47 protein-coding genes (2 of these 47 only partly in view) are annotated in these 57,671 nt (G+C 67.4%); 29 read left to right on the forward strand and 18 right to left on the reverse strand.

All coding sequences use genetic code 11. From position 1 onward, the window contains the following. From HAV22_RS17505 to HAV22_RS17525, 5 genes are all read left to right on the forward strand, one after another. Positions 1–1,479 carry the 3' portion of an adenosine deaminase family protein gene (locus HAV22_RS17505; protein WP_166860739.1) on the forward strand. 12 nt of this gene lie to the left of the window's left edge, so the window shows 1,479 of its 1,491 coding nt (coding positions 13–1,491); its start codon lies beyond the left edge, outside the window; it ends in the stop codon at positions 1,477–1,479. A 585-nt stretch (positions 1,480–2,064) separates the two neighbouring features. Then, a complete protein-coding gene (locus HAV22_RS17510) occupies positions 2,065–5,478 on the forward strand; it encodes a TonB-dependent receptor (RefSeq protein ID WP_166860741.1) in 3,414 nt (1,137 codons plus the stop codon). A 154-nt stretch (positions 5,479–5,632) separates the two neighbouring features. After that, positions 5,633–7,318, forward strand: a complete 1,686-nt coding sequence (locus HAV22_RS17515; RefSeq protein ID WP_166860743.1) for a bifunctional metallophosphatase/5'-nucleotidase — start codon at positions 5,633–5,635, stop codon at positions 7,316–7,318. A 13-nt stretch (positions 7,319–7,331) separates the two neighbouring features. Beyond that, positions 7,332–8,402, forward strand: a complete 1,071-nt coding sequence (locus tag HAV22_RS17520) for a S1/P1 nuclease (protein ID WP_166860745.1) — start codon at positions 7,332–7,334, stop codon at positions 8,400–8,402. Positions 8,403–8,521: 119 nt separating this feature from the next. Further along, a complete protein-coding gene (locus tag HAV22_RS17525) occupies positions 8,522–9,355 on the forward strand; it encodes a MipA/OmpV family protein (protein ID WP_166860747.1) in 834 nt (277 codons plus the stop codon). Between the two features lie 171 nt (positions 9,356–9,526). On the opposite strand, the gene HAV22_RS17530 is transcribed toward HAV22_RS17525, so the two are convergent. The 5 genes from HAV22_RS17530 to HAV22_RS17550 form a co-directional block, all read right to left on the reverse strand. Then, positions 9,527–10,492 (reverse strand): ABC transporter permease, encoded by a 966-nt coding sequence (locus HAV22_RS17530; protein WP_166860749.1) that lies wholly within the window; start codon positions 10,490–10,492, stop codon positions 9,527–9,529. Continuing rightward, entirely contained in the window at positions 10,493–11,584 is a 1,092-nt protein-coding gene (locus HAV22_RS17535; protein WP_166860751.1) for an ABC transporter permease, read from the reverse strand. Between the two features lie 2 nt (positions 11,585–11,586). After that, on the reverse strand, positions 11,587–13,116 hold the full coding sequence (locus tag HAV22_RS17540) for an ABC transporter ATP-binding protein (RefSeq protein ID WP_166860752.1): 1,530 nt from the start codon (positions 13,114–13,116) through the stop codon (positions 11,587–11,589). A gap of 107 nt (positions 13,117–13,223) precedes the next feature. After that, on the reverse strand, positions 13,224–14,225 hold the full coding sequence (locus tag HAV22_RS17545; protein ID WP_166860754.1) for a BMP family lipoprotein: 1,002 nt from the start codon (positions 14,223–14,225) through the stop codon (positions 13,224–13,226). A gap of 283 nt (positions 14,226–14,508) precedes the next feature. After that, entirely contained in the window at positions 14,509–15,447 is a 939-nt protein-coding gene (locus HAV22_RS17550; RefSeq protein ID WP_229421287.1) for an alpha/beta hydrolase, read from the reverse strand. A gap of 208 nt (positions 15,448–15,655) precedes the next feature. Between HAV22_RS17550 and HAV22_RS31215 the strand changes: the two genes are divergently transcribed. From HAV22_RS31215 to HAV22_RS17565, 3 genes are all read left to right on the forward strand, one after another. After that, positions 15,656–16,528, forward strand: a complete 873-nt coding sequence (locus HAV22_RS31215; protein ID WP_166860470.1) for a hypothetical protein — start codon at positions 15,656–15,658, stop codon at positions 16,526–16,528. A 61-nt stretch (positions 16,529–16,589) separates the two neighbouring features. Continuing rightward, a complete protein-coding gene (locus HAV22_RS17560) occupies positions 16,590–20,045 on the forward strand; it encodes an arabinofuranosidase catalytic domain-containing protein (RefSeq protein WP_166860758.1) in 3,456 nt (1,151 codons plus the stop codon). A 93-nt stretch (positions 20,046–20,138) separates the two neighbouring features. Then, the gene (locus HAV22_RS17565) at positions 20,139–20,441 is read left to right on the forward strand and encodes a YciI-like protein (RefSeq protein ID WP_166860760.1); all 303 of its coding nucleotides are present in this window, start codon (positions 20,139–20,141) and stop codon (positions 20,439–20,441) included. 6 nt (positions 20,442–20,447) lie between these two features. On the opposite strand, the gene HAV22_RS17570 is transcribed toward HAV22_RS17565, so the two are convergent. Continuing rightward, the gene (locus tag HAV22_RS17570) at positions 20,448–21,953 is read right to left on the reverse strand and encodes a DUF3443 family protein (RefSeq protein WP_229421288.1); all 1,506 of its coding nucleotides are present in this window, start codon (positions 21,951–21,953) and stop codon (positions 20,448–20,450) included. Continuing rightward, positions 21,950–22,498, reverse strand: coding sequence for a DUF2844 domain-containing protein (locus HAV22_RS17575; protein WP_166860762.1), 549 nt, complete (start codon positions 22,496–22,498; stop codon positions 21,950–21,952). The genes HAV22_RS17570 and HAV22_RS17575 overlap by 4 nt, the downstream gene beginning before the upstream one ends. A 203-nt stretch (positions 22,499–22,701) precedes the next feature. On the opposite strand from HAV22_RS17575, the gene HAV22_RS17580 reads away from it, so the two are divergent. From HAV22_RS17580 to pcp, 3 genes are read left to right on the forward strand one after another with little or no spacing between them, the layout of a single operon-like run. Next, positions 22,702–23,394, forward strand: coding sequence for a DUF969 domain-containing protein (locus tag HAV22_RS17580; protein WP_166860764.1), 693 nt, complete (start codon positions 22,702–22,704; stop codon positions 23,392–23,394). After that, a complete protein-coding gene (locus HAV22_RS17585; RefSeq protein ID WP_166860766.1) occupies positions 23,391–24,344 on the forward strand; it encodes a DUF979 domain-containing protein in 954 nt (317 codons plus the stop codon). The genes HAV22_RS17580 and HAV22_RS17585 overlap by 4 nt, the downstream gene beginning before the upstream one ends. Before the next feature lie 7 nt (positions 24,345–24,351). Further along, positions 24,352–25,020 carry a pyroglutamyl-peptidase I gene (gene pcp / locus HAV22_RS17590; protein ID WP_166860768.1) on the forward strand — a complete coding sequence of 223 codons (669 nt, stop codon included), beginning with the start codon at positions 24,352–24,354 and terminating at the stop codon, positions 25,018–25,020. 89 nt (positions 25,021–25,109) lie between these two features. On the opposite strand, the gene HAV22_RS17595 is transcribed toward pcp, so the two are convergent. From HAV22_RS17595 to HAV22_RS17605, 3 genes are read right to left on the reverse strand one after another with little or no spacing between them, the layout of a single operon-like run. Then, on the reverse strand, positions 25,110–26,015 hold the full coding sequence (locus HAV22_RS17595; protein ID WP_166860770.1) for a LysR family transcriptional regulator: 906 nt from the start codon (positions 26,013–26,015) through the stop codon (positions 25,110–25,112). An 8-nt stretch (positions 26,016–26,023) separates the two neighbouring features. Continuing rightward, complete coding sequence (locus tag HAV22_RS17600) at positions 26,024–26,944, reverse strand: pseudouridine-5'-phosphate glycosidase (RefSeq protein WP_166860772.1); 921 nt, start codon at positions 26,942–26,944, stop codon at positions 26,024–26,026. A 2-nt stretch (positions 26,945–26,946) separates the two neighbouring features. Continuing rightward, on the reverse strand, positions 26,947–28,062 hold the full coding sequence (locus tag HAV22_RS17605) for a carbohydrate kinase (RefSeq protein ID WP_166860774.1): 1,116 nt from the start codon (positions 28,060–28,062) through the stop codon (positions 26,947–26,949). A 217-nt stretch (positions 28,063–28,279) separates the two neighbouring features. On the opposite strand from HAV22_RS17605, the gene xapA reads away from it, so the two are divergent. The 7 genes from xapA (at position 28,280) to HAV22_RS17640 (ending at position 36,454) form a co-directional block, all read left to right on the forward strand. After that, the gene (gene xapA / locus HAV22_RS17610) at positions 28,280–29,110 is read left to right on the forward strand and encodes a xanthosine phosphorylase (RefSeq protein WP_166860905.1); all 831 of its coding nucleotides are present in this window, start codon (positions 28,280–28,282) and stop codon (positions 29,108–29,110) included. Between the two features lie 33 nt (positions 29,111–29,143). Further along, positions 29,144–30,337: a phosphopentomutase gene (locus HAV22_RS17615; protein ID WP_166860776.1), complete on the forward strand. Its 1,194-nt coding sequence runs from the start codon at positions 29,144–29,146 to the stop codon at positions 30,335–30,337. Further along, the gene (gene deoC, locus HAV22_RS17620) at positions 30,334–31,290 is read left to right on the forward strand and encodes a deoxyribose-phosphate aldolase (RefSeq protein ID WP_166860778.1); all 957 of its coding nucleotides are present in this window, start codon (positions 30,334–30,336) and stop codon (positions 31,288–31,290) included. Before HAV22_RS17615 ends, deoC begins: the two co-directional genes overlap by 4 nt. A 21-nt stretch (positions 31,291–31,311) precedes the next feature. After that, positions 31,312–33,690, forward strand: a complete 2,379-nt coding sequence (locus HAV22_RS17625) for an aldehyde dehydrogenase family protein (protein ID WP_371869674.1) — start codon at positions 31,312–31,314, stop codon at positions 33,688–33,690. A 170-nt stretch (positions 33,691–33,860) separates the two neighbouring features. Beyond that, positions 33,861–35,183, forward strand: coding sequence for a thymidine phosphorylase (gene deoA, locus HAV22_RS17630; protein WP_166860781.1), 1,323 nt, complete (start codon positions 33,861–33,863; stop codon positions 35,181–35,183). 9 nt (positions 35,184–35,192) lie between these two features. Further along, the gene (locus HAV22_RS17635; protein ID WP_166860783.1) at positions 35,193–35,597 is read left to right on the forward strand and encodes a cytidine deaminase; all 405 of its coding nucleotides are present in this window, start codon (positions 35,193–35,195) and stop codon (positions 35,595–35,597) included. 125 nt (positions 35,598–35,722) lie between these two features. Beyond that, positions 35,723–36,454: a DUF2076 domain-containing protein gene (locus HAV22_RS17640; RefSeq protein ID WP_166860785.1), complete on the forward strand. Its 732-nt coding sequence runs from the start codon at positions 35,723–35,725 to the stop codon at positions 36,452–36,454. Between the two features lie 202 nt (positions 36,455–36,656). Here HAV22_RS17640 and HAV22_RS17645 read toward each other — a convergent pair whose 3' ends face one another. The 4 genes from HAV22_RS17645 to HAV22_RS30870 are packed head-to-tail and all read right to left on the reverse strand — an operon-like array spanning position 36,657 to position 39,078. After that, the gene (locus HAV22_RS17645; RefSeq protein ID WP_166860787.1) at positions 36,657–37,091 is read right to left on the reverse strand and encodes a VOC family protein; all 435 of its coding nucleotides are present in this window, start codon (positions 37,089–37,091) and stop codon (positions 36,657–36,659) included. Between the two features lie 19 nt (positions 37,092–37,110). Continuing rightward, a complete protein-coding gene (locus HAV22_RS17650) occupies positions 37,111–37,899 on the reverse strand; it encodes a LytR/AlgR family response regulator transcription factor (RefSeq protein WP_166860789.1) in 789 nt (262 codons plus the stop codon). Continuing rightward, on the reverse strand, positions 37,896–38,786 hold the full coding sequence (locus HAV22_RS17655; protein ID WP_166860791.1) for a sensor histidine kinase: 891 nt from the start codon (positions 38,784–38,786) through the stop codon (positions 37,896–37,898). The genes HAV22_RS17650 and HAV22_RS17655 overlap by 4 nt, the downstream gene beginning before the upstream one ends. Before the next feature lie 13 nt (positions 38,787–38,799). After that, entirely contained in the window at positions 38,800–39,078 is a 279-nt protein-coding gene (locus tag HAV22_RS30870) for a hypothetical protein (protein WP_208296243.1), read from the reverse strand. 203 nt (positions 39,079–39,281) lie between these two features. Here HAV22_RS30870 and HAV22_RS17665 point away from each other — a divergent pair, with 203 nt between their 5' ends. Further along, on the forward strand, positions 39,282–39,974 hold the full coding sequence (locus HAV22_RS17665) for a helix-turn-helix transcriptional regulator (protein ID WP_166860793.1): 693 nt from the start codon (positions 39,282–39,284) through the stop codon (positions 39,972–39,974). A gap of 71 nt (positions 39,975–40,045) precedes the next feature. Then, positions 40,046–40,663, forward strand: a complete 618-nt coding sequence (locus HAV22_RS17670; protein ID WP_166860795.1) for a glutathione S-transferase family protein — start codon at positions 40,046–40,048, stop codon at positions 40,661–40,663. Between the two features lie 7 nt (positions 40,664–40,670). On the opposite strand, the gene HAV22_RS17675 is transcribed toward HAV22_RS17670, so the two are convergent. From HAV22_RS17675 to HAV22_RS17685, 3 genes are read right to left on the reverse strand one after another with little or no spacing between them, the layout of a single operon-like run. Continuing rightward, on the reverse strand, positions 40,671–41,222 hold the full coding sequence (locus HAV22_RS17675) for a GNAT family N-acetyltransferase (protein ID WP_166860797.1): 552 nt from the start codon (positions 41,220–41,222) through the stop codon (positions 40,671–40,673). Further along, complete coding sequence (locus HAV22_RS17680; protein WP_166860799.1) at positions 41,210–41,860, reverse strand: TetR/AcrR family transcriptional regulator; 651 nt, start codon at positions 41,858–41,860, stop codon at positions 41,210–41,212. Before HAV22_RS17680 ends, HAV22_RS17675 begins: the two co-directional genes overlap by 13 nt. Then, the gene (locus tag HAV22_RS17685) at positions 41,857–43,284 is read right to left on the reverse strand and encodes an aminotransferase-like domain-containing protein (RefSeq protein ID WP_166860801.1); all 1,428 of its coding nucleotides are present in this window, start codon (positions 43,282–43,284) and stop codon (positions 41,857–41,859) included. Before HAV22_RS17685 ends, HAV22_RS17680 begins: the two co-directional genes overlap by 4 nt. Positions 43,285–43,554: 270 nt before the next feature. On the opposite strand from HAV22_RS17685, the gene aptA reads away from it, so the two are divergent. The 8 genes from aptA (at position 43,555) to HAV22_RS17725 (ending at position 54,466) form a co-directional block, all read left to right on the forward strand. Then, positions 43,555–44,871 (forward strand): omega-aminotransferase AptA, encoded by a 1,317-nt coding sequence (aptA, locus tag HAV22_RS17690; protein ID WP_166860803.1) that lies wholly within the window; start codon positions 43,555–43,557, stop codon positions 44,869–44,871. 8 nt (positions 44,872–44,879) lie between these two features. After that, entirely contained in the window at positions 44,880–46,373 is a 1,494-nt protein-coding gene (locus HAV22_RS17695; RefSeq protein ID WP_166860805.1) for a CoA-acylating methylmalonate-semialdehyde dehydrogenase, read from the forward strand. Positions 46,374–46,461: 88 nt separating this feature from the next. Next, positions 46,462–47,826 (forward strand): NAD(P)-dependent oxidoreductase, encoded by a 1,365-nt coding sequence (locus HAV22_RS17700; protein WP_166860807.1) that lies wholly within the window; start codon positions 46,462–46,464, stop codon positions 47,824–47,826. Beyond that, positions 47,826–49,109: an NAD-dependent dihydropyrimidine dehydrogenase subunit PreA gene (gene preA, locus HAV22_RS17705; protein WP_166860808.1), complete on the forward strand. Its 1,284-nt coding sequence runs from the start codon at positions 47,826–47,828 to the stop codon at positions 49,107–49,109. The genes HAV22_RS17700 and preA overlap by 1 nt, the downstream gene beginning before the upstream one ends. A 142-nt stretch (positions 49,110–49,251) precedes the next feature. Further along, positions 49,252–50,739, forward strand: coding sequence for an NCS1 family nucleobase:cation symporter-1 (locus tag HAV22_RS17710; protein ID WP_166860810.1), 1,488 nt, complete (start codon positions 49,252–49,254; stop codon positions 50,737–50,739). Between the two features lie 25 nt (positions 50,740–50,764). Continuing rightward, entirely contained in the window at positions 50,765–52,153 is a 1,389-nt protein-coding gene (gene hydA, locus HAV22_RS17715; protein ID WP_166860812.1) for a dihydropyrimidinase, read from the forward strand. Between the two features lie 12 nt (positions 52,154–52,165). Then, positions 52,166–53,443: a Zn-dependent hydrolase gene (locus HAV22_RS17720; protein ID WP_166860814.1), complete on the forward strand. Its 1,278-nt coding sequence runs from the start codon at positions 52,166–52,168 to the stop codon at positions 53,441–53,443. A gap of 462 nt (positions 53,444–53,905) precedes the next feature. After that, positions 53,906–54,466 (forward strand): MHYT domain-containing protein, encoded by a 561-nt coding sequence (locus HAV22_RS17725; RefSeq protein ID WP_229421289.1) that lies wholly within the window; start codon positions 53,906–53,908, stop codon positions 54,464–54,466. Here HAV22_RS17725 and HAV22_RS17730 read toward each other — a convergent pair. After that, a complete protein-coding gene (locus tag HAV22_RS17730) occupies positions 54,429–55,634 on the reverse strand; it encodes an ammonium transporter (RefSeq protein ID WP_166860816.1) in 1,206 nt (401 codons plus the stop codon). The genes HAV22_RS17725 and HAV22_RS17730 overlap by 38 nt on opposite strands. Before the next feature lie 232 nt (positions 55,635–55,866). Here HAV22_RS17730 and HAV22_RS17735 point away from each other — a divergent pair, with 232 nt between their 5' ends. After that, positions 55,867–57,671, forward strand: the 5' portion of a protein-coding gene (locus HAV22_RS17735; protein WP_166860818.1) for a DUF885 domain-containing protein. It continues 7 nt past the right edge of the window; 1,805 of the gene's 1,812 nt are visible here — the first part of the coding sequence; the start codon lies at positions 55,867–55,869; its stop codon lies off the right edge, out of view.

Consider the following 57,671-nt stretch of genomic DNA (forward strand, 5'->3'; position numbering starts at 1 on the left):
CTGAGCAGCAGCCTGCTGATCACCCTGGCGGCCCTCGCGGCCGCCGCTTCCGCGCGCACCCCTGCGTCCGGCCCCAACGAGGCGGCTGCCGCCCGCCACTACGCCGCCCTGATCGCGGGCGATAAGCCGAAGACGGCGGAACTGGTGCTCTTTTTCTCGCAGATGCCCAAGGGCGGCGACCTGCACCACCATTATTCCGGCGCGATCTATGCGGAGACCTATGTCGACTGGCTCGACAAGCAAGGCGCCTGCGTCAACAAGATCACGTATCGCATCGAGACGGAGAAGAACGTCGTCGACAGCGAGCGCGCCAAGCAGGCGAAGGACCGCACGTGCCTGTCGTCGGCCGACGTGTACGCGGACGATGCGGTGTGGCGCGAGCTGCTGCAGCGCTGGTCCAGCAAGGACTTCAACAACCACGGCGCGATCCAGCCGCCGCCGGACCGCCAGTTCTTCCAGACCTTCGGCTACTTCGGCCCCGTCTCCGACCACAGCTTCCATGAGGGCCTGCTCGAGCTGAAGAACCGCGCGCTGGCCGAGAACGTGAGCTATATCGAGACGATGTTCAAGAGCCCGGACACGGTGTCCGACCCCGAGTTCGACAAGCGCGCATGGGACAGCGCGCGCGACGACGCGAAGTTCGCGCAACTGCTGGAGGCGGCCCGCCAGAAGCTCGATGCGACGCCGACGTTCAAGGCGTCCGTCGACACGTTCGTGAAAACCGTCGACGACGCGTCGCAGGGCATCGACGACGAGAACTTCACGATGCGTTACCAGACCTATGTCGTGCGCCTGTTCTCGCCGTCGCGCGTGTTCTCGTCGATGCTCGCGGCGTTCGAGGCGGCGGCGCGGGGCGGCAAGATCGTCGGCGTGAACATCGTGGGCCAGGAAAGCCAGATGGTCTCGATGCGCGACTACACGCTGCACATGCAGATGTTCCGCTTCCTGAAGAAGGCGTACCCGAAGGTCAACGTCGCGATGCACGCGGGCGAGCTGGCGCTGGGCGACGTGCCGCCGGAAGACCTCAAGTACCACATCGACCAGGCGCTGAACGTGGCGGGCGCGCAGCGCATCGGCCACGGCATCGACCTCGCGCACGAGACGAATGCCGTCGGCATCATGAAGACGATGAAGGCGAAGGACATCCCCGTCGAGATCAACCTGACGTCCAATGCGTTCATCGAGGGCGTGCAGGGCGAGAACCATCCGATCACGCTGTACCGCAAATACGGCGTGCCTTACGTGATCTCGACGGACGACGCCGGCGTCACGCGCCACAACCTGGCGAACGAGTACGTGCTGTTCGCCAGCCGCTACAAGCCGACCTATGCGGAAATCAAGAAGGCGTCGTACAACGGCATCCGCTACAGCTTCCTGCCGGAAGCCGACAAGGCGCGCCTGACGCACCAGCTGGACGTCCGCTATGCGCGCTTCGAGGCGAACATCGCGGCGCTCGACCGCACCACCGTGAAGCACTGACTGCAGCCGCGTCAAGCCTCCAGCCGGCGGCGGCCCCGCCGCCGGCGTCCCCTTCCCGCCGACTTGCGCCCGCCCGGGCGCGCCGAAACCATCCGTGCATATGCGGATGCTGTGGCCAACTCGCTACAGAATCCTGGAATTCACGCTCTGTTTGCTTAAAAAACAAGCGAAAGAATTTCATTATGGAATGCCGCATTTATAATCCGGCCGTGTCCGTTCCTGAGGGAACAGGCAACCCATACACGACTCGATGCATGATTTTTAAGCGACTTATACGCGCAAGATATAAATTCCAAAAAGAAAACGTATTTGTCTGGAAAAGAGCCTTCATGCATATTGGCCTTTTATTAAGCCAACGTCGGATAAAAAGAGCGGATTTTGGGTGTAATAGCCTGGAAACAATAAGCCGCTAGACTCGCCTGCGCTGCTTTTTGCCGGTGCATTCTTATCAACGACCGCACCACGAAACAGCAGACCGACCGAATGAGAACAGGCCGCCACAAGCGCGCCCGTTGAGTGTTTGCAGTACTAAGAGAGGGGAACATCCGTTCCCGACCATAACATCAAGTCTATTTGGGGAATCCAATGATCTATCAAAAACGGATCCAGCTGACCAAGCTGGCGCTGGCTCTGTCGATCGCGCTCGCCGGCGTGCCGGCACTGGCGCAGAACACGACGTCGGCAGTCGGCGGTCGCGTCACGAGCGCTGACGGCCGGCCGGCCGCCGGGGCGCAAGTGCAAATCGTCCACACCGAATCCGGTTCCGTCAGCAACGTCGTCACCGACGCGGAAGGCCGCTACGTCGCGCGCGGCCTGCGTACGGGCGGTCCGTACACGATCATTATCACCAAGGACGGCGTCACCGAGAAACGCGAAGGCATCTACCTGCAACTGGCGGAAACCGCCACCGTCGACGCCACCGTCGGCGCGCCGATGCAGACTGTGACCATCGCCGGCAACCGCGCCCGTTCCGAGATTTTCAACCGCACCAATATGGGCGCGGGCACCGCGATCAGCAATGCGCAGCTGCAGATCCAGGCGTCGGTCAACCGCAACCTGCAGGACTACGCCCGTGCCGACCCGCGCGTGTCGCAAACCGACAAGGAACGCGGCGAACTCTCCGTCGCGGGCCAGAACTCGCGCTACAACTCCATTACCATCGACGGCGTGAACGTGAACGACACGTTCGGCCTGGAAGCCAACGGCAGCCCGACGACGCGCCAGCCGATCTCGATCGAGGCGATCCAGTCGACGCAGGTGAACGTCGCCAACTACGACGTCACGCAGAAGGGCTACACGGGCGGTAACATCAACGCCGTCACCAAGTCCGGCACGAACCAGTGGAAGGGCGGCGTGTACTACGTGTACCGCGACGACCGCCTGGCCGGCCAGCGCTACAACACGGCCAACGGCACGTATTCGGATCCGGTGCCGTTCAAGGAAACGACCAAGGGCGTGTGGGCAAGCGGCCCGCTCGTCGAGGACAAGCTGTTCCTGTACGCGTTGTCGGAAGAGACGAATTCCTCGCGCAGCGCGCCGGACTACGGCCCGGTCGGTTCGAGCAACGGCACGACCGTCGCCATCACCCCGGCCGAGATCGCCGCGGTGCAGAACATCATGAAGAGCCGCTACGGCGTCAACGCGGGCAACCTGGCCCAGGGCGGCGGCAACTTCGTGTCGCGCGAGCAGATGCTGAAGGTCGACTGGAACATCAGCGACAACCACCGCGCCAACATCCGCTACCAGCGCACCACGCAGGCCGAGCCGCAGTACTCGACCTTCAGCGCCACCGCGCTGAGCCTGGATTCGGCGTACTACTCGCAGGGCAAGCAGATCGAGACGACGGTGGCCCAGCTGTTCTCGGACTGGACCCCCACGTTCGCGACCGAACTGAAGGCCTCGACGCGCAACTACGATTCCGTCCCGACCAACAACACGACCTTGCCGACCATCGGCGTGCAATTCACGGGCGCGCTGCCGGCCGGTACGCCGAGCAACGTGACGACGGGTTCGCGCACCATCAACCTGGGCACGGACAACTCGCGCCACATGAACAAGCTGAGCACCCGCACGCAGGACTTCTACGCGGGCGCCAACTGGACGCTGGGCGACCACGAGATCAAGTTCGGTACCGACTACCAGAAGAACAAGATCTACAACGCGTTCCTGCAGAACGTGTACGGCAACTACACCTTCGGTTGCGACAACAACCTGACCTACTCGTTCGGCAGCATCAACTGCACGACCGCGTCGCAGGCCCAGGTCGAAGCCGCCGTGCTGGAAAACCTGCGCACGGGCCGCTTCACGTCGTACACGCTGCAGGTGCCGGCGCCGGGCTATACGCTGAACGACGCCGTCGCGGCGTTCAACATGACGAACACGGGCCTGTTCCTGCAGGATACGTGGAACGTCAACCGCCGCCTGACCTTGAACTACGGCTTCCGCGTGGATGACGTGGGCGTCGGCGGCCAGCCGGTCGCCAACCCGAAAGTGGCGCAGGCCGTCGTGCTGAACCCGAACGCGCGCCAGACGGGCGGCTTCGGCTACAACAACCAGCAGACGATCGACGGCACCAAGCTGTTCCAGCCGCGCTTCGGCTTCAACTACAACTTCGACACCCCGCGCCGCATGCAGGTGCGCGGCGGCTTCGGCCTGTTCCAGGGCGCCGCGATGTCCGTCTGGCTCGCAAACCCGTACCAGAACACGGGCATGACGACGCAGCAGATCAACTGCTCGGCCACGGGTAACGCGAAGTGCCCGCCGACCGCGGGCACCCCGACCGGCACCTTCAGCACGGACGTCAACAACCAGCCGAAGCTGGGCGGCTCGTCCGCGCCGGTGGCCAACGTCGACCTGCTGGATCCGAACGTGAAGCAGCCGTCCGTGTGGAAAGCCAACCTGGCCTTCGAGACGGAACTGCCGTGGTACGGCCTCGTCGCCAGCGCCGAGGTGCTGTACGCGCACACGAAGGACGCGATCTTCTTCCAGAACCTGAACCTGGGCCAGCCGACGAAGATCGGCCAGGACGGCCGCCAGTTGTTCTGGAACGCGAACGGCCTGTCGCAGAACTGCTGGAGCGTGGGTAACAACGCCGTCAGCACGACGAAAGGCTGCACCAACACGACCAAGTCGCTGTCCAACGCCGCGTTCGGCAACGTGATCAAGGTCACCAACACGGACAAGGGCGAGAACCGCGTCTCCACCCTGGCGCTGTCGTACCCGATGACGAAGGGCCTGGGCTGGTCGATCGCCGCGAGCCACACGTATGCGACGGAAGTGTCGAACCTGACGTCGTCGACGTCCGGCTCGAACTACGGCGCCCGTTCGGCACTGAACCCGAACGACAACGTGGCCGCGAACTCGGCCTACCTGGTCAAGAACCGCATCAACGCCCTCGTGAATTTCGAGAAGGCCTTCTTCGGCACGTACAAGACCCGCTTCGGCGTGTTCTACGAAGGCCGTACCGGCAAGCCGTACAGCTGGACCTTCAAGAACGACGCGAACGGCGACGGCATCAGCAGCAACGACCTGATGTACATCCCGAAAGCGTTCGGTTCGGGCGAGGTCGTGTTCGCGGGCGATACGGCGACCAACCACGCCAACGAGCAACGTTTCTGGGACATCGTCAACGCCAACAAGGCGCTGCGCCAGGCCGCCGGCCACACCGTGGCCCGCTACAGCGACTTCTCGCCGTGGACCAACAGCTTCGACCTGCGTATCAGCCAGGAAATCCCGGGCATGTTCAAGCGTAACAAGGCATCGATCTCGTTCGACGTCCTGAACTTCGGCAACCTGCTGAACAAGAAATGGGGCCATATCTACGAGGCGCCGTTCTTCTCGGCGGGCGGCCAGACCCGCGGCTTCGTCGACTATGCCGGCCTCGATCCGAACGGACGCTACGTGTACGCCGTGCGCTCGACCGTCGACCCGCTGCAGATCCGCCAGGTCAAGGGCGAGTCGCAGTGGGCGGCACAGGTCACCGTCAAGTACGAGTTCTGATCGTTTCGATCTGAACGCCGTCGCATGACGTGACGAAACGGCCGGTGGCGACACCGGCCGTTTTTTCGTTGTTGTTTCGCCGTCCGTAAAGACCCGAGGCAGAAGCGCCGATGCCATAATCGGCGACCGCTGTCCGCATTAAAAAAGGCTACCCATGATCGTCTTCCGTCCGTCCCTGCTGGCCCTCGGCGCGGCGCTGCTGCTGGCCGGCTGCGCCGGCACGCCGGCCCGGCCGCCAGGTCCGCTGGAGATCAACCTCGTCGCGCTGAACGACTTCCACGGCAACCTCGAACCCAGCAAGTACACGTACACGCCGCCCGGCGCCACCGCGCCGCGCACGATCCAGGCCGGCGGCATCGACGTGTTGAAAGGTGCCCTCGACGCTTTCCGCAAGGACGACCCCGACCTGCTGTTCGTCGCCGCCGGCGACCTCGTGGGCGCGAGCCCCGCCGTGTCGTCGATGTTCGCCGACGAGCCGAGCATCGAGGCCCTGAACCGCATGGGCCTCGTCGCCAGCTCGCTCGGCAACCACGAATTCGACCAGGGCCCGCAGGAGCTGCTGCGCCAGCAGCATGGCGGCTGCGATTCGCCGCGCCCCGCGAAGGCCTGCCGCTACGCGCCGGACTTCAAGGGCGCCGGCTTCACGTACCTGGCGGCCAACGTCGTCGACGCGCGCACGGGCAAGAATCTCGTGCCAGGGTCGCGCGTCGTCGACGTCAAGGGCATCAAGGTCGGCCTGATCGGCGCAGTGCTGCACGACCTCGCGTCCGTGACGGTGCCTGCGGCGATCCAGGGCCTGGACGTGCGCGACGAAGCGGCCGCGATCAACGCCCAGCTGCCCGCGCTGCGCGCGCAGGGCGCCCAGGTGTTCGTCGTGCTGATCCACGAAGGCGGCTTCGCCGACCAGCCGTACGACGAGGCCGATTGCAATACGCTGCACGGTCCCATCGTCGCCATCGCGAAGAAGCTCGACCCGGCCATCCGCCTCGTCATCAGCGGTCATTCGCACACGGGCTATCTGTGCAAGGTGGACGGCAAGGTGGTCACGCAGGCCGACGCCTACGGCCACCTGCTGTCGCGCATCAAGCTCACCCTGGATCCCGTCACGAAGGCTGTCGAGGACATCCAGGTGCGCAACGTCGTGATGGCCCCGGACGCATTCACGCCGGACGCCGGCCTGTCCGCCTACCTGGCCGACGTGCGCGCGAAGAGCCGCGCGGAGCTGGGCAAGCCGGTGGCGCGCATCGCGGGGGCGTTGTCCCGCCACGAGGCGCCGTCGGGCGAATCGCCGCTGGGCGATGCGATCGCCGACGCGGCCGTCGCCGCCACGCGCGAGCAGGGCGTGCAGATCGGCTTCATGAACGCGGGCGGCATCCGCAAGGACCTGGAATCGGGCGAGGGCGGCGTCGTCACGTTCGGCCAGGCCCAGGCCGTTCTCCCGTTCGGGAACACGCTCGTCGTGATGGACCTCACGGGCGCGCAGCTGCGCACCCTGCTCGAACAGCAGTGGGACCGGCCCGCGTCGTCCGGCGCGTCGATCCTCGCAGTGTCGGGCAGCCTCGCGTACGACTGGGACGGCACGCAGCCGCCGGGCCGCCGGGTCGTACCGGGCAGCGTGAAAGTCGATGGCGTGCCGCTCGCCGACGACAAGGTCTACCGCGTCGTGGCCAACAACTTCCTGGCAGGCGGCGGCGACAACTTCCCCGCGTTCGCGCAGGGCACGCGCCGTGCCGACACGGGCGTGCGCGATCTCGACGCGCTGGTCGCCTGGCTGCAGAAGCATCCGGAGATGGGCGCCGCGGCCGTGGCCGCGCCGCAGCGCATCCGCAAAATCCGATAACGATATAAACAGTATGAAACGAAATCTTCTGCCGAAAACGATCGCCTGCGCGCTGCTGCTCGTAGGCGCCTCCGTGTCGCTGGACGCGGCCGCGTGGGGCACGGACGGCCACCGCGCCGTCGGCGCCATCGCCGACCAGCTTATCAAGGGCACCCGGGCCGAGCGCCACGTCAAGGCGATGCTGCTGCCGGGCGAATCGCTGGAAGCCGTGTCCACGTGGCCCGACTGCGTGAAAGGCAACTGGTGCGGTCCCCAGACGCCGGACATGATCGCGTACGTGGCCGCGAATCCGAAGCACAGCGAATACCACTACACGGACGTGCCGTTCCAGCTCGACCACTACCACGACGGCGCGCCCGGCACGGCCGACGACGACATCGTGCAGACCCTGAAGGAGTGCATCGCCGTCCTGCGCGGCAACGACACGCCGGTGACGAACCCGCACAACTTCACGCAGCGCCAGGCGCTGATCCTCGTCACGCACCTGGCCGGCGACATTGTCCAGCCCCTGCACGTGGGCGCGGCGTTCGTCGACAAGGACGGGCATTTCGTCGTGCCGACGACGAAGGCCGAGATCGACGAGACCGCGGTCTTCGATTCGCGCGGCGGCAACAACTTCCTGCTGGACGACGCGAAGATCGAGCAGATGTCCGCCAATCTGATCCCGCCGGGCGAACCGAAGCCGGAGAAGCCGGGCGTGCCGAAGGCGCTGACGAAGCCGTTCCACTCGTACTGGGACAGCACGACGGTCGATTATGCGTTCCGCCGCATCCGCACGAAGACGCCGGAGCAGTTCGCCCAGGCCGTCATCGCCGCCAGGCCCGCGGTCGCGAAGAGCGCGGGCGACCCGGCAACGTGGCCTTACCAGTGGGCCGACGACACGCTGGCCGTGTCGAAAACGGCGTTCGCCGGCGTCACGGCGGGCGCCATCGTGCCGCAGGTCGACAAGCAAGGCGCGACGTACTACACGTGGAGCCTGGAAGTGCCGGGCGATTATCCGGTGCCCAGCTCCGCGCTGGCGAAGACGCAGATCATCAAGGGCGGCTACCGCCTGGCCGCGCTGCTGAAGGCGATCTGGCCGTGAGCTGGCCGTAATGCGCGCGGCCGCTATCCTGCGCGAGCCGCCGCGTGCCCACGAGGCCGCGGCGGCTTTTTCATGCACTCTCCGTTAGAATTGGCGTCCCATCGTACCGGACCGCTTCCATGCCCACCTCGTTTCGTCTCGCCCTGCCTTTGTCCCTGTTGATCGCGCTGCCGGCCGCCGCCGCCGATGGCGACGCGCGTACTGTGCCCTTGTGGGAGGCGGGCGTGGGCGCCGCCGTGTTCAGCACGCCCGCGTACCCGGCCTCGTCGGACCGCAGCACGCGCGGCATCGCGCTGCCGTTCCTGCTGTACCGCGGCAAGGTGCTGCGCGTCGACCAGGGTGGCGTGGGCGCGCGCCTGGTGAACACGGACCGGGTGGAGTTCGACGTCGGCTTCGCCGCCGCGTTGCCGGCGCACTCGAAGGACGTGGCGGCGCGGCGCGGCATGCCCGATCTCGGCACGCTCGTGGAATTCGGCCCGCGCGTGAAATACAAGTTCGCCGACCTGGGCGCTGCGGGCCGGCTGCGCGCGGAGCTGCCGGTGCGGGCCGTCATCGAAGGCCGCGGCGGTTTCAGGCGCCAGGGCTGGACGACGGAGCCGCGCCTCGTGTGGGAACAGCGCGGCGACGGCGGCCGCTGGACATTGGAGACCCAGCTGGGCGCCGTGTTCGGCGACCGCCGCATCCACCGCTATTTCTACGAAGTGGCACCGCAGTACGCGACGGCGGACCGGCCGGCCTACCGGGCCGATGGCGGCTTGATGCTCGTGCGGACGGGCGTGTTCGGCACGGTCCGCGTCAACCCGGACGTGCGCGTGTTCGGGTTCGTACGGCTGGACAGCTATGCGGGGAATGCGAACCAGGACAGTCCGCTGTTCGAGAAGAAGGCCGGGGTGTCGGCCGGGGTCGGGTTCGCGTGGACGCTGGCACGGTCGGCCCGCAGCGCGAACGAGTGATGCGGCACCGGAAGCGCCGTAGGGTGGGCACCCCGTGCCCACGCGTAACGCCAACATATCGGCACCGTCCGCGTGGGCGGAGGGCCGCCCACCCTACGAAAGGCAGTGGTAGGGTGGACGGGTCTCCCGTCCACGCGTTCAACAACCGCTTGCCTATCGGCGCACCGATAATTACCGCGACTTTACGAACGGCTTGCCGATCGCTTTCGGCGCGACGGACTTGGCCATTAATCCCGCGAGAACGACGACAGTGACGACGTAGGGAATCGCCTGGATCAGCGACCCCGGCAAGCGTCCAACGACGGGCAGGTCGACGCCTTCGAGCTGGATCTGGATGGCGCCGAACAGGCCGAACATCAGGCAGCCGAGCACCGTGTGCAGCGGGCGCCAGTTGCCGAACACGAGGGCCGTCAGCGCGAGATAGCCGGCGCCGGCCGACATGTCGCGCAGGAAGAAGCCGCTCTGGACCAGCGTGAGATAGGCACCCGAGAACGAGCACAGCACGCCCGCCACGAGCATGGCCAGATAGCGCGTGCGCTCGACGGAGACGCCGGCCGCGTCGGCCGCATGCGGGTTCTCGCCGCAGGCGCGCAGGCGCAGGCCGAAGCGGCTGTGGTACACGACCCAGTGCACGATCGGCAGCAGCAGGAACGCGACGTACACGAGCACCGACTGACCGCCGATCACGTGGCCGTACAGCCAGCCGATGACGGGGATGTTGTCCAGTGCGGCGGTGCCGGGCAGGATCACGTCCAGCAGGCGCGCGTTGCGCAGGTCCGGCGTGCGGCCGCCCTGCTGGAAGAAGAATTGCGCGAGCACGAACGTCAGGCCGCTCATCGCGATGTTGATGGCGATGCCGGCGACGAGCTGGTTGCCCTTCTGCGTGATCGACACGAACGCCTGCACCATCGCGAGGGCGACGGAAACGCCCATGCCGGCGAGGATGCCGTACCACGGGTTCTGCGTGGCGTAGGCGACGGCGGCCGATGCGAATGCCGATGCGAGGATCTTGCCTTCGAGGCCGATGTCGACGACGCCGGAACGCTCGGCGAACAGGCCGGCCAGCGCGGCGAACATCAGCACGGGCGCGTTGCGGATCGTCGAGACGATGATGCTGGCGATGTGGAAGTCTTCCATTCAAGCCTCCTTGGTGGCGCGGGTGACGTTGATCAGTTTCAGGACCGCGGGGGCGTAGAAGTTCTCCATCGCGCCGCAGAACAGGATGATCAGGCCCTGGATGAAGATGAACGTCTCCTGCGGGATGTTCGGCTTTTCCAGCGAGAGGTCGAAGCCGCCCTGGATCAGCGCGCCGAACAGCACGGACGACAGGAAGATGCCGACCGGGTGCTGGCGGCCCATCAGCGCGATGGCGATGCCCACGAAGCCAGCACCCGCCGGGAAGTTCAGCGACAGGTAGTGCGTGGAACCCATCACGGAGTTGACGGCGCCGAGACCCGCCAGCGCGCCCGAGACGAGCATCGTGACGATGATGGTGCGGCTGATCTTCACGCCCGCGTAATGCGCGGCGTGCGCGTTCAGGCCCGTCGCGCGCAGCTGGTAGCCCCACGACGAACGCCACACGACGACGCCGTAGACCACGAGGGCGACGATGGCGAGGATGAAGCTGATGTTCAGAGGCGCATCGCCCAGCACGGGCAATACCTTGTTCAGCAGGGGCAGGGCGGCGCTGTCGGCGAACACGCGCGACGCCGGATTCTGCTGGCCTTCCGGAATCAGCTTCAGGATCAGCCAGTTCATCACGTTCGCGGCGATGAAGTTGAACATGATCGTCGTGACGACGACGTGGCTGCCGCGCTTCGCCTGCAGGTAGCCGGGGATGAAGGCCCACAGCGCGCCGAAGACGGCCGCGCCGATCATCGCGAGCGGGATCATCAGGATGCCGGGCAGGTGGGCGTCGAGCGCCAGCACGGCCCACGTCAGGCCCAGGCCGCCGATATACATCTGGCCTTCGGCGCCGATGTTGAAGAGGCCCGCCTGCATCGCGATCGACACGGCGAGGCCCGCGAAGATGAAGGTGCTCGCGTAGAACAGCGTGTACGCGAGGCCCTCGGGATCGAGGATCGCGCTGTCGACGAGGATGCGCAGCGATTCCGCCGGGCTCTCGCCAAGCAGGTGGATCACGAGCGCCGCGACGAGCAGCGCCGATATCAGGTTCAGGACGGGCAGCACGAAAGCCGTGGCCCAGCGTGGGAGTTCGGTCTTTTTCATGATCAGGACTTGTGCATGCCGCCCATCAGCAGGCCGATGCGGGTGGTGTCGAATTCGTCGATGGGGAGGATGCCGGCGATGCGGCCGCCGCACATCACGATGATGCGGTCGGCGAGCGCACGCACCTCTTCCAGTTCCACGGACGACAGCAGGATCGCCACGCCTTCGTCGCGCAGGCGCAGCAGCTGCGTGTGGATGCTTTCGATGGTGCCGATGTCGACGCCGCGCGTCGGTTGGCCGACGAGCATGAGCTTCGGCTGCGCCGCCACTTCGCGCGCGATGACGACCTTCTGCTGGTTGCCGCCCGAGAGGAGGCCGATGCGCAGGTCCGGATTGTTCGGCCGCACGTCGAACGCCGTCATCAGGTGAGCGCAGCGCGCCGCGATCTTCGTGTAGTCGAACAGGCCCCAGCGGTTCTTGACCTTGTCCTGGTAGCCGAACACCGTGTTCTGCATGACGGAGAAATCCTTGATCACGCCGTCGCGCAGGCGGTCTTCCGGCACGTGGCCGATGCCCAGCTCGCGGAACGTCGCCGGCAGGCCGTCCGCGTTCGTGCGGTCCGCGTACGGAAGCGGCTGGCCGAGGAAATCGACGCTGCCGGAAGTCGGCAGGCGCATGCCGGACAGGATCTCCAGCAGCTCGCTCTGGCCATTGCCCGACACGCCCGCGATGGCGACGACCTCGCCCGCGCGCACGGTGAAGTCGATGTCGGACAGGAGAGACACGCCATTCGTATCCTTCAGCTGCAGGTTCGACACCTTCAGCACCTCGGCGCCCGGGTTGTACGGCGCGCGCGGCAGCTCGCTCTGGATCGGGCGGCCGACCATCATGTTGGCGAGCTGTTCCTTCGACGTCTCCGCCGTTTTCACGGCACCGACGACGCGGCCGGCGCGCATCACCGTCACCTCGTCCGTGATTTCCATGATCTCCTGCAGCTTGTGCGTGATCAGGATGATGGTCTTGCCCTGGTCCTTGAACAGCCGCAGGATCTCGAACAGCGACGCCGTCTCCTGCGCCGTGAGCACGGCGGTGGGCTCGTCGAGGATCAGGATGTTGGCGCTGCGGTAGATCTGCTTGAGGATCTCCACGCGCTGCTGCGCGCCGACGGAGAGGTCTTGGATCGTCGCGAGCGGGTCGACGTCGAGGCGGTAGCGGTCGCAGATCTCGCGCAGCTTCGCTTCGACGGCGCCGCGCGTGGCGGCCAGCTTGAAGCCGCCTTCGTTGCCCAGCATGACGTTGTCGAGGACCGTCATGTTCTCGACGAGCATGAAGTGCTGGTGCACCATGCCGATGCCCAGCGCGATCGCTTCGTGGCTGGTGCGGATGTCCTGGGGTTGGCCGTCGATCAGCACCTGGCCGCTGTCGGCATTGTAGTAGCCGTACAGGATGCTCATCAGGGTCGACTTGCCGGCGCCGTTCTCGCCGATCACGCCGTGGATCGAGCCCTTGGCGATGGCGAAGCTGACGTCGGCATTCGCCTGCACCGCCCCGAAGGCTTTGCTAATGTTGCGAAATTCTACGGCTGACTGCATAGCGGTCCGTTTTCGGTAGACAGAATAAAAGGGGCATTCATTTAAAAGCGCGCCGCGCCGGCATGCATCCGGCGCGGCGCGCTTGGGGCTTTATGGCATTCGATACGTTACTGCGGGCAGGAACCGGCCGCGCGATAATCGACCACCTTGACCTTGTCGGCGATGATGTCGGCCCGCGCCGCCAGCACGCGTTTTTCGATCTCGGGGGTGACGACCATGCGGTTGTCCTTGTCGAGCACCCAGTCCACGCCGCCTTCTTTCAGGCCCAGGTACGTGATGCCCGACGTGAACTGGCCGTTGCGGGCCTTCATGAAGGCGTCGTAGGCGGCGTTGTCGACGCGCTTGACCATCGACGTCAGCATGGTGCCCGGATACAGGTAGTTCTGGTTGGAGTCGACACCGATCGCCAGCTTGCCTTTTTCCTTGGCCATCTGCAGCGCGCCCATGCCGGAGCCGCCCGCGACGGCGAACACGACGTCCGAGCCGCGGTCGAATTGTGCGCGCGCCAGCTCGCCGCCCTTGGCCGGGTCGTTCCATGCCGCGCTCGTCGTGCCGACCATGTTCTGCAAGACTTGCACCTTCGGGTAGATCGCCTTCGCGCCCTGCGCATAGCCGCAGGCGAACGCGCGGATCAGCGGAATGTCCATGCCGCCGACGAAGCTGATCGTCTTGGTCTTCGACGCCATCACGGCGGCCACGCCGACGAGGTAGGAGCCTTCCTGCTCCTTGAACAGCACGGAGTTGACGTTCTTGCCCTGGGCATTGCCGTCGATGATCACGAAATGCACGTTCGGGTACTCGGCCGCGATCTTTTGCACGGGCTGCGTCTGCGAAAAGCCGATGGAGACGATCAGCTTCAGCTTCTTGCGGGCGAGGGCGCGCAGCACCTGCTCGGCCTGCGTGTCGTAATTGGCCTGGGCTTCAAACACTTTGGCGCCGGTTTCCTTCGTGAACCGTGCGACGCCTTCGGCGGCGGACTGGTTGAAGGACTTGTCGAACTTGCCACCGGCATCGTAGACGATCGCGAGCTTGGCGCCGGCCATGTCGGCGCTGGCGCTGGCGCTGAGGCACAACGCCGCGATCGTCATGCAAATATGCTTGAATTTCATCGATTGGCTCCTGAATCCCGTATTGTACCGGCGCAATGGCTGTGCTGGGAGGGGAATGATTGCGCCTGGCCGGCCGCGCGCTGTCGTGTCGTCGCAACAAGCTCGGCAGGTGTCTGGACCATGATGCTGTGCGGGAATGTGGTGACCTTCGCAACCCATCTTGGCACTATGCATCAGCCAGTTTATTCGTGGCAAATACGATTTTGCTTAGCGATTTATTTGCTTGGCATATAAATCGACGCGCATCCGCAGGGGTTTCTTGCAGACCGCCGAGGTGTTGCGGTTATGGCTCGGCGAGGGGGGCGGGAATCGCCGCGGCCGCGACCACGGCGGCGGCCGTCGTGGCGGATGGGACGACGATCTCCGTCGGCGCCGGGGCGGGGATAGCCGCCGTCGACGGCAGCCCGGCGGCCTCGACCGGCTTGGCGAATTGCGACGTGAGGAAGCGGGCGATGCGGGCCTGGGTGTCTTCCAGGTAGGGGATGTTCATGTGGTCGGACTCGGGCACCGTCTCGTCGCCGATCAGCTGGGCCAGCTTGCCGACGAGCTGGTCGGTGTGCGAATGGGGCACGATATCGTCGCTGGCCGCGCGCAGCACGAACGTCGGTGCCTTCAACGTGGGCGCGTACTTGATCGACTCGAAGCGGTGGCGCAGCATGTATTTGATCGGCATCACGCGGAACTTGCGCTTGGCGAGCGCCAGGATCGAATCGTACGGCGTGATCAGCACGACGGAGTGCACGGGGCGTTCCTTCGCCACCTGCACGGCGACGCCGGACCCGAGGCTGCGGCCGACGACGGCGATGCGGCGCGGATCGACGTGGTGGTGCGCGGCCATCCAGTCGAACAGCATGCAGGCGTCGTCGATCATGTGCGCCTCGGCCGGATCGCCTTGCGAATCGCCGTAGCCGCGGTAATTCACGGCCAGCACGGCGATGCCGGGAAAGAGCTTGCCGGCATCGCGCACGACCCACGAGACTTCCTCCGAGCGGCCGCCGAAATAAATGACGGCGGGACGCGAGCCGGGTGTGCGCGGCGTCATCAGCCAGCCGGACAGCCGCGTGCCGTCCTTCGCGCGCAGCACGACGGGGCGGGTGCGGTGGCCGCTGCTGCGCGGATGCGCCACTTCGCGCTCGACGGTGGGATTGAACACGAGGCGGCGCTGGTTCGCCGCGACCGCGGCCGTGAGGCCCAGCCACAACATGCTGGCAAACCCAGCCATACCTGCCGCCAATTTTTTGTGTGTGCTCATGATTACAGTCTACCCCCGCGTGCCGGACAATTCTGTGCGCTGCCCATCAAATACGCCTTGATTATGGCTCGGATTCTTGAACAGTAGCTTTGCCGCAACATCCTGTTACAGCATCGCCGTTGCCGGCGTGGTGACCCCTTTGTTAGGCTGTTAATGAACGAAGAACGCAGGAGGCGAGGTGAAGTGGAAAACGGTCGTGCCGGCATGTGCGGCACTGGGCCTGGTGGTGGTGCTGGTGGCGCCGGCGTGGCGGGCGCCGCAGCCGGCCGCCCCCGCACCTGCATCCATCCCGGTGCCGGCGGCACCGTCGCCCGCTGCCGGGGCGCCGGCGTGGCTGTCCGACGTGCCTGCGCCGGCGCCCGTCGAGCCGCTGGCGCACCGCATCGACCGCCTGGCCGCGAGCGGCGACGCGCGCGACGCCTACCGCGCGTGGTGGCTGCTGCACGCCTGCGTCGTGTTCGAGCGCACGGGCCGGCTGCCGGAGCGGGACGGCGACGAGCCGGACACGCTCGCCGATCCCGCGCACGCCTGCGCCACGCTGAACGAAAGAACGAAGATGGCGCGCATCGACCACCTCGAGCGCGCCGCGCGCGCGGGCGTGGATGGCGCGCTCGCGGAACTGGTCGAGGAGGGCCCGTTCGGCGACCCGACCGCGCTGATGACGCGCCCCGACGATCCGCTCGTCAAGGAGTGGAAGGCGCGCGTCAACGGCATGCTGAGCGCCCAGGCGGAGGATGGCTACTGGTCGAGCCTGTACCAGCTGTTCACGGGATTCTGGTTCGGGCACCCGGCGATCGCCGCCGACCGCCAGAGCGCGCTCGCGTACGGCATCGCGCTGCGCGACATCATGGTCAAGCTGGACGGCGTGCCGGAACCGCAGGCGATCCCGTTCAACGGACCCTTCCTCGACGAGATCGGCACCGGCCTGACACAGGCCGAAAAAGCCCGGGCGCAGGTGCGCGCGGACGCGATCGTGGCGCGCGCGGCGGACCAGCGGGGACGGTACGGTTCAGCCATCGCAAATCCGGTATCGGTCGAAGCAAAAAAGTAATTGGTTCAGCGGGTGTGATCGACCCTATGATGGGAGATTCATACGATATCGATAACATTCCATGCTGAAACTTGCCGCCCGCCTGCCGATCGCGCTGGCGCTGCTGATTGGTAGTCTGCCGGCGTGGTCATCCACGCAACCGGCCCGGCCCGAGGGCCCCTGCGACGTCTACGCCAAGGCGGGCGCAGCGTGCGTGGCCGCGCACAGCACGACGCGCGCGCTCTACGCCGGGTACGACGGGCCGCTGTACCAGGTGATGCGCCAGTCGGACGGCAAGACGCTCGACGTCGGTGTCGTGCCGCCGGCGCGCGGACCCGTTCCCGACGCGGGCGGCTACGCGAACGCGAAGGCGCAGGACGCCTTTTGCGCCAATACTTATTGCTGGATCACGATCCTGTACGACCAGTCGGGCAAGCGCAACCACCTCGTGCAGGCGCCGCGCGGCACGTGGACGGGGCCCGCGCTGGGCGGCATGGACAATCTGCCGCTCGCCGACCTGGCGCCCGTCACCGTCATGGGCCACAAAGTGTATGGCGTGTACATCGCGCCGGGCATGGGCCTGCGCCTGAACGATACGCACGGCGTGCCCGTCGACGACCAGGCGGGCGGCCAATATGCCGTCATCAATGGCCATCACTACGACGAGGGCTGCTGCTTCGACTACGGCAACGGCGAGATCGACAGCATCGACGACGACAACGGCACGATGGAGGCGATCTATTTCGGCAATGCGAAAAGCTGGTATCACGGCAGCGGACCGGGGCCGTGGGTGATGGCCGACCACGAGAACAACCTCGTCGGTTGCGTCAACGACGACAAGTCGAAGCTGTGCGCCAACCTGCCCACGCTTGCGACGCGCTTCGTCACCGCCGTCACGAAAGGCAGGCCCGGACATTGGGCGACACTGGGCGGCGATGCCCAGCGGGGACAGTTGGCCGTCATGTATGAAGGCCGCCGCATCGATGCCTCGTACGATCCGATGCGCAAGCAGGGCGCCGTCATCCTTGGAAATGGCGGCGACAACAGCACGGCGTCGCAAGGCACGTTCTACGAAGGCGCGATGACGGCGCCGCGCACCTATCCGTCGAACGAGACGGACCAGCTGGTCGCGCAGAACGTGGCCGCTGCCCGCTACGACGTGGCGGCCGTCAGTGTCGGGACCGCGCCCGACACCCCGTCCGGCCCTCACACCTTTGCGCCACGGGAGTCCCGCGACATGACCGTCACGTTCACGAACACGACGGGCGGGAGTGTACGGGGCGTCACGTTGTCGTTGGCCGTGCCGCAGGGCTGGCGCGCCGGGGCAGCGCAGTCCTTCGCCGACATGATCGCGCCGGGCGCCAGCGTGCATGCCGTGTTCAAGGTGACGTCGGGCGCGGCGGCGCTGAATGCCGACGTGAACGGCGTCGCGACGTGGACGGATCCCGCGACGCGCGCGCGCCGCGTCGAATCGGCGGCGGCGAAGGTGCGCAACGTGGCGCCCGTGAAGATCAACGAATTCCGCCTGAGCGACGGTGCGCGCGGCAACGCGACGAATGCCTTCATCGAGTTGCATAACGCGGGCGACAAGCCGGTCGACATTTCGCACTGGACCTTTACGCAGCACGCGGCGCGCGAGCCCGTGTTCTCCGCGGTGACGATGCCGGCCCACACCACGCTGGCACCGCATGGCTTCCATGTGCTGGGCCTGTCCAATTCGGGTCTCGTGCTGCCCGCCGCGCCCGGCGACGCGACCATCCACGTGCGCAATCTCGACGGCATCCAGCCGGGCGACACGATCGTCGTCGGCAACGGTGCGGACGGGGAAACCCGCAAGGTCGTCCGCGTCGGCACGGCGGCCGGCCAGGCGACACCGCTGTGGCAGCCGTTGCCCGATGGCCCCATCATCACGATCCCGGCCGGCGCCACGAGCGTACCCGTGACCACCACCGAGGGCTTCGCCGTCGGCGACACGCTCGCGCTCGGCTACGGCACCACGTATCCCGTCGTCGGGCGCACGACGGAACACTACGAGAAAGTGACCATCACCGGCGTCGGCACGGCGGGCAGCCAGGCGTGGCTCGGCCTGGACGCGGCAGCGGGGGCGACACGGATCCAGGTGACGTCGACCGATGGCATCAGCGCCGGCGACACCCTCCGGCTCGACATCGACAGCGTCGACCACGGCATCGACATGGTCACCGTCAAGAACGTGGGCACGGCCGCGCGCCGCACGAGCCTCGCGCGCGCTGCCGCCGCCGGCGCGACGACGATCGTCGTGCACGGCGCGAGCGGCTTCCCCACGCCGAAGCACGTCGATTACACGCCCGGGACAGCCGTGATCGGCGCGCCCGGCAGCCTCGAAACGGTGGAGATCGTGAAGGTCGAAGGCCAGCCCGGCACCGACCTCACCTTGACGATCGCGCCGGCGCTCGCGCAAAACCACGCGGCCAGCGAACCGTTCGTGGAGCCAGGTACCGGTGTCGAGCTGGCGGCGCCGTTGAAGTATGACCATGCCGCCAACCTGCCGTTCAGCGTGCGCGGCACGGGCATCCGGTTCACGCCCGCCACCCGTCACGCCCATGCGAGCAACGAACCGGTGCGTCCGGCCGGCAGCGGGATCGTGCTCGATCGCCCCTTGCGCCGTGCGCACGACACGGATGACGTGGTGCGGGTCGCGACCGTGACCACGGCCGGCTTCCAGGGCACGCCGGACCAGTGGTTCGGTGGCCCGGCCGTCTCCCGCGAGGCGGGCAGCATGGTGCTGCGCGACGCGGCGGGCCACGTCGTCGACAGCCTGAATTACGGCGACGTCGTCGATCCGTGGGCGTCCGGCGGCTTCCGCAGCGCAGCGAACAAGGGTGCCACCTGTCACGCGGACGCGCCGGGCATCCCCGCGGCGCGGTCGTGGGAACGGCCGCTCCCGGGCATCCCGTTCAGCGGCGCCGTCGCGCAGGTCGATGCGACGCAGGGCAGCACGGGCCGTTATCCGGACGGCCAGGACACCGACAACGATTGCACCGATTTCGTGACGGCCGCTTCGATCCGGACGGGCGGCGCCGCTGCGGGCGCGACGCGCGTCACCGTCGCCACGACGGGGCACTTGTCGCCCGGCCAGGCGGTCGTCCTCGATGCGGGCGCCGATGCGGAGACGTTGACCGTCGCGACGGTCGGCTCGCACGGGATCACGCGCGCGTCGGCGCCCGCGGACAAGGGCGCCACGGTCGTCCGCGTCGACGACCCGCACCCGTTCACGGTCGGCCAGGCGCTCGTCATCGGCAGCGGCGCGGACGAGGAGACCGGTGTCGTCGCGGCGGTGGACACCGCGTGGCGGGCGGGCAAGCTGACGCTCGCGGCGCCGCTGGCGCGCGCGCATGACGCGGGCGCGAGCGTGGCAGGGACGGGGATCGCCTTCACCGGCCCGCTCGCCAGATCGCATCCCGCGGGCACGGTGATGACGGCGACGGGTGACCTGGCGACGCCGGGCGCCCCGAACCGCCACGTCGGCGCCGCACCGGGCAACGCGTCAGCGCATTAGTGCGGCCCGGGCCCCGTGGACGGGCGCGGCACGGTCCGCCGTCGGTTACACTCGTCGTCGACCGATGTTGCCACCACGTTCGAGGAGATCGAAGTGCACTTTTTGCTGATCTATGAGCTGGCGCCCGACTACCTGGCGCGCCGCGGTGAATTCCGCAATGAACACTTGCGACTCGCCTGGGCTGCGCAGCAGAGGGGCGAGATCGTCATCGCCGGCGCCCTGGCCGATCCGGCCGACCAGGCCGTGCTGCTGTTCACCGGCGACTCGCCGGACGCGGCCGAGCGCTTCGCCCGCGCCGATCCGTACGTGGTGCACGGCCTCGTGAAGCAGTGGCGCGTGCGGCCGTGGACGACCGTGGTCGGCAAGGATGCCGCCAACCCGGTCCGTCCGGACTGAGGGTGCTCAGAACGCCCAGTACGGCCGGCTCGTGCTCGTCGCCATGCCCACGTAGACGTTGCGCCCGAAGAAGAAGGGCAGGCCCCAGTCGAAGGCGTTGCCGCTGCGCTTCTTCGTGTCGTACTTTCCGCCGACCCAGCCCGCCACCGTGCCGCCCGGCAGGTGGTCGATGTCCGTGATGGTGAACGCCACGTTGCTCGACGCGCTGCCGTCGTAGGCCATCACCGTCGCGTTCAGGCTCTGGGGGCTCGTCGGGCAATAGAAGTCCGTGCTCAACGTGCAGGCCGGCAGGCTCGTGTCGTCGAAGTACAGGCCGTTCGACCCGCTGTCGATGAAGCTGGCGGTCATTGTCGTGCCTTTGTACACGGTCGTGAAGTCGCCGCTGGAATTGGCGACGTAGCGCGTGGCCGTGCCGAGCCCGTTGTTCGGCTGCGTGCCGATGCCGAACGTGAGCGTCCCCTTGAGCGACGTCGCGCCGGACGCACCGACGGCCGGCAGCGACACGACGACGCCGTTGTTGTCGCCGGCGAAGGCGCCGACCGGATTCGCGACCTGCTTGTCCAGCGCCAGCGCCGTCGACGTGCACGTGCCGCTCGCACAGGCGTAATACGTCGCGCTGATGGCGCTGCTCGCGCACGCCTGGCCGCAATCTTCCTTGAACAGCCCGACACCGAGGATGCCGTTGGCGCCCAGCGTCGCGACGGTGTTCATGCTGCTGCCGGTGCTGCTGCACGACGTCGGTGCCGTCGCCACGCCGCCCGGCGCCTGGCCGATGAGCTGGATCGATTGCGCCGCGGCCGTCTCGCCGGCCAGCTTGATGTCGGCCTGCACGATGGCGCCCCATGTGTAGCCGCTCACGAACTGGCCGCATTCGCCGACGGCCGCGCCGGTGCTCGACGTGACGGTCGGCAGTGCCAGCGCGCCGTCGAGCGGGGCGATCAGGCGGAGGCCGTAGGAGCCCGTGTCGAGCAGCACGTGGTCGATCGTCTGGCAGACCGTCGTGCCGGGGCGGCACACGGTGACGCTCACGAACGGCGCGTTGAACGGGCCGCCCGCGCCCGCGGGGCCGTTGTCGACGACGATCGGGATCGCGTTCGCGGGCGGCGCCACCGTCACGGCGACGCTGTTGCTTGCCTGGCCACACGTGATCGTATAGGTGGCCGTGTAGGCGCCGGCCTGCGCGGCCGGCGTCACCTGCTGGCTGCCGCTCGTGGCGACCTGGCCGGACCAGGCGCCGGACGCCGTGCATGCCGTCGCGCCCGTGTCCTGCGAGCTCCACGTCAAGGTCAGCGGCTGGCCGGCCGTGACGGTCGCGGTGGATGCGGAGATCGCGGCCGTCGGCTGGACGGCGGCCGGCGCGGATGGGCTCGCCACGGACGCTGCGGTCGAGCCGGTGCTGCCGGTGCTGCCGCCACCGCCACCGCCACCGCCGCCGCACGCGGTCAGGATCAAACAGGCGCACGTCGTGGCCAGCGCCGCGAGGCCGCGGCGTACATCGAGCATCGTCGTCATTCGAGGGTATCCGTGTCAAAGCCGGCCGGCAGCAGGCTGCGCACCCAGGCGCGGCCCGTGTAGGCACGCATGTGGCCGGTCGATTCGATCGTCACGTCCGGAGTCGCGGCGCGGACCCGGTTGCGGCCCGCCTTCGGGTGGCGTGCGCTTTCGTTCGTGAGCGTGGTGAAATGCTGGCCCAGCAGGTCGCGCAGGTCGGGCAGGAACGGGCCGTTCCAGGTGACGGCGAATACGACGCCGTCCTTGCCCACGTATTCGCGCACCGTCGTGCCCGTTTCCAGCACCGTCGTGTTGACGGTGTAGCCGGCGGCCGCCGTAGCGCCAGTCGCCGCCAGCGTCCTCGCCTGGTGCGCGCCCGTCGCGGCGGACAGCGCGCTCGGCGCGCGGCCCAGCGAGGCGAAGCACGGCTGCGCGGTCAGTCCCGCGACGAGGCCGGCGGTTGCCAAGAAGGCAAGGTGGAAGGGGAAACGAGCGTGGACAGCGGGAACTGGAGAGGAAGAAGTAGCGGGGCCGCGCGGTGCGACGCCGCCGGAAAACCGAGGCATGCAAGCTCCTGTGTGCAGGGATAGCTTGCAGTGTAGCGGTGTGACTGGCTGGGTCGGTACGAAACTTTACAAGCACTTACAACATCCGTTGCGTTACGGCAACGCATTCGCTGATTCATTATTGGTGCACTAACGATTGCACGACGAGGGGCGGCTTGTCCGTAAGGTAAGATTCCGCACGCAACCACAACCGCTGGAGGACCATGCACACCGCCGTCAACCTGTGGCCGCTGCTCGGCATCGCCGTCGTCACCGCCGGATTCCTGTTGCGCCTCCATCCCGTGCTCGTCGTCATCGCCGCCTGCGGCGTGACGGGGTGGGCCGCGCACATGCCCCTGATGCACCTGCTGGAATCGCTGGGCCGCGCGTTCATCAAGACCCGCAACCTGCCGCTGATCCTGCTGCTGCCGCTGGCCGCGATCGGCCTCCTGGAGCGCTTCGGCCTGAAGGAGCATGCACAGGCCAGCGTCGCGCGCATCCGCTCGGCGACGACGGGTCGGCTGCTGACGGTGTACCTGCTGGCGCGCGAAGTCGCGGCCGCGTTCGGCCTGACGAGCCTCGGCGGCCACCCGAACATGGTGCGTCCGCTCGTCGCGCCGATGGCCGAGGCGGCGGCCGAGGCGCGCCATGGCACGCTGCCGGAGCCGCTGCGCCGGCGCATCCGGGCGATGAGCGCGGCCACGGACAACGTCGGCCTGTTCTTCGGCGAGGACATCTTCGTCGCGTTCGGCGCCATCGTGCTGATGCAGACGATCCTGAAGGCCGAGGGCCTGGACGTCGATCCGATCCGCATGGCCCTGTGGGGCATCCCGACGGCGGTGACGGCGTTCGTCGTCCACGCGTGGAACCTGCGCCGGCTCGACGCGCGCATCCGGCGCGAGACGGGAGGACGATGATTTCGCTCGACGTCTTTTATGTCCTGGTCGGCCTGCTGTTCGCGGCGACGGCCGTCATGACCGTGCGCGACACGACGAACCCGCGCCGCATGACGACGGCGCTGTTCTGGGGCCTGTATGCGCTCGTCTATTTGCTGGGCGAACGGTTGCCGCCGGCCGTCGCGGGCGTGCTGATGGTTGCGATGGCGCTCGTCGCCGGCGCCGGCCTCGTGCGGCCCGGCGGCGCCGCCGTCGTGCCGGAAGCGGACCGGCAAGCCAGCGCCGCCCGGCTGGGCAACCGGCTGCTCGTGCCGGCGCTGGCGATTCCCGCCGTCACGATGCTGGGTTCCGTCGCGCTGAAGGACGTCCACGTCGGCGCGCGCCTCCTGCTCGACCCGAACAATCTCACGCTCGTCAGCATGGGCTGCGGCAGCCTCGCCGCGCTGGCGCTCGCGTGCGGGCTCACGCGAGCGACGCCGCTGCAGGGCGTGCGCGAGGCGCGCCGGCTGATCGACGCGATGAGCTGGGCCGTCGTGCTGCCGCACATGCTCGCGGTGCTCGGGCTGCTGTTTGCCGAGGCGGGCGTGGGCAAGGCGGTGGCGCACGTCGCGACGACGTACCTGCCGCTCGATTCGCGCCTGCTCGCCTGCGCCGCGTTCTGCGTGGGCATGGCATTATTTACCGTCGTGATGGGCAACGGCTTCGCCGCGTTTCCCGTCATCGCGGGCGGTATCGGGATTCCCGTGCTGGTCGGCGTCTACCATGCGAATCCCGCCGTGATGGCGGCGATCGGCATGTTCAGCGCCTATTGCGGTACCCTGATGACGCCGATGGCTGCGAATTTCAACGTCGTGCCGGTGCTGCTGCTCGACCTGCCCGACAAGAATGCCGTGATCAAGGCCCAACTGCCGACTGCGCTGCCGCTGCTGGGCGCGAATATCGTCCTGCTGTATTGTTTGATGTATCGATGAGGCGACCATGACCGCATCCACACCCGCTCCCGTCAAGACCGTGCTGCTGACCGGCTTCGAGCCGTTCAGTGGCGCCACCATCAACCCGTCGTGGGAAGCCGCGCGCGCGCTGGACGGCTGGTCCGGGCCCGGCTTCACCGTCAGCGCGCGCCAGCTGCCGTGCGAATTCGGCCGCGCCACCGACGTCCTGCGCGACGCCGTGGCGGACGTGAAGCCCGACGTCGTGATCGCCGTCGGCCAGGCCGGCGGCCGTTCCGAGATCTCGCTGGAACGCGTGGCCATCAACATCGACGACGCGTCCATCCGCGACAACGCGGGCGCGCAACCCGTCGACACGCCCATCGTGGCCGCCGGCCCGCCCGCGTATTTCAGCACCTTGCCCGTCAAGGCCATCATGAAGGCGCTGCGCCTGCGCGGCTTTCCGGCCAGCGTGTCGCAGACGGCGGGCACGTTCGTGTGCAACCACGTGTTCTACGGCCTGATGCACCATGCGGTCGGACAGCCGCTGAAGGCAGGTTTCATCCACGTGCCGTTCCTGCCCGAGCAGGCGGCCGACCGGCCGGAGCGGCCGCCGTCGATGGCGTTGCGTGACATCGTCGATGCGCTGCGCATCGCGGTGGAGGTGGCGGTGGTCATGGAGACCGATACGCGGGAAGTGGGCGGCGCGATGCATTAATCGGGATGTTTCGACGTAGGGTTGGCACCCCGTGCCCACGCGAACGTTTGCGTCATGCTGGCTTCCGCGTGAGCACAGGCGTGCCCACCCTACGATTCCCCGGCGGGGTTGAGAATATTGAGGAACGCCCGCACGACAGGCGCATCGTCCTGCGTCGGGTAGGTGATGTACAGATTGGCCGACGGCGGATTCGTGCGGATCGGCAGGAAGCGCACGCCCGGCCAGCCGATGCGGCTCGTCGTCGACGGCATCAGCGCCACGCCCAGGCCCGCGCCCACCATCGCGAGCAGGGTCTGGGGTTCGGCCGCTTCCTGGAAGATCGTCGGCTGGAAGCCCGCGTTGACGCAGCACTGGATCAGGTAGCGCGGCTCGGCCGACTGGTCCAGGTGCAGTGTCAGCATCGGTTCCTGGGCGATGTCGATCAGTTCGATGGCGCTCTGCTGCGCGAGCGGGTGCTGGTCGTTGATCGCGACGCACACGTCCTCGCGGAAGCACAGTTCCTGGTGCAGGCCTGCATTCCTCAGCATGTCCTCGTCGATCTTCGGCTCGCGCCAGAAGCCGACGTCGATCTGCTTGCCGCGCAGCGCGTCCCACTGGTCGTTCGGACCCAGTTCGTGGATGGTCCACGTCACGCGCGGGAACTGGCTCTGGAACTGCTCCAGCAGGCCGGGAATCGGGCCCCACATCGCGGAGCCGACGATGCCCACGCGCAGGCGTCCCACTTCGCCGCGGTCGATCTGGCGGATGGTGTCGATGGTCATGCGCATGCGGCCCAGCAGGTCGGCCGCCTCGTGCATCAGCGCCTTGCCGGCGACGGTCAGCTCGAAGCTGCGCGTCGTGCGCGCGAACAGGCGCACGCCAAGCTCGCTCTCCAGCTTCATGATCTGCTGCGACAGCGGGGGCTGCGAGATGTGCAGGCGCTCGGCGGCGCGCGAAAAACTCTTTTCCTCGGCCACCGCCAGGAAGTATTTCAGCTGCTTCAGGTCGATCGACATGATGGGTCTCACACGTGGGCTGCCGCGTGCAGCGCCACCGCGAGGTGCGCGCCGACGAGCGCGTTGTTCTTCACGAGCGCGATGTTGGTGGCGAGGCTCCGGCCGCCCGTCAGGTCCTTGATGCGGGCGAGCAGGAAGGGCGTCACGGCCTTGCCCTTGACGCCTCGCGCGTCCGCCTCGCGCAGCGCCTGGGCGATGATGCCGTCGATCTCGTCGCTTTGCATCGCCGACTCCACCGGCACCGGATTGCTGACAACGACGCCGCCCGTGAGTCCCAGCTGCCACTTGGTGCGGATGAAGCGGGCCTGCTGCGCCGGCGTGTCGAGCTGGAAGTCGGCATTGAAACCCGATTCGCGCGTGAAGAAGGCGGGGAAGCCCGGCTGGCCCACGCTCACGACCGGCACGCCGTGCGTTTCCAGGTATTCCAGGGTAAGACCGATGTCGAGGATCGATTTCACGCCCGCGCACACGACCGCGACGTTCGTGCGTGCCAGTTCCTGCAGGTCGGCCGAGATGTCGAAGCTCGTCTCGGCGCCGCGGTGCACGCCGCCGATGCCGCCCGTGACGAACACCTCGATGCCGGCGAGGGCCGCGCAGATCATCGTCGCGGCCACCGTCGTCGCGCCCAGCTTCTTCTCGGCAAGCACGTACGCGAGGTCGCGCCGGCTGACCTTCAGCGCATCCTGCGCGTTGCCCAGCTGTTCGAGCTGCGCGTCGGCGAGGCCCACGCAGATCTTGCCGTCGATGAGGGCGATGGTGGCCGGCACCGCGCCCGCGTCGCGGATCACCTGTTCGACCTCGCGCGCCGTCTGCACGTTCTGCGGGTACGGCATGCCGTGCGAGATGATCGTCGACTCGAGCGCGACCACGGGCTTGCCGGCCGCGCGCGCGGCCGCCACTTCGGGGGAAAACTGGAGGAAGGCTTGCATGTTCAGTCCTGTGAAAGCAAAGGATGTTCGGTGGCGAGGCTGTCCGGCCCCAGGCCCGGGTGCACGGTTTCGGGCACGCCCAGGGTGAGCGACGACAGGTGCAGGCCGCGCCGGCACGCGAGCACGAGGTCGTCCGCGCCGTCGTCCTGCACGAGCGACCAGCAGACGGCCGCCGCGAACGCATCGCCGGCGCCCGTCACGTCGACGACGCTTGCCGCCGGCGCGGGCAGGTCGACGATGCCGTCGCCCGCGGTGACGAGCACGCCGCGCGCGCCGCGCGTGACGATCACGTCGCGCGCGCCCTGCGCCTGCACGTCGCGCATGGCGGCTCTGATCGCAGCGTCGTCCCGCAGCGCACGCTTGAGGTGGGCCGCCAGTTCGCCGGCGTTCAGGATCATGAGGCGCACGCCGGCGAGGTCCGATGGCAGGCGCGCCATCTTCGGTTCGGACACGGCCACCAGCACGAGCGGCGTGCCGGCGCGCCGCGCCTGCGCGGCGAGGGCGGCGACCGTCTCCTGCGGCAGGTTCAGGTCGGCCACGACGAGGCCCGCGCCCGCGAGCTGCGCCTGGCGCGCGTCGATGAACGCGGGCTCCATGCGGTCGTACAATGCCATGTCGGCGAGCGCGACGACCATCTCGCCGTCCCGGTCCAGCACGGCCGTGTACGTGCCGCTGCAGCAGCCTTCGAGGCGCAGCGCGCCGCGCACGTCGATGCCGAGGCTTTCCGCATGGGCGAGCAGGGCGGCGCCGGAGGAATCGGCCCCGATGGCCGTCAGCAGCGCGACCGTCGTGCCGAGGCGCGCGAGGTTTTCCGCGATGTTGCGCGCCACGCCGCCGAACGATTCGCCCAGGCTGGCCGGGTTCGACGTGCGCAGCGCGATAGCATCGACGGAACGGAGCTTGCGGTCGAGGTTCGCCGCGCCCACGCAGACGACGGGGCGGTGCACCGGCAGCACATAGGCGCGTCCCAGCAGCTTGCGCTCGCGGATCAGCCCCGCGATATAGCCGGCGACGGCCGAGCGCGACAGCCCCAGCTGGTTCGCGAGCTCCTGCTGCGAGATGAACGGGTTCGCGCGGATGGCCTCGTACAGCTGTTGTTTCTTTGAGGGTTCGGTCACGGTTCGAGATGGGATAAACTTTTGTTTTTCATCTTAAACATTTGTTTGGTCGTGGTCAACGCATCCGCATCCAGTCTAGCGCGAATTTATACCGTGAAGATATAAATCGACCAGAAAAATGGTATTTGCCATACCAATCGACAATCATGCATAGTTGCCACATTTCGGTGCGCCGCCGCGCCTCATCCTCGATCCGACCGCGACAATGACTACTCACCTGTTCAGCAATTCCCCCTTCGAAGCCGCCGACGTCATCCGCGCCCGCAAGCCGGGCTTCACGCCGCGCGTGGCCCTGATCCTCGGTTCCGGCCTCGGCGTGCTGGCCGACCAGATGACGGACGCGGTGTCGATCAGCTATGCCGACCTGCCGGGCTTCCCCATCAGCACCGTGCACGGCCACGCCGGCGAGCTGGTGCTGGGTACGCTGGCGGGCGTCCCCGTCGCGTGCATGAAGGGCCGCGGCCACTTCTACGAAGGCTACGGCCCGGGCGTGATGACGTCGGCCGTGCGCACCTTCAAACTGATCGGCTGCGAACTGCTGTTCGTGACGAATGCCGCGGGTTCGCTGCGGCCGGAAGTGGATGCGGGCAGCGTCGTCGTGCTGACGGACCACATCAACCTGCTGCCGGGGAGCCCGATGGCCGGCCCGAACGACGACCGCTTCGGCCCGCGCTTCTTCAGCATGGCCAACGCGTACGACGCCGGCATGCGCGACCTCGTCAAGGCGACGGCGGCCGAGAAGAGCATCACCGTGCACGAAGGCGTGTACCTGGCGTGCCCGGGCCCGAACTTCGAGACGGCCGCCGAGATCCGCGCATTCAAGGCGCTGGGTGCGGATGTCGTCGGCATGTCCGTCGTGCCCGAGGTGATCGCGGCGCGCCACTGCGGCCTGAAGGTCGCGGGCATGTCCGCCATCACCAACCTGGCCGAAGGCTTGACGTCGTTCCCGCTGTCGCACGAGCAGACGCTGAAGTATGCTGCCATTGCGGCGAAGGACATGGTCACGCTGATCCACGGCTTCGTCGAACGGCTGGGCAAGACGGCTTGAGTACGGGAACAAACGGAATAAGGAAGGGATAACATGTCACGCGCATTCATCCTCCTGCTGGACTCCTTCGGCCTGGGCGCCTTGCCCGACGCCGACAAATACGGCGACACGGGTGCCAACACGCTCGGCCATATCGCCAAGTGGGCGGCGGACGCCGGCACGCCGATGGCGCTGCCGAACCTGGAAGCCATCGGCCTCGGCGCCGCCGCGCACAAAGCGAGCGGCGCATGGCCCGCGGGCTTCGCAAAGCGCGACGGTTTCACGGGCGCCTGGGGCGTCGCGCGCGAGCGCTCGACCGGCAAGGACACGCAGAGCGGCCACTGGGAAATCGCCGGCGTGCCCGTGCTGTTCGACTGGGGCTACTTCCCGAAGACCGTCCCCACGTTCCCGCGAGAGCTGACCGACAAGCTGGCCGAGATCACGAAGGTGCCCGGCTGGCTCGGCAACTGCCACGCGTCCGGCACGACGATCATCACGGAGCTGGGCGACGAACACGTCGCGACGGGCAAGCCGATCATCTACACGTCGGCCGACTCCGTGATGCAGATCGCCGCGCACGAAGAACACTTCGGCCTCGAGCGCCTGTATCAAGTGTGCGAAGCGGCATATGAACTGGTCAAGCCGTACAACATCGGCCGCGTGATCGCGCGTCCGTTCACGGGCAGCAACGGCAACTACAAGCGCACGAGCAACCGCCACGACTACGCCGTGCCCCCGGTCGCCCCGACGTTGCTGGACCACGTGAAGGATGCCGGCGGCGAGGTGATCGCGCTGGGCAAGATCAGCGACATCTTCGCGGGCCAGGGCGTCACGCAACTGATCAAGGGCGCCGACAACATGGCGCTGTTCGACCGCCTGCTGGAAGTGACCGATACGGCGCCGGACAAGTCGCTGACGTTCGTGAACTTCGTCGACTTCGACATGCACTTCGGCCACCGCCGCGACGTCGCCGGTTATTCGAACGCGCTGCACGAGCTGGACGCGCGCCTGCCGGACTTCATCGCGAAGCTGAAAGAGGGCGACCTCGTCGTCATCACGGCCGACCACGGCTGCGACCCGACATGGCCCGGTTCCGACCACACGCGCGAACACATCCCGATGCTGTTCTTCGGCCCGGCCGCACCCGCGCGCGAGCTGCCCGTGTCCGACACGTTCTCCGACATCGGCGCCACCTTGGCGCACCACCTCGGCGTCAAACCTACTGCCAACGGAACTGCTTTGCTATGAGCCCGAACCTCGATTTCAAACGTAATACCGCGATCGAACTTGACCTGGGCTGGATCAACCACCTGAAGGTCAACCGCAACGCCGCCGACCGCCGCGCCGCGAGCCTCGCGAACCGCCGCACGGTCAAGAAGGAGTACCAGGCCGCGTGGCTGATCCGCGCCATCGAGTGCATCGACCTGACCACGTTGTCGGGTGACGACACGCCGGGCCGCGTCGAGCGCCTGTGCCGCAAGGCCATGCGCCCGCTGCGCGCGGACCTGATGCAGGCACTGGGCATCGACTCGCTGACGACGGGCGCCGTGTGCGTGTACCACGAGATGATCCAGCCGGCCGTGCACGTGCTGCAGGGCCGCTTGCCGATCGCCGCCGTGTCGACCGCATTTCCGGCCGGCCTGTCGAGCATGGAAACGAAGATCCGCGAGATCGAGCTGTCCGTCGCGGCCGGCGCCACCGAGATCGACATCGTCATCACGCGCCAGCACGTCCTGACGGGCAACTGGCAGGCGCTGTACGACGAGATGGTCGCGTACCGCCAGGCGTGCGGCGACGCGCACGTGAAAGCGATCCTCGCGACGGGCGATCTCGTCACATTGGAAAACGTAGCAAAAGCATCGTGGGTCTGCATGATGGCAGGCGCCGATTTCATCAAGACATCGACCGGCAAGGAAGGTGTGAACGCGACCATTCCCGTGTCGCTGGTGATGGTACGAGCGATCCGCGAGTACTATGAACGCACCGGCTACAAGGTCGGCTACAAGCCGGCCGGGGGTGTGTCCTCCGCCAAGACCGCACTGCAATACCTGACCGTGATGAAGGAAGAGCTGGGTAACGAATGGCTGCAACCGCATTTGTTCCGCATCGGTGCCTCCAGCCTCCTGACCGACATCGAGCGCCAGCTCGAGCATTACGTCACCGGCAGCTATTCCGCGGCACATCGCCACGCGCAACCTTGAACCGACAACGGATGATTCGCCATGCCCACAATTAAAGAGATTCTTCAGACTATGGATTACGGCCCCGCACCCGAGAGCACCAAGGAAGCGCAAGCGTGGCTGGAAGCCCATGGCCGCCGTTTCGGCCTGTTCGTCGACGGCGCCTGGACGGACGCAGCCGAGACGTTCGGTTCGTTCAACCCCGCCGACGGCAGCGAACTCGCGCAAGTGACGCAGGCGTCGCAGGCCGATATCGACCGCGCCGTCGACGCCGCGCGCCGCGCGCAGCCGGGCTGGGTCGCCCTGGGTGGCCACGGCCGCGCGAAAGTGCTGTATTCGCTGGCGCGCCTGCTGCAAAAGCACTCGCGCCTGTTCGCCGTGCTCGAGACGCTGGACAACGGCAAGACGATCCGCGAAACGCGCGACGCCGACCTGCCGCTGGCCGCCCGTCATTTCTATCACCACGCCGGCTGGGCCCAGCTGCAATCGGAAGAATTCGCGGACTACCGCGCCGTCGGCGTCGTCGGCCAGATCGTGCCGTGGAACTTCCCGCTGCTCATGTTGGCATGGAAGATCGCACCGGCGCTCGCGGCCGGCAACACGGTCGTGTTCAAGCCGGCCGAGTTCACTTCCTTGAGCGCGCTGCTGTTCGCCGAGATCTGCCAGCAGGCCGGCGTGCCGGCCGGCGTCGTCAACATCGTCACGGGCGATGGCCGCGTGGGCGAGGCGATCGTCAACCATCCCGGCATCGACAAGCTGGCGTTCACCGGCTCGACGGAAGTGGGCCGCATCATCCGCAAGGCCACGGCCGGCACGGGTAAAAAACTGTCGCTGGAACTGGGCGGCAAGTCGCCGTTCATCGTCTTCGACGACGCCGACCTCGATGCGGCCGTCGAAGGCCTCGTCGACTCGATCTGGTTCAACCAGGGCCAGGTCTGCTGCGCCGGCTCGCGCCTGCTCGTGCAGGAGAGCGTCTACCCGCGCTTCATCGAGAAGGTCAAGGCACGCATGCGCAACCTGCGCGTCGGCTCGCCGCTCGACAAATCGAACGACATCGGCGCCCTCGTCGACCCCGTGCAGCAGCAGCGCATCCACGGCCTCGTGGAATCGGCGCGCGCGGAAGGGTGCGAGATCTGGCAGCCGGAAGCCGAGACGCCGCAAGCCGGCGCCTGGTACTTGCCCACCTTGATCACGGGCGCATCGACGTCCGCCGTCGTCGCGCAGACGGAAATCTTCGGGCCCGTGCTCGTCGCGTCGAGCTTCCGCACGCCGGGCGAAGCCGTGCAGCTCGCGAACAACACCGTGTACGGCCTCGCGGCCTGCGTGTGGAGCGAGTCGATCAGCCTCGCGCTCGACGTCGCCCCGCAGATCAAGGCCGGCGTCGTGTGGATCAACACGGCGAACCAGTTCGATGCCGCATGTGGTTTCGGCGGTTACAAGGAATCCGGTTTCGGCCGCGAAGGCGGCAAGGAAGGCATGACGGAATACCTGGTGCCGCTGGCGGAAGATGCGCGTCCGGCAGCCCCGGTCATCGCGGAAAAAGGTAAGGTCAAGCTGGCCGCCGGCGACAGCCCGTTCGCGGTCGACCGCACGGCCAAGCTGTACATCGGCGGCAAGCAGGCGCGCCCGGACGGTGCGTACAGCCGCGCGATCATTGGCACGAACGGCGACTTCCTGGCCGACGTGGGCGAGGGCAACCGCAAGGACATCCGCAACGCCGTCGAGGCCGCGCACAAGGCGTCCGGCTGGGCGAAGGCCACGGCGCACAACCGCGCGCAAGTGCTGTACTACATCGCCGAGAACCTGGCGATCCGCGCCGACGAATTCGCCGCCCGCATCTTTGCGCAGACTGGCTCCAAGGATGCCGAAGGAGAAGTAAAAGCGTCAGTCGAGCGCCTGTTCTACTGGGCCGCATGGGCCGACAAGTACGACGGCCTCGCGCACCAGCCGCCGATGCACGGCATCACCGTCGCGCTGAACGAGCCGGTGGGCGTGATCGGCATCGTGTGCCCGAACGAGAACCCGCTGCTGGGCTTCATCTCGCTCGTGGCGCCCGCGCTGGCGCTGGGCAACCGCGTGATCGCGGTGCCGTCGGAAGCGCATCCGCTGTCCGCGCTGGATTTGTACCAAGTGCTCGACACGTCCGACCTGCCGGGCGGCGCGCTGAACATCGTCACGGGCAGCCACGACGAGCTGGCGCGGACGCTGGCGTCGCACTTCGACGTGGATGCCGTGTGGCGCCACGACGGTTCGGCCGAGGGCTGCGCGGAAGTGGAGAAGCTGTCGGCCGAGTCGCTGAAGCGCACGTGGACGGGAGGCGCCAAAGGGCGCGACTGGTTCGATGCGAAGCAGGCGGGCGGGCGTGCCGTTTTACAGCATGCGAGCCAGGTCAAGAACGTGTGGATTCCGTACGGCGTGTAAGTTTTTCGAATATATGGCGCGGCATGTGCCATCGTAGGGTGGGCACCCTGTGCCCACGCGTAACGCCAGCACAGAGCCGGCTTCCGCGTGGGCACGTTTTCATTTGAGGCCCCCGGCCTCAAATGCCCACCCTACGGCTTTATGAACCGATTGTTTAAAGCGAGAACGTTATGTTCCTCCCCCAAGAAATCGTCCGCAAAAAACGCGACGGCGGCACCCTGACCGCCGAAGAGATCCGTTTCTTCGTGCGCGGCATCCCCGATGGCAGCGTCACGGAAGGCCAGATCGCCGCGCTCGCGATGGCCGTCTACTTCAACGACATGACGATGGACGAGCGCGTCGCCTTCACGCTCGCGATGCGCGATTCCGGCCAGGTGATGGAATGGAAATCGCTGAACCTGCCGGGCCCCGTCGTCGACAAGCATTCGACGGGCGGCGTCGGCGACGTCGTCTCGCTGATGCTCGGCCCGATGATCGCCGCGTGCGGCGGCTACGTGCCGATGATTTCCGGCCGCGGCCTCGGCCACACGGGCGGCACACTCGACAAATTCGACTCGATCCCCGGCTATTGCACGGTGCCGGACCCCGACCTGTTCCGCAAGATCGTCAAGGACGTGGGCGTCGCCATCATCGGCCAGACCGCGCAACTGGCGCCGGCCGACAAGCGTTTCTACAGCATCCGCGACACGACGGCGACCGTCGAATCCGTCGCCATGATCACGGGCTCGATCCTGTCGAAGAAGCTGGCGGCGGGCCTCGATGCCCTCGTCATGGACGTTAAGGTCGGCAGCGGCGCGTTCATGCCGACGTATGACAAATCGGTCGAGCTGGCCGAGTCCATCGTCCACGTGGGCAATGGCGCGGGCACGCGCACGTCCGCGATCCTGACGGGCATGAACGAGTCGCTGTGCCCGGCGGCAGGCAATGCCGTCGAGGTGCGCGTCGCGATCGACTACCTCACCGGCGCGGCGCGTCCGGCCCGCCTGCACGAGGTGACGATGGCCCTGTGCGCCGAGATGCTCGTCATCTCCGGCCTCGCCGCGACCAGCGACGAAGCGCACGCGAAGCTGCAGCACGCGCTGGATTCGGGCGAGGCGGCCGAGCGCTTCGCGCGCATGGTCACGGCATTGGGCGGCCCGGCCGACCTGATGGAGAATCCCGATGCCCACCTCGCGAAAGCGCCGATCGTCGTGCCGGTGCCGGCGCTGGATGCCGGCTATGCGTACGCGACGGATTGCCGCGGCCTGGGCCTGGCCGTCGTCGGCCTGGGCGGCGGACGCATCCGTCCGCAAGACCCGATCGACTTCGCCGTCGGCCTGACGGACCTCGTCGAGCTGGGCACGAAGATCGAAGCGGGCCAGCCGCTCGCGCTCGTGCACGCGCGCACGCAGGACGCGGCCGAGCGCGCCGTGCGCGAAGTGCAGGCGGCGTACCGCATCGCGGCCGAACAGCCGGCCGCGCAGCCGATGATCTACAAGACCATCCGTCCGTAAGAGTCGAGCATGAAATACGCAAAACTGATCGAAGAAGCGCGCGCCGCGCGCGACGTCGCGTACACGCCGTATTCGCGCTTCAAGGTGGGCGCCGCGCTGGAAACGAAGGACGGCCGCGTGTTCCGCGGCTGTAACGTCGAGAATGCGTCCTACGGCCTGTGCAACTGCGCCGAGCGGACGGCATTCTTTTCCGCCATCGCCCACGGCTACACGCCGGGCGACTTCGCGGCGCTCGCCGTGATCGGCGACACGGATGGCCCCATCGCCCCGTGCGGCGCCTGCCGCCAGGTGATCCTGGAACTGGGCGGCAACGAGTTGCCCGTCGTGCTCGCGAATCTGAAGGGCGACGTGATGGAAACGACGGCTGCCGCGCAACTGCCGAACGCGTTCGGCGGCTGGGACCTCAAGCAGTAAGTCCACGCCGCACGGCGCACGGTTCAGCGCCGTTTAAGGCAGGCGGGCCGGGATGGTGTCAAACTTGAATTCAGGGACGGCCCCACAACATGGGGGCTATCCATCCATTCAAAGGAGCAGACGTCATGAGCCCGCAAGATTCGCAGATGTTGAACGACTTCCTGAACCAGCTGGTCCAGGCCCATGGCATCCAGAAGGATCCCGAGGCGGATGCCCTGATCCAGCGCGCGGTGGCCCAGCAGCCCGACGCTGCCTACCTGCTCGTGCAACGCGCGTTGCTGCTCGACCAGGCGCTGAAGAATGCGAAGCAGCGCATCGCCGGCCTGGAAAGCCAGCTCGACCAGCAACATGCCGGCCAGCAAGGCGGCGGACAATTCCTCGACGCCAATACCTGGGGCAATAGTGGCCGGTCGCAGCCGGCGCAGTCTTACCAGCGTGACGTCCAGCAACCGTATCAATCGCAGCCGCAAGCGCAACCGCAGTATCAGCCGCAATACCAGAGCGCGCCGTCGTCGGGCTTCCTGCGCGGAGGCCTCGGCAGCACGCTGGGCTCCATCGCCGCGACGGCGGCCGGCGTGGCGGCCGGCGGTTTCCTGTTCCAGGGCCTGGAAAACATGTTCGGCCACCACAGCGGCGGGAACCGCCTGCTGAACAGCGACGATCCCGCGAACAACCTGTTCAACGACCAGTCCGGCAGCTCGCTGGCGGAGCAGGCGGGCCTGGGGGACGTCGACCGCGTACTGGACAATGGCGCGTCGTCGGAGGGCTTGTTCGACAGCGGCGTCGACACCGACAACCTCGATAGCGGCCAGGGTTTCTTCGACGGCGATGGTTCGGACGAGGGCCTGTTCAGCTGACCGACGGCGTAACGCCAACGGACCGCGTACGTTCGCGTGGGCTCAGGGAGCCCACCCTACCACATCGTAACGTCAACGGGATGACACGTCATTGAACTGACATCGTCACGCTAACGGATCGCGTACGTCCGCGTGGGCACGGGGTGCCCACCCTACGTGGGTTCAAGTAGGGTGGGCTCCCTGAGCCCACGCGTAACGCCGCCTACCTGTTCGGCAAGAACAAATCGTCGGGCTTCCACGGATCGTACGTGCCGACGTTCCACACATGCCCTTCGAGGTCGCGGCACATGAAGCCGCGGCTGCCGAATTCCGTGTCGGCCGGTTCCTGCAGGATGACGGCGCCGGCGTTGCGAGCGCGCTCGCACACACGGTCGGCGTCGTTCACTTGCAGGTAGACGGTCTGCGTCTGGCGGCCACGGATCTCGTCCGGCTGCACGAGCACCTTGCCGTACTCTCCCTCGGTGCTGACGGACCCGAGCATGATCATGCCGTCGCCCAACGTGAGTTGCGCGTGGGCGATGGCGCCGTCGATGCCGGGCACGGCGACCTGGCAGGCAAAGCCGAAGACTTCGCACAGCCAGTCGATGGCGGCCGGGGTGTCGCGGTAGCGCAGGCAGGGGATGGCGATCGAGGGCATGGCGGGCTCCTTTCGGGATTCACATCTGCTGGAAAAGATAGCTGTGATTGCGGCTCACTTCAAGCTCGCCCGGCCAGCCGCGCATCTTCAACATCTGGCGCCCGCGCAAGTCGCGCTTGACCTCGGCGACGGCGTCCACGCGCACGAGCGTCGAGCGGTGGATGCGCCAGAACTCGTCCGGGTCGAGCTCGTCCAGCAATTCCTTCAGCGTCTTGCGGATCAGGAATTCCGCGCCGACGGTCTGCACGCGCGTGTATTTTTCGTCCGACTGGAAGAACAGGATCTCGCGCGTGCTCACCATGCGCAGGCTGGCGCCCACCTGGGCCTGGATCCAGCGCAGGTACGCCGGCTTCTCCGGCTTGCCGCGGTTTTCCAGCAAGGTCGTCAGCTTCGCCAGTTGCTGGCCGATGTCCTGCGGGGCGGCGGCCGCACCTTGCGCGCGCGTGCGCAGGCGCGCCTGCAGCCGGGCGCACGTGGTCGCGAGGCGTTCCGCCGACACGGGCTTCAGCAGATAGTCGAGCGCGCCCTGTTCGAACGCGTCCAGCGCGTACTGGTCGTAGGCGGTCGCGAACACGATGTGCGAGCGCTCGTACAGCCGCCGGGCCGCCTCGATGCCGGACAGGCCCGGCATGCGGATGTCGAGGAAGGCGATGTCGGGCCGCAGCTTCTCGCCCAGCTCGACGGCTTCCACGCCGTTCGCGGCCTCGGCCACGATCTGCAGGTCCGGCCACGCCTGCTCGAGGCGCGCGCGCAGCAGGTCGCGCATCGGGGCTTCGTCGTCGGCGATCAGGGCAGTAACCGGGTTCACGCGTCCTCCATCATTTTGTAAGGCAGCCGGATCGTGGCGCAGGCGCCGCCGCCCGGCGGCGTGCTGATGTCCAGCGAGGCGCTCGCGCCGTACAGCAGCGCGAGGCGCTCGCGGATGTTGGCGAGGCCCACGCCGTCGTCCGCGTGCGGGTCGATGCCGACGCCATCGTCGCACACTTCCACGTGCAGGTCCGCATCGACGACGTGGGCGCGCACGGCGACGGTACCGCCTTCGATCTTCGGTTCCAGGCCGTGCTTGATGGCGTTCTCGATCAGGGTCTGCAGCATCATCGGCGGGAACGGGGCGCTGCCGAGGAAGTCGGGCACGTCGAAGCGCACGTGCAGGCGCTCCTTCATCCGCGCTTGCATGATGGCCAGGTAGGCGCGCGACAGCTCGACCTGCTTGCCGAGCGTGGCGCCGCCGCGCTGGCGCATCTGCGGCAAGGTGGAGCGCAGGTAGTCGATCAGGTGGGCGTGCACGCGCGCCGCTTCCGGCGGGTCGGTCTCGATCAGCTGGCCGATCAGCGCCAGCGTGTTGAACAGGAAGTGCGGCTCGACCTGGGCCTGCAGCGCCGCCATCTGCGCCTCCATCAGGCGGCGTTCCAAAGTGGCCACGTTGGCCTGCGTCGTCGCTTCGCGCGCCATCAGCTCGGCGCGGCGCTTGCCGCCGGCCAGCACTTTCACGGCGAACGAGATGAAGATGTACCACAGCGCCGGCTCGGGCGTGTGCACGATGGCGAAGAAGACGAGGACGAAGAACCAGGTGAGGAACAGCTGGCGCCATCCGACGACGGCGAGCCAGTCGAAGAAGCGCCACCATACCTTGCTGGCTTCGTTGAAGGCGTCGCGAACGAAGTCGAGCACCTGGTTGATGTCGCTGGCGCGCATGGCGTCCTCCCGCTTATTGCTTGCCGTAGGGGTCGTCCAAGCCTTCCCGATGCGCGCGGCGGCGGTCGACGATGAACGCGCCCGCGATGACTTTGAGGCCCATGAACAGCACGAACAGGCACAGCGCGAGCGGCAGGATGCTGATCACGAAGGCGAGGGCGATGCAGCAGGCCAGCATGGCGGGCCACGGCATCGCGGCGATGGCGCGCGCGGCGCGGCGGCAGGCGTCGACGATGTCGCGGGCGAGGTCGTCCAGCGTGGCGCCGAAGCTGCGGGAATGGGTCCTGGTCATGATGACTCCTTGCGGTAACGTGTTGCGATGAGGTGTTGCGATGGAGTCACTCTACATCCGTCTCAGCAAGGTGGCTATGGCATGCCGACGAACTGCCGGAAATGCGGGATGACTGGTCGTGCGGCCGGATGGACGGGGCCGGTCCGTCGTACTATGATGTCGTCCGTGAAACTTTTCCACTTCCTGCCGAGACATCCGACGCCATGAGCCGCACCGGACGCCTGTTCCAGTTGATGGATGCCCTGCGCGGCCATCGCCGCCCCGTGACGGCCGCCACGCTGGCCGAACGCCTCGGCGTGTCCGAGCGCACCATCTACCGCGACATCCAGACGCTCGCCCAGCTGGGCGCCCCCGTCGACGGCTCGGCGGGCGTCGGCTACGTGCTGCGCACGGGGTTCTTCCTGCCGCCGCTGATGTTCGACGCGGACGAGCTGGAAGCCCTCGTGCTGGGCGCGCGCTGGGTGCGCCAGCAGGGCGATCCGGCGCTGTCCGACGCCGCCGACCGCACGCTGGCCAAGATCGCGACCGCGACGCCGCGCGACCTGCGCGACCACATGGCCGAGACGAGCCTGTGGGTGCCGGCGTTTCCCGCCGCAGTGCCGGTCGAGGCCTACATCCAGCCCACGCGCGAGGCGATCCGGCGCCAGTGCAAGCTGCGCATCGCCTACCGCGACGAGCGCGAGACGCCGACGGAACGCGTCGTGTGGCCGTTCGCGCTCGCCTTCTTCGAGGGCAAGCGCGTGATGGCCGCCTGGTGCGAGTTGCGCGACGCGATCCGCCACTTCCGCATGGACCGCATCGTCAGTGCCGAGGCGAGCACGGAACGCTATCCGGCACCGCGCCACCAGTTGCTGCGGCAGTGGCGCCAGGCGTACGACATCCCAGAGTACTCCTGACACTCCTGACAGGATTTGTCAGTATCCGGGCTTAACATGGTTTCATCTGCCAACCAGCCAGGAGACGACACATGCAGCTCTACTACAATCCGTACTCGTCCAATACCCGCCGCGTCCTGCTGGCGGCCGACCACCTCGGCGTCGACTTCGACCTCGTCAAGATCGACCTGGCCAGCCAGGACGACCGCCGCCGCCTCGGGGAGATCAACGACAACGGCAAGCTGCCCGTGCTCATCGACGGTGATTTCGTGTTGTGGGAATCGTGCGCGATCATGCAATACCTGGCCGACGGCACGCCGGGCCAGACCGTGTGGCCGCAGGAGCGCCGGGCGCGCGCGGACGTGAGCCGCTGGATGTTCTGGGCATGCCAGCATTTCGCGCCGGCCATCGGCGTGCTCACGTGGGAACACCTCTGGAAGAAATACGTCACGGGCCAGGACGCGGACCCGAAAGAAGTGGCGCGCGGCGAGGCCGACCTGGCGGAGGCGGCCCGCGTGCTGGACAAGCACCTGGCCACGCGCCGGTGGCTCGTCGGGGATGCCGTTTCTCTGGCCGACTACGCGGTCGTCGCGCCGCTCATGTACAAGGAGAAGGCGCGACTGCCGCTGGCCGACTATCCGCACCTGCTGGCCTGGTTCGAGCGCATCCAGGCACTGCCGGCGTGGCAGCGGACGGACCACGACTGGTGATCGTCGTCTAGCCGTTCCAGTGCCGGCGCAGCAGGCCGTAATAGACCGTATCGGCCGGCTCGCCCTGCACGATCCAGCGCTCGGGCATGAAGCCCTCTTGTTGAAACCCGAGCTTTTCCAGCACCCGCGCCGACGCCCCGTTGCGCGGGTCGACGTCGGCCTCGATGCGGTTCAGGTCGAGCGTGGTGAACCCGTAGTTCAACAGGGCGCGCAGCGCTTCGCTGACGTAGCGGCCACCCCAGTGGGCGCGCGCCAGCGCGTAGCCCACCTCGCAGCGCCGGCTCGCGTCGACGAAGCGGTGCAGGCTCACGCTGCCGATCAGTTCTCCCGTTTCGATCAATTCCATCCCCAGGCGCATGCCGCTGCCGTCCGCGTACGCGGCCTGCGCGGCGGCGATGTGCTCGCGCGCCTGGTCGAGCGACGTCCACGGACCGCTGCTCCAGTAGCGCGTCACCTCCGGATCGGAGAACACGGCGTAGTGGGCATCGACGTCGCGTTCATCCATCCAGCGCAGCTTCAGGCGCGGCGTGAACAATTCGATGGGGCTCAGGACTGGCATGGGGTCTCCTTCAGGCCGACGGCGGCGAGCACCATGCCCGTGATCAGGCGCTCGGCGTCGTCGAAATCGGATGGCAGCAGCTGCTCGCGGTCGAGCACGAGCGTCATCTGGGCGGCGAAGTCGGCGTACGACTGCGTCATGGCCCAGACGGCGAACAGCAGGTGGGTGGCGTTGACGGGTGCGATCTTGCCGTCCGCGATCCAGCGCTCGAACACGGCGATGTCGGCGCGCAGCAGCGGGATCACGCGGCGCCGGATCTGGTCGGCGTACAGCTTGGCGCCGCCGATCACTTCCATCGCGTACACGCGCGACGCGAGCGGCTGCTCGCGCGAGAACTGCAGCTTCGCGCGCACGTAGCCGCGCAGGACGTCGCCCGGCTCCTGCGTCGGGTCGGACAGGCTCGCCATGCGCGCGAGCCAGTCGTCCAGCACGTTGTCGAGCACCCGTTCGTACAAGGCCTGCTTGGTCGGGAAGTAGTACATCAGGTTCTGCTTCGACAGGCCCGCGCGCTCGGCGACCGTGGCGATCGACGTGCCTTCGTAGCCGCATTCGGCGAACTGCCGCACGGCTTCGCCCAGGATCGCGGCTTCGACCTTGTCGCGGTTGACGGCGCGGCGCTTGACGGTGGCGGTGGTCATGGCATATCTCCTTGGATCGAACGCAGGAAGTCGAGCAGCGCGGGCTCGTAGGCATAGGCGACGTTGAAGCGGAACCACGCGGTCGCGGGCGGCTGCAGCGCAAAGAATTCGCCCGGCGCCAGCAGGATGCCGGCCCGCAGCGCGCGCTCGGCGATGGCGCGGCCGTTGCGGCCCGGCTCCGGCCAGCCGGCGCTGACGAACATGCCGCCGCGCGGCCGCGCGAGCGGCGCGAGGCCGGCGTCGCCCAGGCGTTCGAGCGCCAGTTCGCGCGCGCCGTCCAGCTGCAGCACGAGGCGCTCGACCTGCTTGCGGTAGGCGCGGCTGCTGATGGCATCGTACACGGCGCGCTCGTTCACTTCCGACGTCGTCAGGCCCGTCAGCATTTTGACGCGCACGAGTTCCGGCATCAGGGAACCGGACGCGCAGATGGAGCCCACGCGCAGCACGGGCGACAGGGTCTTGGAAAAGCTGCCGATGCGGATCACGCGGCGCAGCCCGTCCATCGCGGCCAGCGACGAGTCGCCGCGCGCGGCCAGTTCGCGGTAGATGTCGTCTTCGACGAGCCAGAAATCGAATTGCTCGGACAGGGCCAGCAGCCGGTGCGCCTGCGCCTGCGACAGCGACGTGCCGAGGGGATTCTGCAGCACCGTGTTGACGAACATGAGCTTCGGCTGGCGCGCCTGCGCCTCGCGCGCGAGCACGTCCATGTCGAGGCCGTGCGCGCCGCGCGGAATGCCGACGGGGATGCAGCCATGGTGCCGCACGAGCGCAAGCAGGTTGCTGTAGCCGGGGTCTTCGACGAACACGACGTCGCCCGGCCGCGTCAGTGTGCGCAGCACGAGGTCGAATGCGTGCGTGGCGCCGTGCGTGAGCAGGATCTGCTCGGGCTCCACGGCGCACAGGTCGGCCGACAGCGTGGAGGCCAGATGCTGGCGCAGGCTGGGAAAGCCGAGCGGATGGCCGTAGCCGCGCAGGCGGCCCGCGGGGATCTTCATCGCGTGGCGCACGGCGTCGAGGATCGTCGATTCGCCATACCACTCGGGCGGCAGCCAGCCGGCGCCGACGGGCAGCGCGTCCGACTGGCCGGAATACAGGTCGGGCGTGAGCGTGTCGACGACGTTGGCGGAGACGGGCAGGGCGGCCGGTTGCGCGGGCGCCTCGCCGCGCGCGACGAAGAAGCCCGACCCGCGCCGCGACGACAACAGGCCCAGGTGCAGCAGGCGGTCGTACGATTCGACGACCGTGAACGTGGACACGCCGTTCACTTTTGCGAATTGTCGAACGGACGGCATCTTGGTCCCGGCCGGCAGGGTGCGCCGATTGACCATCTCGGCGATGGCCGCGACGATCTGGTCGACCAGGCTGCCGCGGCGCTGGCGGTCGATGGCCAGCACGGGCCATGCGCCACTGTCGTTCTTCTCCATTGTCTCCATTGCGATTCCATCGGCGCGACGCCGGCAACTGTACAGGCTATGCTACCAGTACGGTTGGGCGTTTTTGCAGATTGTGTATATGTGCCACTGTTGTCCTGCTGTCTATTATTGCATCATTGTTTTTGCCAGTTGGTAAATTTTGCATGTATCCGCGTGGGCTCGGGGAGCCCACCCTACGGATGAGCTTGTCGTAGGGTGGGCACCCTGTGCCCACGCGAACGCCAGCGTACCGCCGGCGATTGAATTCAAAAGGGGAGTCGCATGAACGAGTCTAGACCCGAATCGATGTCGTCCTTCTGGATGCCATTCACGAACAACCGCGACTTCAAGGCGCATCCGCGCCTGCTCGTCTCGGCCGAAGGGATGTATTACAAGGACGTCGACGGCAACGCCGTGCTGGACGGCACCGCGGGCCTGTGGTGCGTCCCGTGCGGCCATGCGCAGCCGAAGATCGTCGCGGCCGTGCGCGAGATGGTCGGCCAGCTCGACTTCGCACCCACGTTCCAGATGGGCCACCCGGCCGCGTTCGACCTGGCCGAACGCCTGATGGACTACACGAACCATAAATTCGGCCACGTGTTCTACACGAACTCCGGCTCGGAAAGCGTGGATACCGCGCTCAAGATGGCGCTCGCTTACCACAAGGCGCGCGGCGACGCGGGCCGCACGCGGCTGATCGGGCGCGAGCGCGGCTACCACGGCGTCGGCTTCGGCGGGCTGTCCGTCGGCGGCATCGGCCCGAACCGCAAGGCGTTCGGCCCGCTGCTGCCGGGCGTCGACCACCTGCCGCACACGCACAACCTGGCGAAGAACGCGTACTCGCGGGGCGAGCCGGAGCACGGCGCCGAGCTGGCGGACGAACTGGAACGCATCGTCGCGCTGCACGACCCGTCGACGATCGCCGCCGTCATCGTCGAACCCGTGGCCGGATCGACGGGCGTGCTGATCCCGCCGAAAGGCTATCTGAAGCGCCTGCGCGAGCTGTGCACGAAGCATGGCATCCTGTTGATTTTCGACGAAGTGATCACGGGCTTCGGCCGCCTGACGACGCCGTTCGCCGTCGACTACTTCGACGTCGAACCCGACATGATGACGACGGCGAAAGGCCTCACGAACGGCACCGTGCCGATGGGCGCCGTGTTCTCGAAAAAATTCATCCACGACGCGTTCATGGACGCGCCGGCCGGCATCGAGCTGTTCCACGGTTACACGTATTCCGGCCATCCGCTCGCGTGCGCCGCGTCGCTCGCCACGCTCGAGGTGTTCCAGGAGCAGGGCATCCTCGACCACGCGCGCGAGATCCAGCCGTACTGGGAAGACGCCGTGCACAGCCTGCGCGGCCTGCCGCACGTGATCGACATCCGCACCATCGGCCTCGTCGCCGGCATCGAACTGGCGAGCATCCCCGGCAAGGTGGGCGCGCGCGCGTTCGCCGCGTTCAAGCAGGCCTTCGCCGACGGCATCCTGATCCGCACGACGGGCGACATCATCGCCTTGTCGCCGCCGCTCGTGCTGGAGAAGAAGCACATCGACGAATTGTTCGGCAAACTGGCCACCGTCCTCAAGAACCTCGACTGAAAGCGACCATGGAAACGATCCACCATTTCATCAACGGCAGCGCGCACGGCGGCACCGGCGGACGCCACGCCGACGTCTACAACCCGGCATTGGGCGAGCCCTGCGCGCGCGTTCTGCTTGCGAGCGGTGACGACGTCGACGCGGCCGTCGCCGCCGCGAGCGCGGCGTTCCCCGCCTGGGCCGCAACGCCACCGCTGGCGCGCGCCCGCGTGCTGTTCACCTACCTGCAGCTGTGTCAGCGCCACGTGGACGAATTCGCGGCGATGGTCGTGCGCGAGCACGGCAAGACGTTCGCCGATGCGAAAGGCGAAGTCGCACGCGGGATCGAAGTCGTCGAGTTCGCCGTCGGCATCCCGCAGCTGCTGAAGGGCGAGTTCACGGACCAGATCGCGCGCGGCATCGACGCGTGGTCGATGCGCCAGCCGCTGGGCGTCGTCGCCGGCATCACGCCATTCAACTTCCCCGTGATGGTGCCGATGTGGATGTTCCCCGTCGCCATCGCGTGCGGCAACACGTTCGTGCTGAAACCATCCGAGCGCGATCCGTCTGCGTCGCTGCTGCATGCAAAGCTGCTCAAGGAAGCGGGCCTGCCGGACGGCGTGTTCAACGTCGTGCAGGGTGACAAAACGGCCGTCGACGCGCTGCTCGACCATCCGGACATCCAGGCCGTCAGCTTCGTCGGCTCGACGCCGATCGCCGAATACATCTATGCGCGCGGCTCCGCAGCCGGCAAGCGCGTGCAGGCGCTGGGCGGCGCGAAGAACCACATGGTCGTGATGCCGGACGCCGACATGGACATGGCCGTCGACGCGCTGATCGGCGCCGCGTACGGTTCGGCCGGCGAGCGCTGCATGGCGATCTCGGTGGCCGTCGCCGTCGGCGACGCGGGCGATGCGCTCGTCGCGCGGCTGGCCGAACGCACGCGCGCCTTGAAGATCGCGGATGGCATGACGGACGGCGCCGAGATGGGACCGGTCGTCACCCAGGCGGCCAAGCAGCGCATCGAAAAACTGATCGGCGAAGGCGTGGAGCAGGGCGCGACGCTCGTCGTCGACGGCCGCGGCTTCAAGGTGCCCGGCCGCGACAACGGCTTCTTCGTCGGCGGCACCTTGTTCGACCACGTGCAGCCGTCGATGTCGATCTACCGCGAAGAAATCTTCGGCCCCGTGCTGTGCGTGGTGCGCCAGCCGGACGTTGGTAGCGCGCTGGAGCTCATCAACCGCAACGAGTACGGCAACGGCGTCGCCGTGTTCACGCGCGACGGCGGCGTGGCGCGCGAATTCGTGCGGCAGGTGCAGGTGGGCATGGTCGGCGTGAACGTGCCGCTGCCCGTGCCGATGGCGTTCAGCAGCTTCGGCGGCTGGAAGAAAAGCCTGTTCGGCGACCACCACGCGTACGGGCCGGAAGGCGTGCGCTTTTACACGCGGCACAAGGCCGTCATGCAGCGGTGGCCGAACACGGCAAGCAGCGGGGCGGAGTTCGCGTTTCCGCAGATGAAATAACGGACACGAACCGTTGATTTGGACGTAGGGTGGGCACCCCGTGCCCACGCGAACGCCGGCATGACGCATACATAAAAAGGGATGCCAAATGATCGAGTCACTCCACCACCTGCCGCACGCGGCCGGCACGCACGACGCGTTGTCCGAGCACTTCACGGACCTCGCGCCGCCGCTGACGGCGCGCCAGGCCGCCATCGAAAGCGCCCGCTGCCTGTACTGCTACGACGCGCCGTGCACCCGCGCGTGTCCGACGGGCATCGACGTGGCGAGCTTCATCCGCAACATCCACGACGGTAACGTCGAGGGCGCGGCCGTCAACATCCTCAAGCAGAACATCTTCGGCGGCGCGTGCTCCCGCGTCTGCCCGACGGAGATCCTGTGCGAGGACGCTTGCGTGCGTAATCACGATGCCGAGGGCCAGCCGGTGAAGATCGGCCTGCTGCAGCGCCACGCCATCGACAACGCGCACTTCACCAGCCACCCGTTCCAGCGCGCGCCGGCGACGGGCAAGACGATCGCGGTCGTGGGCGCCGGTCCGGCCGGCCTGTCGTGCGCGCACCGGCTGGCGATGCTGGGTCACGACGTCGTCGTGTTCGAGGCACGCGACAAGGCCGGAGGTCTCAACGAATACGGCATCGCGAAATACAAGCTGCCCGGCGACTTCGCCCGGCAGGAAGTCGACTTCCTCCTGTCGATCGGCGGGATCGAGATCCAGCATGGCCGCACCCTCGGCAGCAACCTGCACCTGCAGGACCTGCACACGCGCTACGACGCCGTGTTCCTCGGCCTGGGCCTCGGCGCCAGCCGCCGCCTCGGCCTCACGGGCGAGGACGCGCCGGGCCTGATGGCCGCCGTCGACTACATTGCCACGCTGCGCCAGGCGCAAGACCTCACCGCGCTCCCGGTGCCGCGGCGCGCCGTCGTGATCGGTGCCGGCAATACGGCGGTCGACATGGCCGTGCAGATCGGCCGGCTCGGCGCGGACGAGGTGACGCTCGTGTACCGCCGCGGCGTCGATGCGATGAGCGCGACGGGTCACGAGATCGAGATCGCGAAAATGAACGGCGTGCGCATCCGCACGTGGGCAGCGCCGCATGAGGTCCTGCTGGACGACGGGGGGCGCGTGCGCGGCATGCGCTTCGAGGAGACACGGCTGGAAGACGGCCGCCTCGCCGGCACCGGCACGTTCGTCGACATCGCGGCCGACGCCGTATTCAAGGCGATCGGCCAGCACATGGACAACGATGCGCTGTCCGACCCCCTTGCGCGCGAACTGGAACGCGCGGGCGACAAGATCAACGTGGACGCTCGCTTCCGCACCAGGCTGCCGGGCGTGTACGCGGGCGGCGACTGCGTGGCGCCGGGGCAGGACCTGACGGTGCAGGCCGTCCAGCACGGCAAGCTGGCCGCGCTGGCGATCCATGACGACATCCTTTCCAAAACGGAGGCATGATGGCCGACCTGAGCATCGATTTTTGCGGCATCAAGTCGCCGAACCCTTTCTGGCTGGCGTCCGCACCGCCGACCGACAAGGCCTATAACGTCGTGCGCGCGTTCGAGGCCGGGTGGGGCGGCGTCGTGTGGAAGACGCTCGGCGAAGACCCGCCCGCCGTCAACGTGTCGTCGCGCTACTCCGCGCTGCATGGCAAGAACCGTGAAGTCATCGGCTTCAACAACATCGAGCTGATCACGGACCGCAGCCTGGAAATCAACCTGCGCGAGATCACCGCGGTCAAGAAGGCGTGGCCCGACCGCGCGCTGGTCGTGTCGATGATGCTGCCGTGCGAGGAAGCGCCGTGGCGCGAGATCCTGCCGCTCGTCGAGGCGACGGGCGCGGACGGGATCGAACTGAATTTCGGCTGCCCGCACGGCATGCCGGAGCGCGGCATGGGCGCCGCGGTGGGGCAGCAGCCCGACCTGATCGAGCAGGTCACGCGCTGGTGCAAGACGTACACGCGGCTGCCGGTGATCGTGAAACTCACGCCCAACATCACGGACGTGCGCGCCCCCGCGCGTGCGGCGCTCGCGGGCGGGGCGGATGCCGTCTCCCTGATCAACACGATCAATTCGATCACGCACCTGGACCTCGACCGCATGGTGGCGTTCCCCGCCGTCGGCAACGCGAGCACGCACGGCGGCTATTGCGGCACGGCGGTGAAACCGATCGCGTTGAACATGGTGGCCGAGATCGCGCGCGATCCGATGACGAAGGGCTTGCCGATCTCCGGCATCGGCGGCATTGGCAACTGGCGCGACGCGGCCGAGTTCATCGCACTGGGCGCCGGATCGGTGCAAGTGTGCACCGCCGCGATGCTGCACGGCTTCCGTATCGTCGAGGAGATGAAGGACGGCCTGTCGCGCTGGATGGACAGCAAGGGGTACGACAACATCGCCGCGTTCTCGCGCAAGGCCGTGCCGAACACGACGGACTGGAAATACCTGGACATGAATTACCAGGTCATCGCGCACATCGACCAGGACAAGTGTATCCAGTGCGGCCGCTGCCACGTCGCGTGCGAGGACACGTCGCACCAGGCGATCGCGCGGCTGGTCGACGGCAATGCGCGCAAATACGAGGTGATCGAGCCGGAGTGCGTCGGGTGCAACCTGTGCGAGATCACCTGTCCGGTCGAGGGCTGCATCACGATGGTGCCGCAGCAGACGGGCAAGCCGTACATGAACTGGACGCAGGACCCACGGAATCCGCGGGCGGAGGTAACATTGGACGAGGCGTAAGGCGGTAGCCGTAGGGTGGGCACCCTGTGCCCACCACGCATTGCCGAAACGCGTGCATTTGGTGGGCACGGGGTGCCCACCCTACGGTGGCATCGCTCTTGCTAAGTGCTGTCTGTACCGCCAACTCGATGGAGACCTCCCGATGAGCACCGACCCCGCAACAAATCAGGACCTGTGGAACGAAGACCTGGCGCCGACGAGCGCCGCGCAGCGCACGTGGCGCTGGTATCACTTCGCCGCGCTGTGGGTCGGCATGGTGATGTGCATCCCCGCGTACACGCTGTCGGCCAGCCTGATCGAGGGCGGCATGTCCGCGTACCAGGCCGTGTTCACCGTGTTCCTCGCGAACGCCATCGTGCTGCTGCCGATGCTCCTGATCGGCCACGCTGGGACGAAGTACGGCATCCCGTACGCCGTGCTCGCGCGCGCCGCGTTCGGCACGCGCGGGGCGCGGCTGCCGGCGCTGATGCGCGCCATCGTCGCCTGCGGCTGGTACGGCATCCAGACGTGGTTCGGCGGCAGCATGATCTACACGTTGCTGGGCGTGCTGGCCGGCCACGAGATCGGCGGCGCGAAGTTCGCCGGCCTCGGCATCAACGGCGCCCAGTTGCTGTGCTTCATCGTGTTCTGGGCGATCCAGTTCTGGTTCATCGTGCACGGCATGGACGCCATCCGCAAGCTGGAGACGTACACCGCGCCATTGAAAATCGTGATCTGCTTCGTGCTACTGGGCTGGGTCTACGACAAGGCCGGCGGCTTCGGCCCGTTGCTGGACGCGCCATCGCAATTCGTCGACGGCGGCAAGAAGGCCGGCCAGTTCTGGCCCACGTTCTGGCCGTCGCTGACGGCGATGGTCGGCTTCTGGGCCACGCTCGCGCTGAACATTCCCGACTTCACCCGCTTCGCGCGCACGCAGCGCGACCAGATCCTCGGCCAGTCCGTCGGCCTGCCCGTGCCGATGGGCCTCCTCGCGGCGCTGGCCGTGATCGTCACGTCGGCCACCGTCGTCCTGTACGGCAAGGCGCTGTGGGACCCCGTCGACCTCGCGAGCCGCATGACCGGCTCCGCCGTGCTGGTCGCGTTGATCGTCCTGCTGGTCGACACCGTGAGCGTCAACCTGGCCGCGAACCTGGTCGGCCCCGCGTACGATTTTTCCGCGCTGGCGCCGCGCCTCATCTCCTACCGCACGGGCGGCTACATCACCGCGGGCATCGCGCTCGTGATGATGCCGTGGAAGATTCTGGAATCGACGCAGGGCTATATTTTTACCTGGCTGATCGGCTATTCGGCGCTGCTCGGGCCGATAGCGGGCGTGCTGATCATCGATTACTACCTGATCCGCCGCACGGAGCTCGACGTCACCCAGTTGTACAAGGACGACGGCATCTACGGCTATAAAAATGGCTGGAACCCGGTCGCCATCGTGGCCTTCGTCGCCGGCGTCCTGCCGAACATCCCGGGCTTCCTGAACGCCGCGTTTCCCGCGTCGTTCCCGGACGTGGGCGCCGGCTTCAAGACGGTGTACACATATGCGTGGTTCGTGGGGATCGCGATCTCCGCGCTCGTGTACGGCGTCATGATGAAGGGCAGGGCGGCGCCCGCGCTGCGCCCGGCCCGCTCGCTCGACTGAACGCAGTTCGCACAAGGGGAACACAATGACCATCCTGATCCGTGGCGGTACCGTCGTGAATGCCGACCGCGCGTTCCGCGCCGACGTCCTGACCGAGGGCGGCAAGATCGTCGCCGTCGGCGAGAACCTCGAGGCGCCCGCGCATGCGACCGTCGTCGACGCGGGCGGCCAGTACGTGATGCCGGGCGGGATCGACCCGCACACGCACATGCAGCTGCCGTTCATGGGCACCGTCACCGCCGACGATTTTTATACCGGTACGGCGGCGGGTCTCGCGGGCGGCACGACGACGATCATCGACTTCGTCATACCCGACCCGAAGCAGCGCCTGATGGACGCGTTCCACACGTGGCGCGGCTGGGCCGAGAAGGCGGCGGCCGACTACACGTTCCACGTCGCCGTCACGTGGTGGGACGATTCGGTCCACGAGGACATGGGCACGCTCGTCAAGGAACACGGCGTGAACAGCTTCAAGCACTTCATGGCGTACAAGAACGCGATCATGGCCGACGACGAGACGCTCGTGAAGAGCTTCCGCCGCGCGCTCGAACTGGGCGCGATCCCGACCGTGCACGCGGAGAACGGCGAGCTCGTGTACCAGTTGCAGCGCGAGCTCGTGGCGAAGGGTATCCGTGGGCCGGAGGCGCATCCGTTGTCGCGGCCGCCGGAAGTGGAGGCCGAGGCGGCGAACCGTGCGATCGCCATCGCTGGAGTCCTCGGTACGCCCGTCTACATCGTCCACGTGTCGTGCGCGGAGTCGCTCGAGGCCATCACGCGTGCCCGCGCGCGCGGCCAGCGCGTGTACGGCGAGGCGCTGGCCGGGCACCTCGTCATCGACGACAGCGTGTACCGCCATCCCGATCCGGAAGTCGCGCGCGCCTACGTGATGAGTCCCCCGTTCCGCTCCAGCCACCACCAGACCGCGCTGTGGCAGGGCCTGCAGGGCGGTAACCTGCACACGACGGCGACGGACCACTGCACGTTCTGCGCGGGCCAGAAGGCGATGGGCGCGGACGATTTCACGCGCATCCCGAACGGCTGCGGCGGCGTCGAGGAACGCATGGCCGTCGTGTGGGATGCGGGCGTGAACACCGGGCGCCTGACGCCGTCCGAATTCGTTCGGATCACGTCGACGAACGCGGCGCAGATCTTCAACATCTACCCGCGCAAGGGCTCCGTGTCCGTGGGCGCGGATGCGGACATCGTCGTGTGGGACCCGCACGGCACGCGCACCTTGTCGGCCGCCACGCAGCATTCGAAGGGCGACTTCAACGTGTTCGAAGGCCGCACCGTGCGCGGCATCCCGACGCACACGGTGGCGGCCGGGAAGCTCGTGTACGCGAACGGCGACCTGCGCGCGGAACGCGGCGCGGGACGCTATGTGGAACGGCCGGCGTTCGGCACAACCCCCTGAACGGAGAACGAGATGAACGACCTGCGCATCAACGGCAAGCGACTGTGGAACTCGCTGATGGAACTGGCGCGAATCGGCGCCACCGACAAGGGCGGCGTGAAGCGGCTCGCGCTGACGGACCTCGACCGCCAGGGCCGCGACCTCGTCGTGCAGTGGGCGAAGGCCGAGGGGCTGGCCGTCACCGTCGACGCGATCGGCAACGTCTTCATGCGCCGCGAGGGCACGAAGCCGGACCTGCCGCCGGTCGTCACGGGCAGCCACATCGACACCCAGCCGACGGGCGGCAAGTTCGACGGCAACTACGGCGTGCTGGCCGGCCTCGAAGTCGTGCGCACCTTGAACGAGAGCGGCATCCGCACGGAGGCGCCGATCGAAGTCGCGTTCTGGACCAACGAGGAAGGCTCGCGCTTCGTGCCCGTCATGATGGGTTCCGGCGTGTTCTGCGGCGCCTTCAGCCTGGAGACGGCGTATGCGGCGCGCGACGTCGACGGCAAGTCCGTCGGCGACGAATTGAAACGGATCGGCTACCAGGGTGACCAGGTGCCCGGCGACCACCCGATCGGCGCCTATTTCGAGGCGCACATCGAGCAGGGCCCCGTGCTGGAAGATGCGAACAAGGTGATCGGCGTCGTGCCCGCCGTGATGGGCCTGTCGTGGTACGACTGCACGGTGACGGGCATGGAAGCGCACGCGGGCCCCACGCCGATGCACCTGCGCCGCGACGCGCTGCAGGTCGCGACGACCATCATGCAGGAGACGGTCGCCATCGCGAACCGCTATCCGCCGTATGGCCGCGGCACCGTCGGGATGGTGCAGGTGTTCCCGAACAGCCGCAACGTGATTCCGGGTCAGGTCAAGTTCAGCATCGACCTGCGCAACGTGACGGACGATCTGCTCAACACGATGCACGGCGAGATCGAGGCGTTCGTCGAGCGCACGCGGCGCGAGACGGGCCTGGCCATCGTGCTGGAGCGCGTCTCGTACTACCCGCCGTGCCCGTTCCACCCGGACTGCGTGGGCGCCGTGCGGGCCGCCACGGAAAAGCTGGGCTATTCGACGATGGACGTCGTATCGGGCGCCGGCCACGACGCCATCTACGTGGCGCGGCTGGCGCCCGCCGGCATGATCTTCGTGCCGTGCAAGGACGGCATCAGCCACAACGAGATCGAGGATGCCCAGCCGGGGCATCTGGAAGCCGGCTGTAACGTGCTGCTGCACGCGATGCTGGAGCGGGCCGGTATCGCCGGCGCCGCCGTGCCCGAGCGGGATGATATTTTTGCACAAAAGTAACAGCGAGTGAATTCCTGTCACCATGCTGGCTGAACGCGCGCGCCGGTAGCATACTGTGAACTTTCGCCGACCCGATGCGCCAGTAAGCTGGTAGTGTGGGCACCCCGTGCCCACGCGTAACGCCAACACGTCGCATACGTCCGCGTGGGCTCCGGGAGCCCACCCTACGCACATGACGTTCGCGCCCATGTCGGCCATTTTCCGCCAACCCGCTACCGCGCACGTCGCCGATGCTGACAGGATTTTACGAGACCCCGCTGGTCCTGGTGTCGATTCTCGTCGCGATCGTCGCGTCGTATCCGGCACTGAGCTCGCCGGCCGCGTGGCGGAAGCGGCGGGCCCTTCCAGGTTCGCCTGGATACTGGGCCTCGCGCTGTGGCAGGTCAGCCGCGCGGACCTCGGCCCCGTGCGCCTCGGCGTGAGTGCCGTGATCATGGGCGCCGGCATCAACGCGATGCACTCATGGGCGCGGCCGCCATGCGCCTGCAGCCGGGGATCGTGTACGACCCGCTGCTGTTCGCGCTCTCGGTGCTGGTCGCGATCGTCGCGTCGGCGCTCGCATTGTGGATCGCATTCCGCCTGCGCCGCAGCACGCCGGACGTATTGCTGCCCCGCGTCGGCGCCGCCGTCGTGATGGGCTTCGCCATCATGGGCGTCCACTACACGGGCATGGCGGCCGCGAACCTCCCCGCCGACAGCGTGTGCATGGCCACGCGGATCGTGCTCGCGACGTTCTGCGTGCTGGGGCTTGCCCTCATCGCATCCGTGTTCGACGCCCGGCTGGAAGCGAACGCGCGCATCCTCGCGATGTCGCAGGCGACGGCCGCCGACCGCCAGCAACTGCTCGAACGCGAGCATCGCGCGCGACCAGGCCGAGCGCCTGTCCGCGCTCGCCAAACCGGTCGAGCCGGCGGCGCTGGCGGACGCGATCCGGCGTGCGCTGGCACGCGGCGGCGAGGCCGCGGCCGCACAAGGGGTGTGACGCTTACTGGAACGTGGTTTCGCGTTCCGGCGTCGCGCTGATGCGGTGGATGGCGAGGTCGGCGCCGTCGAATTCTTCCTCGGCGTCGAGACGCAGCCCGACGGTGGCCTTCAGCAGGCCGTAGACGATGATGCCGCCGCCGGCCGCGATGACGATGCCCAGCACGGTGCCGATCAGCTGCGACGCGAACGACACGCCGCCGAGTCCCCCCAGCGCCTGGCTGCCGAAGATGCCCGCGGCGATGCCGCCCCATGCGCCGCACAGGCCGTGCAGGGGCCACACGCCCAGCACGTCGTCGATCTTCCAGCGGTTCTGCGCCAGGGTGAACATGACGACGAAGATGGCGCCTGCCACCGCGCCCGTCACGAGGGCGCCCATCGGGTGCATCAGGTCGGAGCCGGCGCACACGGCGACGAGGCCGGCCAGCGGGCCGTTGTAGACGAAGCCCGGGTCGTTCTTGCCCATCACGAACGCGACGAGCGTGCCGCCCACGAGGGCCATCAGCGAGTTGACGGCGACAAGGCCGTTCATCTTGTCCAGCGTCTGCGCGCTCATCACGTTGAAGCCGAACCAGCCGACGGTGAGGATCCACGCGCCCAGCGCGAGGAACGGGATGTTCGACGGCGGGTGCGCGGAGATGCGGCCGTCCTTCGTGTAGCGGCCACGGCGCGCGCCCAGCAGCAGCACGGCCGGCAGCGCCGCCCAGCCGCCGACGGCGTGCACGACGACGGAGCCGGCGAAGTCGTGGAAACCCGCGCCGAAGGCGGCGGCGAGCCAGTCCTGGATGCCGAAGCGGTTGTTCCAGGCGATGCCTTCGAACAGCGGATAGACGAGGCCCACGAGCAGGGCGGTGGCGGCCATCTGCGGGTGGAACTTGGCGCGCTCGGCGATGCCGCCCGAGATGATGGCAGGGATCGCGGCGGCGAACGTCAGCAGGAAGAAGAATTTCACGAGTTCGTAGCCGTTCTTCGCGACGAGGGTGCTCGTGGCGCCCATGAAGTGGATGCCGTAGGCGATGCCATAGCCGACGAAGAAGTAGGCGATGGTGGAGACGGCGAAGTCGATCAGGATCTTGACCAGCGCGTTCACCTGGTTCTTGCGGCGCACCGTGCCCAGCTCGAGGAAGGCGAAGCCGGCGTGCATCGCCAGGATCATGATCCCGCCGAGCAAGATGAAGAGCGCATCCGCGCCACTTTTATATGCATCCATGCGTTACTACTCCAAAAAAGTGCAAGTTGGTCGAATTAGCACTTCTGGGTAGCAATAAACGTTCCAATTTGGTGAAAAGGCGCACTCCCAGTGAGCATGCACAGTGGGTTGCTCCTAAAGCGTGCACAAGCACCGTTGCGGTGCGTAAATGCGCCAAAATGGGGCTCGGCGATGGTGTGGTCGATCGGGCAACCCGTAGTATCCTTGCGGAAGCACCTCACAAAGGAGACCCATGAACCGCACCCTGAACGCCGCCATCCTCGCGGCCCTGTTGTCGGCCGGCGCGCCTATCCTGTCCGCCCAGGCCGCGACCACCCCCGCCACCCCGTCCGCATCCGCTTCCGAGCGTCAGGTGGACAGCATCGCCGCCCGTTTCTACGACGCGCGCGCCCGCTTCGACCCGATGCTGTACGCCACCGCCAACGGCGACAGCCGCTACGACGACCAGTTGGGGATGGCGATCGCGCCGCAGGTCCGCGCCCGCTACTTCGCGGCGAACCACAAGCTGCTGGACGAGTTACGCAAGATCGACCGCGCGCGCCTGTCGGACAAGGCACGCCTGAACTACGACATCCTCGCGTTCGAGATCCGCGGCCAGCTCGACCTCGAACGCTTCCCCGAGCACCTGCTGCCGCTGAACCACTTCGACAACGTGCCGAGCAACCTGGCGAACTACGCGAGCGGCACGGGCTCGCAGCCGCTGGCGACGCCGGCCCAGTACCGCGCCTACCTCGCGCGCCTGCAGCAGCTGCCCGCGTGGATCGACCAGGCCATCGCCAACATGAAGGAGGGCGTCAGGAAGGGCGTCGTGCAGCCGAAGGCCATCACGGCGTCGATGCTGCCGCAGTTCCGCCAGCTGGCCGCCGCCGATCCGGAAGCGAGCATTTTCTACACGCCGATCAAGAACCTGCCGGCCGGTTTCTCCGACCAGGACAAGAAGACGCTGACGGCCGGCTACCGCGACGCCGCGCAAAAGATCGATGCCGCGCTGGGCCGCCTGAACACCTATCTCGAGAAGGACTACCTGCCGGCGGGCCGCTCGACGGCGGGCTACGGCGCGCTGCCGGACGGCGCCGCGTGGTACCAGGCGCGCATCCGCAACAACACGAACCTCGACCAGAAGCCGGCGGAGATCCACGCGCTGGGCGAGCGCGAAGTGGCGCGCATCCAGCACGAGATGGCGGCGCTGGCGCCGAAGCTGGGCTATGACGGCCCGCTGAAGACGTTCCCGCAATGGGTCGCCGCCCAGCCGCGCTTCAAGCCGTTCAAGAGCGACCGCGAAGTGCTGGACCGCTACCGCGCGATCTACGCGACCGTCGAGGCGAAGCTGCCGCAGTATTTCTCCTTGCTGCCGAAGGCGAAGCTCGACATCCAGCTGGAGCCCGAGCTGACGCGCGCCACGGCGTCCGACCACTACACGCCCGTCGCGGCGGACGGTTCGCATCCGGGTGTGTTCTGGGCCGTCGTCAACGATCCGAAGGACTACAGCACGGTGGGCATGACCACGTTGTTCCTGCACGAGGGCGTGCCGGGCCACCACCTGCACGCGGCGCTGCTGAAGGAATTGCCGCTGCCGGACTTCCGCAAGTTCTTCACCGAGCACCCGAGCGCCGCCGCCTACGGTGAAGGCTGGGCGCTGTACTGCGAGACGCTGGGCCACGAATTCGGCCTGTACGACGACCCGGCCGCGTACTACGGCCACCTGAACGACGAGCTGCTGCGCGCCGTGCGACTCGTCGTCGACACCGGGATGCACGCGCAGGGCTGGTCGCGCGAGAAGGCGATCGCGTACATGATGGACAACCTCGGCTACAGCGAGGCGCGCGCCGCGAACCAGGTCGAGCGCTACATGGTGTGGCCGGGCCAGGCGCTCGCGTACAAGACCGGTGCGCTGAAGATCCTCGAGCTGCGCGCGCGGGCGCAGAAGGAACTGGGGCCGAAGTTCAGCTATGCGAAGTTCCACGCGGTCGTGCTGGGCGACGGCACGCTGCCGCTGCCGATCCTGCAGGCGCAGGTGGAGAAGTGGATCGCGGCGGA

Source organism: Telluria antibiotica (genome assembly GCF_011682055.1).
Taxonomy (GTDB): domain Bacteria; phylum Pseudomonadota; class Gammaproteobacteria; order Burkholderiales; family Burkholderiaceae_D; genus Telluria; species Telluria antibiotica.

Excerpts from the sequence above, each read along its gene's own strand:
- HAV22_RS17510 (WP_166860741.1), top strand. The coding sequence starts at position 2,065 with ATGATCTATCAAAAACGGATCCAGCTGACCAAGCTGGCGCTGGCTCTG.
- HAV22_RS17515 (WP_166860743.1), top strand. The coding sequence starts at position 5,633 with ATGATCGTCTTCCGTCCGTCCCTGCTGGCCCTCGGCGCGGCGCTGCTG.
- HAV22_RS17520 (WP_166860745.1), top strand. The coding sequence starts at position 7,332 with ATGAAACGAAATCTTCTGCCGAAAACGATCGCCTGCGCGCTGCTGCTC.
- HAV22_RS17525 (WP_166860747.1), top strand. The coding sequence starts at position 8,522 with ATGCCCACCTCGTTTCGTCTCGCCCTGCCTTTGTCCCTGTTGATCGCG.
- HAV22_RS17530 (WP_166860749.1), bottom strand. The coding sequence starts at position 10,492 with ATGGAAGACTTCCACATCGCCAGCATCATCGTCTCGACGATCCGCAAC.
- HAV22_RS17535 (WP_166860751.1), bottom strand. The coding sequence starts at position 11,584 with ATGAAAAAGACCGAACTCCCACGCTGGGCCACGGCTTTCGTGCTGCCC.
- HAV22_RS17540 (WP_166860752.1), bottom strand. The coding sequence starts at position 13,116 with ATGCAGTCAGCCGTAGAATTTCGCAACATTAGCAAAGCCTTCGGGGCG.
- HAV22_RS17545 (WP_166860754.1), bottom strand. The coding sequence starts at position 14,225 with ATGAAATTCAAGCATATTTGCATGACGATCGCGGCGTTGTGCCTCAGC.
- HAV22_RS17550 (WP_229421287.1), bottom strand. The coding sequence starts at position 15,447 with ATGGCTGGGTTTGCCAGCATGTTGTGGCTGGGCCTCACGGCCGCGGTC.
- HAV22_RS17560 (WP_166860758.1), top strand. The coding sequence starts at position 16,590 with ATGCTGAAACTTGCCGCCCGCCTGCCGATCGCGCTGGCGCTGCTGATT.
- HAV22_RS17570 (WP_229421288.1), bottom strand. The coding sequence starts at position 21,953 with ATGACGACGATGCTCGATGTACGCCGCGGCCTCGCGGCGCTGGCCACG.
- HAV22_RS17575 (WP_166860762.1), bottom strand. The coding sequence starts at position 22,498 with ATGCCTCGGTTTTCCGGCGGCGTCGCACCGCGCGGCCCCGCTACTTCT.
- HAV22_RS17580 (WP_166860764.1), top strand. The coding sequence starts at position 22,702 with ATGCACACCGCCGTCAACCTGTGGCCGCTGCTCGGCATCGCCGTCGTC.
- HAV22_RS17585 (WP_166860766.1), top strand. The coding sequence starts at position 23,391 with ATGATTTCGCTCGACGTCTTTTATGTCCTGGTCGGCCTGCTGTTCGCG.
- pcp (WP_166860768.1), top strand. The coding sequence starts at position 24,352 with ATGACCGCATCCACACCCGCTCCCGTCAAGACCGTGCTGCTGACCGGC.
- HAV22_RS17595 (WP_166860770.1), bottom strand. The coding sequence starts at position 26,015 with ATGTCGATCGACCTGAAGCAGCTGAAATACTTCCTGGCGGTGGCCGAG.
- HAV22_RS17600 (WP_166860772.1), bottom strand. The coding sequence starts at position 26,944 with ATGCAAGCCTTCCTCCAGTTTTCCCCCGAAGTGGCGGCCGCGCGCGCG.
- HAV22_RS17615 (WP_166860776.1), top strand. The coding sequence starts at position 29,144 with ATGTCACGCGCATTCATCCTCCTGCTGGACTCCTTCGGCCTGGGCGCC.
- deoC (WP_166860778.1), top strand. The coding sequence starts at position 30,334 with ATGAGCCCGAACCTCGATTTCAAACGTAATACCGCGATCGAACTTGAC.
- HAV22_RS17625 (WP_371869674.1), top strand. The coding sequence starts at position 31,312 with ATGCCCACAATTAAAGAGATTCTTCAGACTATGGATTACGGCCCCGCA.
- deoA (WP_166860781.1), top strand. The coding sequence starts at position 33,861 with ATGTTCCTCCCCCAAGAAATCGTCCGCAAAAAACGCGACGGCGGCACC.
- HAV22_RS17635 (WP_166860783.1), top strand. The coding sequence starts at position 35,193 with ATGAAATACGCAAAACTGATCGAAGAAGCGCGCGCCGCGCGCGACGTC.
- HAV22_RS17640 (WP_166860785.1), top strand. The coding sequence starts at position 35,723 with ATGAGCCCGCAAGATTCGCAGATGTTGAACGACTTCCTGAACCAGCTG.
- HAV22_RS17645 (WP_166860787.1), bottom strand. The coding sequence starts at position 37,091 with ATGCCCTCGATCGCCATCCCCTGCCTGCGCTACCGCGACACCCCGGCC.
- HAV22_RS17655 (WP_166860791.1), bottom strand. The coding sequence starts at position 38,786 with ATGCGCGCCAGCGACATCAACCAGGTGCTCGACTTCGTTCGCGACGCC.
- HAV22_RS30870 (WP_208296243.1), bottom strand. The coding sequence starts at position 39,078 with ATGACCAGGACCCATTCCCGCAGCTTCGGCGCCACGCTGGACGACCTC.
- HAV22_RS17665 (WP_166860793.1), top strand. The coding sequence starts at position 39,282 with ATGAGCCGCACCGGACGCCTGTTCCAGTTGATGGATGCCCTGCGCGGC.
- HAV22_RS17670 (WP_166860795.1), top strand. The coding sequence starts at position 40,046 with ATGCAGCTCTACTACAATCCGTACTCGTCCAATACCCGCCGCGTCCTG.
- HAV22_RS17675 (WP_166860797.1), bottom strand. The coding sequence starts at position 41,222 with ATGCCAGTCCTGAGCCCCATCGAATTGTTCACGCCGCGCCTGAAGCTG.
- HAV22_RS17680 (WP_166860799.1), bottom strand. The coding sequence starts at position 41,860 with ATGACCACCGCCACCGTCAAGCGCCGCGCCGTCAACCGCGACAAGGTC.
- HAV22_RS17685 (WP_166860801.1), bottom strand. The coding sequence starts at position 43,284 with ATGGAGAAGAACGACAGTGGCGCATGGCCCGTGCTGGCCATCGACCGC.
- aptA (WP_166860803.1), top strand. The coding sequence starts at position 43,555 with ATGAACGAGTCTAGACCCGAATCGATGTCGTCCTTCTGGATGCCATTC.
- HAV22_RS17695 (WP_166860805.1), top strand. The coding sequence starts at position 44,880 with ATGGAAACGATCCACCATTTCATCAACGGCAGCGCGCACGGCGGCACC.
- HAV22_RS17700 (WP_166860807.1), top strand. The coding sequence starts at position 46,462 with ATGATCGAGTCACTCCACCACCTGCCGCACGCGGCCGGCACGCACGAC.
- preA (WP_166860808.1), top strand. The coding sequence starts at position 47,826 with ATGGCCGACCTGAGCATCGATTTTTGCGGCATCAAGTCGCCGAACCCT.
- HAV22_RS17710 (WP_166860810.1), top strand. The coding sequence starts at position 49,252 with ATGAGCACCGACCCCGCAACAAATCAGGACCTGTGGAACGAAGACCTG.
- hydA (WP_166860812.1), top strand. The coding sequence starts at position 50,765 with ATGACCATCCTGATCCGTGGCGGTACCGTCGTGAATGCCGACCGCGCG.
- HAV22_RS17720 (WP_166860814.1), top strand. The coding sequence starts at position 52,166 with ATGAACGACCTGCGCATCAACGGCAAGCGACTGTGGAACTCGCTGATG.
- HAV22_RS17725 (WP_229421289.1), top strand. The coding sequence starts at position 53,906 with ATGGGCGCGGCCGCCATGCGCCTGCAGCCGGGGATCGTGTACGACCCG.
- HAV22_RS17730 (WP_166860816.1), bottom strand. The coding sequence starts at position 55,634 with ATGGATGCATATAAAAGTGGCGCGGATGCGCTCTTCATCTTGCTCGGC.